This is a genomic window from Amycolatopsis sp. VS8301801F10 (assembly GCF_046195355.1).
GTDB lineage: Bacteria > Actinomycetota > Actinomycetes > Mycobacteriales > Pseudonocardiaceae > Amycolatopsis.
The window spans coordinates 2,376,799-2,431,414 of the sequence record NZ_CP176065.1 but is presented as its reverse complement, the minus strand read 5'-3'; the positions used below and the strand labels follow the sequence as shown (position 1 = coordinate 2,431,414).

The window sequence follows — 54,616 nt, the reverse complement described above, 5'->3', positions numbered from 1 at the left end:
ATCTCCCTGGTGAACGCCCTGGCCGCGACGGGAGCCCGCGTCCTGCTGCCCGTCATCCCGGACGTTCCGGGCCCGCTCGATTGGTCCGAGTACACCGGCCCGGACGCCCTCCTCCCCGGACGCCTCCGCGGCGTCCTGGAACCGTCCGGCCCACGTCTGGGCACCGCCGCGGTGGCGTCGGCACAGGTACTGCTGATCCCAGCCCTGGCCGTCGACCGCCACGGCACCCGCCTAGGCCGCGGGGCGGGCTACTACGACCGCACCCTGACCGCCGCGCCGGATACCGCCCGCGTGGCTGTGGTGCGCACGGAGGAGGTCGTCGACCACCTCCCCGCCGAACCCCACGACGTGCCCATGACCGCCGTCCTGCCCCCCTCGGGCCTCATCCAGCTGCCGACCGCCGCCGCGGCCCGCTGAGGAGTGGTCAAGACCACTCGACCGGCTTGCCGTGGTCAGTGCCGCGTGAACCGGATGGCCGCCGCTACGGCCCGCCCGTCCGGTCGAAGGCAGTGACGACCGCCTGTGCAGATACCCGCCGTCCGAACCGCAGACTCCAGCGACCGTCCCGGAGGAAGGGAGGCCTAGCCGCGGACGCTCCACAACAGGTGCGCCACCTGCCTCATCCGACGCCCGGCACTCGGACCACCAGCTCCGCCGAGTTGCTCACGGAGCGGCCGCCGGCAGCCAGCCGAGCACCTCGCCGAACGAATCACCCAAACCACACGCCCGCGCAGGCCGCCCGCACAGCCGCCGAACCCGGCCCAGACCGGCCCTCCCGCAGACACTCCCCGCCCCGCCAAACCGGCCCAGCGACAGCCCGACCGACCGGACCAGCCGCAGTCCAGTCACCCAGCAGCCCCGCCTAGCACGCCCTGACCAGCGCTAACCCGCCGCCGCCCCTTCCGCCGCCGCACTGTGAGCAAGGGGTAATTGCGCTGAGGGAATGCTGTCCAGCACAATTGGGTTAGCACTCTTGTAGGTCGAGTGCCAGTGCATGAAGGAGCTTCAGTGCCCACGTACCAGTACGCCTGCAAGGAATGTGACCACCGCTTCGAGGCGGTGCAGTCCTTCTCCGACCCCAGCCTGACCGTCTGCCCGCAGTGCTCCGGTCCACTGCGCAAGGTCTTCAGTTCGGTCGGCGTGGTCTTCAAGGGCAGCGGGTTCTACCGCACGGATTCACGTGATTCGAGCAAGTCGAGCACCTCCGCGGCCCCGGCCAAGACCGAGAGCGCCAAGTCCGACTCGTCGTCCACCACCTCCTCTTCGTCGACGTCTTCTTCGTCCTCGAACACATCCTCCACCACGAGCACGACGAAAACGGCTTCCACGGCCTCCTGACCCCCGAGTTATCCACAAGGGGCCAGTTGTCCACAGGTTCGCGAATCGGCTCTTCCGGCCGGTTCGCGACGTCCTTAACGTCGGATTCGTGCGGCATCCCGCCGCATCGCAACCGACGAGGGGACAACCGTGAACACCTTGCTCAGCCGCCTTCCCGCGCTGCCTGATTTCCGTTTGCCGCGCGGTCGGCGAGCCCGGATGCTCCGCCGGTGTCTCGCGGCGGCCTTGCTCTTGGCCGGCCTGCTCGTCCTGCTTCTCCCGCCCTCCGCGCGGGGCGCACCCGCCACCTCGACGGTGGTGTCCGCACGCGACCTCCCCGCGGGTTCTGTCCTGCGCGCTGCCGACGTGCGGACCGTCGTGCTGCCCGACCACCTCCGCCCGTCCGGCGCGCTCTCGGCGCCCGACGCGGCGGTGGGCCGCCTTCTGTCCGGCGCGGCCCGGGCTGGCGAACCCATCACCGACGTCCGGCTGCTGGGCAACAACCTCCCCGTAACGGGTGAACCCGGTGCGGTCACGGTCGCCGTCCGGCTCGCGGACGCGGCCGTCGCCGAGTTGCTTCAGCCGGGCCAGCGCGTAGACGTCGTCGCGGGCGCGGATACCACAAATTCCGCGTCTGTGCTGGCCAGAGGGGCCACGGTGGTCACCGTCCGGCGTTCCGACGACGCCGGGAACCGCACGCTGGGCCCGCCGCAGAAGGGTCCGTTGGTCCTGCTCGCGCTGCCAGCGCAGGTTGCCACGCAGGTCGCTGCTTCCTCGCTCGAACGACCGGTAACGGTTACTCTCCGCTAACCCGACCCTGTTCCGACGGGCGACGGCTGTCCGAAGACGGCCAGGCGCCTGTCCCGAATCCCCTGGGAGCAGCAGTGCTGAAAGGTTTCAAGGACTTTCTGATGCGCGGCAACGTCGTCGACCTCGCGGTCGCCGTCGTGATCGGCGCCGCGTTCACCGCGATCGTCACGGCGTTCACCAACGGCCTGATCAAGCCGTTGATCAACGCGCTGGGCGGCTCGGACGCGGCGAAGGGCCTCGGCTTCAACGTCCTGCACGGCAACGACTCGACGTTCCTGGACTTCGGCGGCGTGATCAACGCGGCGATCAACTTCGTGATCGTCGCCGCGATCGTCTACTTCCTGATCGTGCTGCCGATGAAGCACATCCAGGAGCGCCGCAAGCGCGGCGAGGAACCCGGTCCGGCCGAGCCGACGGACGTCGAGCTGCTCACCGAAATCCGCGACCTGCTGCGCGCGCAGCAGGGCAACGGCCCCTCCAGCCGCGGCAACTGAGGGGTCACCGATCGTGATGCGGGGGCCGGTTCTCGAGATACCAGGAATCCGGAGTGGTCTCCGGGCCCCGGCCCCGCTCATCGGACGTGGTCTCCGGCAGCACGTCGCCGAAGACCTCGTCGACCCGGCGGCGGCGCTGGGCCTCGGTCACGCGGGGGCGTCGTTCCTCGTGCGGCATGGGTCCATCGTCCCACCTGTTGTTTGACAAGTGCAGAGAGATACCCGTCCGGGCTCAGACCTCTTCGAGGCCGGAAAGCTCGTCGATCACGTGCGGGACCAGCGAGGAGAGGGTCGCCATGCCGTCGCGCACAGCCGCGCGCGAGCCGGCCAGGTTGACCACCAGCGTGCTGCCCGAAACGCCGGCCAGGCCGCGAGAGATCCCGGCGTCGACCGCGCCCGCGGCCAGTCCCGAGGCACGCAGGGCCTCGCCGATACCCGGGATCGGGCGGTCGAGCACGCCGGCGGTCGCGTCCGGCGTGCGGTCGCGCGGCGACACTCCGGTGCCGCCGACCGTGATCACCAGGTCCGCCCCGCCGATCACCGCCGTGTTGAGCGCGTTGCGGATGCCCGCGGTCTCGGCTTCGACCACCACGACGCCGTCGACGATGAACCCGGCCTCCTCGAGCAGCTCGGTGACGAGCGGCCCGGAGGTGTCCTCGTGCTCCCCGTGCGCGACCCGGTCGTCCACAATCACCACGAGGGCCCGGCCCAGCCGCTGTGCGCTCCGTTCCATGCCGACACCGTATCCGGTTCCAGGCCCGCTTCGCCGCCGCGGGCCCGGTGATTTCTGACGATTCGGTGACGTGGTCCGCGCAGGCCGCGCGCACCCCGGCGCGGGCGGCCTACCGTCGGCGAGGTGCGAGTGCTCCTCACCGGCGGCGCCGGGTTCATCGGGTCCCGGATCGCCGATCAGCTGGCCGACGACGGCGACGAGGTCGTGGTGCTGGACAACCTGCTGTCCACCGCGCACGGCTCCACCACGCCGCCCGAATACACCCGGCGGCATCGGTTCCTGCGCGGCGACGTCACCGACACCGAGATCGTCGCCGAGCTGCTCGACGGCGTCGACGCGGTCTGCCACCAGGCCGCGGTGGTCGGACACGGCGTGGTTCCCTCCGACGCACCCTCGTATGCGCTGAACAACGACTACGGCACCGCCGTGCTGCTGGCCGCGATGCACGCGGCGAAGGTACGCAAGCTCGTGCTGGCCTCGTCGATGGTGGTCTACGGCGAGGGACGTTATGCGTGTGCGGAACACGGTGTCGTTCCGCCGTCACCTCGCCGGCAGTCCGATGTGGACGCCGGACGATTCGAACCCACCTGCCCGCATTGCGGTGCCGAGTTGGGCTGGCGACTGGTGCCCGAAAACGCACCGCTGTTGCCTCGAAGCACCTACGCGGCAACAAAACTAGCGCAAGAACACCTCGCGGGAGCCTGGGCGCGGCAGACCGGCGGCACGGTCTGGGCGTTGCGGTACCACAACGTCTACGGCCCGCGGATGCCGCAGAACACGCCGTACGCAGGCGTAGCGTCGCTGTTCCGGTCGGCGCTGGAACGCGGCGAGGCACCCACCGTGCTGGAGGACGGGCGGCAGCAGCGGGATTTCGTGCACGTGGACGACGTGGCCCGAGCGAACGTCCTCGCGCTCCGCAGCGACGGTCCGGAGGCAGACCTCACGCCGCTGAACGTCTGTTCCGGAGAGCCGCACAGCGTCGGCGACCTGGCCCGGGAACTGGCCCACGCCTGCGGCGGGCCCGAGCCCCGGATCGTCGGCGGTGCGCGGCCCGCCGATGTCCGGCACGTCGTCGCCGATCCGGCCCGAGCACGGGAGCTGCTCGGGTTTCAGGCGGAAACGGCCTTCGCGGACGGCATCGCCGCGTTCGCCACCGCAGAACTGCGCGCGCCCGTCACCTGATGAGGTGAAGATCACGTTCCGGAATGAATCGGCCGTACCGGATCTTGATGCTGGGCATGCGTTCCATCGTGGTGGGGGACATCGAGATCCACGCACTGGCCGACGGACGGCTGCAGTTGCCGTCGTCGTTCTTCCCGGGACTCCAGGGCAAGCGCTCGGCGCCGAGCACTGTTCCGGTGGTCGTCGGCGCGTTCCTGATCCGGACCGGCGGCCGTACGGTGCTGGTCGACGCCGGTTTCGGTCCGCGTCCGTCCGGCGAGCCGCATCTGCCGCAGCACTCCAAGGAGCAGCTGCACCCGGTGGTCAGCGCGGCTGAGCCCGAGCACACCGGAGGCTTGCCCGCAGCGCTCGCCGAAGCCGGGGTCGCCCGCGAAGACATCGACACCGTGGTGCTGACTCATCTGCACGCCGACCACCTCGGCTGGGTCGCGCCGAACGGCGAACCGTACTTCCCGAACGCCGAAGTGCGGTACGGCGCGCCCGACTGGGCGGCCTTCGTCGAACCGGCCGGGCGGCACGACCGTGGCCGCGTCGCGCTGGAAGCCCTTCGCACTCAGGGCAAATTGCGTCCGCTGCTTGACGGCGAGGCGGTCGCTCCCGGCGTCACCGTGCGGCATGCGCCGGGGCACACTCCTGGGCATTACGTACTGGAAGTCGCGGATCAGGACCGTCGCGCCGTCCTGATCGGGGACGTCTTCCAGATTCCGGAGCAGATGGCTGATCCGTCGATCGGCGCGGCGTCCGACGTCGATCCTGGGCAAGCGGAGCTGACCCGCCGCCGTTGGCTCAGCGAAGTCGTCGGCACCGGAACGATCGTCGCGGCGGCGCATTTCCCGGAGGAGCCGTTCTTCCGGATCGCGCCCGACCGCACCGTGGAGCCGGTCTCGGCGGTTGCCGCGTCCTGACTGTCCACAACAGACAGATCAGGACGTCGCCAGCGGCAATCGCACCTCGAAGCGGCATCCGGGGCCGTGGTTCTGCACGCCGATCCGTCCCCGGTGTGCCTCCACCAGGCCCTTCGCGATCGCCAGGCCCAGCCCGCCGCCGCTGGTAGTGCCGCTGCGGTCGGGGGTGCGGGCTTGCGTGCCCCGGAAGGCGACGTCGAAGACCCGGTTGATCTCGTCGTCCGGAATCCCGCCGCAGCCGTCGTCCACCGCCAGCAGCGCCTGGTCGCCGTCGATGCCGATCTGCACGGCGACCGTGCCGTCCGGCGGCGTGTGCCGGATGGCGTTGGACACGAGGTTCCGCACGATCCGCGCCAGCTCCGGATCGCTGCCGGACACCACCGGCCACGCCGACGCGTTTTCCAGCACCCGCACGCGTTTGCGGTCAGCCACCGGTGCCTGCGCGGCGACCGCGTCGCTCACCACGTCGCGCAGCGGCACCGCCGACATGCTCAGTTCGAGTGCTCCCGCGGTGATCCGGGACAGCTCGAACAGGTCTCCCACCATGCCGGACAGTCGAGTGGTCTCGCCGCTGATGCGCTGGGCGTAGTCGGCCACCTCGGTGCGTTCCGAGACCACGCCGTCGGCCAGTGCCTCCGCCATCGCCTGGATTCCGGCTAGCGGGCTGCGCAGGTCGTGGCTGATCCACGCGACCAGTTCGCGCCGCGACGCCTCCGCCGCGCGTTCGCGTTCCCGCGCCTCGCGTTCCCACACGCTGCGCCGTGCGATGACCCGGCCCAGCACCATTGCCGCGGGCACCGCCACCAGTGCCACGAGCAGGCACACCAGCAGCTCGGTGGTCAGCGCCTCGGTGAACATGAAGCCGCTCACGCCGAGGATCCCGACCAGCATCGCGGCGACCGGGGTCAGCACGAGCGTGGTCATCGTGGTGGCCAGCGACCGGTGCCGCAGCAGGTAAAGCGCGAGCCCGCCCAGCGCCGCCACCGGCAAGGCGAACATCAAGGCGAGCGGCAGGATGTGCAGGACGTGGACGAACAGGTCCCACGCCGACTCGCCCGAGCCGATCACGGCTGTGTCCGGTCGTAGCGGTAACCGACGCCCCACACCGTGGCGACGCGGACCGGTTTGGCCGGGTCACGTTCGATTTTCTCGCGCAACCGCCGCACGTGGACAGTCACCGTGGACTGGTCGCCGAAGTCCCAGCCCCACACCTTCTCCAGCAGGTCAGCCCGGCTGAACGCGACGCCGGGATGGGAGAGGAAGAACGCGAGGAGATCGAATTCGCGCGTGGTCAGCGGCAGTACCTCGCCGTCGAGCGTCGCCTGGCGGGCGGTCATCTGGAGCCGGAGGTTGCCGTCCGTCAGTTCCGCCGCGGGCGGTTCGGGGCGCGGCATCCGGGCCCGGCGCAGCACGGATGCCACTCGCAACGTGAGTTCCTTGGGGCTGAACGGTTTGGTGACGTAATCGTCGGCCCCCAGCTGCAAGCCGGCGATCCGGTTTTCCTCCTCGCCGAGCGCGGTGAGCATGACGATCGGCACCTGGCTCGCCTGCCGCAGCCTCCGGCACACCTCCAGGCCGTTCAGGCCGGGCATCATCACGTCGAGCACCACCAGGTCCGGCACGCGCCGCGCGAACTGGTCGAGCGCCGCGGAGCCGTCACCGGCCAGGTCGACGGTGAAACCGGCGGTTTCGAGGTAGCGCCGGACGACGTCGCGCACGGTCTCGTCGTCGTCGACCACGAGCACGCGACCCGCTTGGTCCTCCATGCCTCACCTCACCAATTCGTCAGCAGCAGGTGGTTGACCGCGAGCGCGACCACCGCCTGTCCGGCCAGCCACCAGCGGCGGTGGCCCGCCGGGAGCAGCGCCGTGGCCGGGATCAGCCACGCGCCGAACGGTAGCCAGATCCGTTCTACCTCAGCCTTCGACAGGCCGGACGAATCAGCGAACACGATCGTGAGCACCGCGGCCAGCACGATCAGCAGCACCGGATCGCGGAGAATCGTCCGACGGGAAGGCAAGAAGATCGCGGTAGCCGTCCCCCGGCGGGCCGCCGCGACCACTGCCGGCCCGCACGCGACCGCCACCGCGGCCAAGTCGGCCCACACCCAGTAGGAATACGGCCGCACCAGCGCGACGCCCTGGTAGTAGCGCTCGACCACGAGGTGATAGCCGTCGAACCACCAGAAACCGGCGAGCGCGAACACCGCGACCACTGCCAGCGCGCCGATAACGGCGGCTGCCGCGGCACGCCATTGCCTGCCGAGCACAGCGACGGCCACCGCGATCAGGCCGAGCAGGACGAGGCCGTAGGAGAGGAAGATGCCGAATCCGATGAGAATCCCCGCCATCACCGCCGTGGGCCAGGCGTAAGCACGGCGCCTGCGGAAGCCCGCCGACGAAAGGGCGAGCAGCGCGATACCGGTGGCCGTCACGCCAGCGAAGAGGCCGTCCGCGGACACGCCCAGCCACACCGCGCCTGGGCTGAGCACGGCGAACGGCAGCGCCGCGCGGGCGGCGTCGGGACGGCCGAGGAGAGCGATCGTCGCTGGTACCGCGACCGCGACCAGCGCGGCCACCAGCACCACAGCGGTCGACGCCCAGGCACCGCCGCGGAGGCCGAGCCGGTCGAGCCAGACGAAAACGAGGGTCGCGCCGGGCGGGTGACCAGACACATGAGTGGTCCACGAGTTCGGCTGGAAATCGAGGATGCGAGAGGAGAACTCGCGGAGGAACCGCGGGATGTCCGTGATGCCGGGGACTTCGTGCAGGTACTCCTGCGGAGTGGTGAGCCGTCCGGTGAAGCCGCGCGTCCAGCCGTCCACCATGGCGAGGGAGAAGATCCAGCCGAGGGAGGCCAGGTAGCCCGCGGCCAGTGCTCGCCGCCACCGCAGCCGGGCGGCCAGGGCCGGGCCGTACAGGACGACACCGGCGGCGATCAGGACGGCGAACACCGAGCCCGGGCCGACGTGCGGCAGCCAATGCGCGAACAACGGCGGCGCGAACGCGTAGATCACCACGCCCGAGCCTGGCCGGTTGTAGTACACGCCAACCGCGGTCGCGGCGGTGATCACCACAAGGGTGACGCCGACCGTCACGAGGTCTGCGCGGAACCTGGGGCGGGCGGAAATCGGGGTGGGCGGCTCGGCGAGCCGGGCAGCCTTCGTCGACTCGCTCATCGCCGGTCACGATAACCCCGGGGACGGCGGTCCATCAGGGTTCGGGCGGATCCGTGAGAAGTCGGTAAGAACTTGCCGGACGTCAGGATTTGGTAAGCACAGCAAGGGTTCTGCACTGTCCTTTCCAGACTTACCGTACGCCTCGTGAACGAATTCGGAGTGGACGTCGTCCTCCCCTGCCTCGACGAGGCGGCCTCGCTGCCCGGCGTGCTCGCCAGTCTGCCGCTGGGGTATCGCGCGATCGTCGTGGACAACGGGTCGCGGGACGGTTCCCCCTGCGTCGCGGCCGCGCACGGCGCGAAAGTCGTCGACGAGCCGCGGCGCGGTTACGGGGCCGCCGTCCACACCGGGTTGGAGAACGCAACCGCCGACATCGTCTGTTTCGCGGATGCTGACGGGTCGCTCGATCTGGCTGAACTGCCGCGTCTGGTCGCCGCGGTCGCGGATGGTGCCGACCTCGCGGTCGGGCGACGGGTGCCGGTGTCTCGGGCGGCTTGGCCGTGGCACGCCCGAGCAGGCAATGCCGTCCTGTCGCTGCTGTTGCGGTTCCGTGGGCTACCGGTACGGGACATCGCGCCGCTGCGGGCGGTGCGGCGTCGGGAGTTGCTGGCTCTCGGCGTTGCGGATCGGGCGTTCGGCTATCCGCTTGAGCTGTTGGTGAAGGCGCAGCGCGCGGGCTGGGTGGTCCGGGAGTTCGACGTCGCTTACCGAGAACGGGCGGCGGGCACGAAATCGAAGGTATCCGGATCGGTGCGCGGCACGGTGCGGGCGGTGCGGGACTTCGGGCGGGTGCTGGTCCGATGACGTTCTGCCTGCTTGTGGTCGCGAAAGCGCCGGTGCCGGGGTTCGCGAAGACCCGGTTGTGTCCGCCCTCGACACCGGAACAGGCCGCGGAAATCGCCGCGTCCGCGCTCCTGGACACGCTGGACGCTGCGTTCGCCACCGACGGCGCGCTCACTGTGGTGGCGATGACGGGCGACCTCTCGGAGGCAGCGCGGGGTGCGGAAATCGGTCGAGCGCTGCGGAAGGCGACCGTGATCGCGCAGCGGGGCTGGGATTTCGGCACCCGGCTAGCCAATGCGCACGCCGATACCGCTGCGGTACACGCCGGTTTGCCTGTGCTGCAGATCGGTATGGACACGCCGCAGGTCTCCCCCGCGTTGCTGGCTTCGGCGATCGAGCCGGTCATCGCCGGAAACAGCAACGCGGTGCTGGGCGGCGCGGAAGACGGTGGCTGGTGGGGACTTGGGCTTGCCGATCCGCGGCAGGCACAAGTGCTCACTGGGGTACCGATGTCGCGGCCGGACACGGGGTTCCGTACTCGCGTGGCGTTGGCAGGCGCGGGTCTCCGCATTGGCGAACTGCCGATGTTGTCCGATGTGGACACCATGGAGGACGCGCTGCGGGTGGCCGCGCTCCGGCCGGACAGCAGGTTCGCCGCGGCGGTCGACGCGGTGGGGGTGGTGGCGTGAAACTCGCGACTGGGCGGGAATTCGATCGCGGGCTGCTTGGCCATCACTGCTGGCTGGAACTCGCGAACGGCGACCGGATTGAGCTTCCGGTCGGCCGTTGGGCGGACGGTTGCGGCGCGGGCGACGCCGTGCTGCTGGACGCGTGCAAGGGTCCGACGCTCGACGTCGGTTGCGGGCCTGGCCGACTTACCGCCGCTCTGACGCGTCGAGGCGTGGTGGCCCTCGGCGTGGACAGTTCGCCGATCGCGGTGCGGCTGACTCGACGGCGCGGAGCGAGTGCGTTGCAGCGCAACGTTTTCGCTCGCCTACCCGGTGAAGGGCGATGGAATCACGTGTTGCTGGCTGACGGCAACATCGGGATCGGTGGCGATCCCGATGCGCTGCTGCGGCGAGCGCGCGAACTGCTCACGCCGGACGGTGCCGTGCTCGTGGAACTGGAGGAACCCGGCCACGGCGTGCGCCGGGACCACGTCCGGCTGCGGCCGGATCCCGCTGGCGGGCGGTGGTTCACCTGGGCGTGGGTGGGAGTCGACGCCATCGCGGAAATCGCGGTGCGGACTGGGTTTCGAGTGGCGTGGACGACCAGCCGAGGGCACCGCTGGTTCGCGAAACTGGAACGCGCGTGAAACGCGGGCGGCTGGCTGCCGCGTGGCGCGGACTCGACGCCCGGATCACCGACGCGCAGGCCCACATTCCGAAGGCTGAGCAGTTCAAGGGCGGCGCGCACGGCGAGCGCGTGACGGCACGGGTCGGCAGTCTGCTCGGGCTCGCGTTCCTGATCTGCTTCGTTACTGGGCTGTTGAGCCACTTGATCCAGCACCCGCCGGAGTGGTTCTTCTGGCCGAGCCGACCGGTTTGGTTGTATCGGGTGACGCAGGGCGCGCACGTGCTGTCCGGGATCGCGGCGATTCCGTTGCTGCTGGCGAAACTGTGGAGCGTCTACCCGAAGCTGTTCGAGCGGCCGCTGGTGCGCTCGGTGCCGCATGCGGTGGAGCGGCTGTCGATCCTCGTCCTGTCCGGGGCGGCTTTCTTCGAGCTGAGTTCGGGATTGCTGAACGTCGCGCAGAACTACCCGTGGAATTTCTACTTTCCGCAGGTGCACTACGCGGTGGCGTGGGTCGCGATCGGGTCGATCCTGGTGCACGTCGCGGTGAAGCTCCCGGTGCTCCGGCGGGCGCTGACGCGGGAGCGTGCGCCCGCGCAGCCGCCCGGCCCTGGGTTGTCGCGCCGAAGATTCCTGGCCACCACGGGGATCGCGACTGGAGTCGCCGTGCTAGCCACCGCGGGTGCGACGGTTCCCGCGCTGCGGAACGTGTCCGGGTTGTCGTGGCGATCGGACAAGGGCCCGCAGAAGTTGCCGGTCAACCGCACGGCCGTGGCGGCGCAGGTGACACGGGCTGCGCAGGATCCCGGATGGCGGCTGTCCGTGGTGACTCCGGGCGGGACCCGCCAGTTCAGCTTGACCGAGCTGCGGGCGTTGCCGCAGACCACTGTGGACTTGCCGATCGCGTGCGTCGAAGGATGGAGCCAGATGGCGACGTGGCGCGGCATCTCGTTCCCGGACCTGCTGCGCGCCGCGGGCAGCTCACCCGGCGTGGCCGTGCGGGTGTCGTCGCTGGAGAAGACCGGGCTGTACGGCGTCAGCGTGCTGCCTGGCGAGCACACCGCCGACCCGCTCACGGTGCTGGCGCTGGAGCTGAACGGCGAGGTGCTGAACCTCGACCACGGCTATCCGTGCCGCGTGATCGCGCCCAGCCGGCCCGGCGTGCTGCAGACCAAGTGGGTCGCGAAGCTGGAGGTGCAGTGAAGACCGCGCGGATCCTGCTGGGGCTGCCCGGATTGGCGGCGTTGGCGTACGGGGTCGTGCTGTTTCTCGACTATGCAGGACCGGCCTGGCCGGACAGCGGCACGACGTTGCTGTGGATCGGTGGCGGTCCGATCGTCAACGACGCGGTGTTCACTCCGGCCGCCGGATTGGTTGGCTTGCTGCTCGCGCGGGTCCTGCCGCGGCCGTGGCGAGGGCCGATGCAAGTCGGGGCGGTGCTGACCGCGGTGCTGGGTTTCGTGGGGCTCCCGCTGCTGTGGCGGGCTTACGGGGTGCCGCCGAAGCCTGGGCTGCACGACGGGAACACGTGGCTGGGGCTGCTGGCGACGCTCGCTGTGGTGTGGGGTGTCGTCCTGGCGGTCTCGATCGTCCGGATTGTCCAGGTCCGGCATCGGGCGGCGCAGAAAATTCGGCCGCGCGTACGCAGTTGACCTGGCTTTTCTTCTGGTACCGGAATTTTCCCGCGGATTCGGCGTTTGGCTCGGTGTGCGCGTGGGCACCCCACCGCACGCGGAGAGGCTCTCCGTGCCGAGTCGGAGGCGGCACGGAGAGCCTCTTCGTGTTTCGTGCGGGAGCCGGTTTTCCGGCGCTGGACACTAAAAACGGCCACGCGCGACCGGCTTTTCTGCTCCGGTCGCGCGCGGCCTGCAAAGGTTCGGCCCCAGCGCGGACAGGGGGTCGAGCCGTGGCTGGTCTCGGCCGCGCCTCGGCGGCCGAGCGATCTAGTTGGCCGGCACCGCCTGCCCGCCGAGGGTGACCTGCACCGTGCGTCCGTCGGCGAGGGTGAAGGTCGCCTGGTCGTTCGGGGCGCGCGTGCGGATCGCGGCGACGAGCGTGTTGGCGCTGTCGATGACGCGGTTGTCGATCTTGGTCACCACGTCGCCGGACTTCAGGCCCGCCTTCTCCGCCGGGCTGCCCGGCGTGATGTCGCCGAGCTGGGCGCCGCCCTGGGGCGCGTCGGTGACCTTCGCGCCGATGAACGTCTGGGTCGCGTGGCCGGTCTTGATGATGTCCTGCGCGGTGCGGCGCGCCTGGTCGATCGGGATGGCGAACCCGATGCCGACGTTGCCGCCCTCGCCGCCGCTGCCCTGGCCGCGGCCCGAATTCGGGCTGTAGATAGCCGAGTTGATGCCGATGACCTGGCCGCTCATGTTCGACAGCGGACCGCCCGAGTTGCCGGGGTTGATCGCGGCGTCGGTCTGGATCGCGTCCATCACCGTGGTCTGGTCGGTCTCGTCGCCGCCCGCCTGCACCGGGCGGTGCAGCGAGCTGACGATGCCCGAGGTGACCGTGCCGGTCAGCTCGTACGGCGAGCCGATGGCCACCACCTGCTGCCCGACCCGCAGGTCGTCGGACCGGCCCAGCTCGACCGGCGTGAGGTTGCTGACGCCGGACACCTTCACCACGGCGATGTCCGTGGTCGGGTCCCGGCCGACGACCTTCGCCGCGGCCTTCTTGCCGTCCTGGAACACGGCCTGGATCTGGCCGCCGTTCGCGGCGACCTGGACGACGTGGTTGTTGGTCAGGATGTAGCCGTCGCTGCTGAGCACGAAACCGGAGCCCTCGCCCGCCGCGGTCCGGCCGGATACCTGCAGTTCGACCACGCTCGGCGACAGCTTCTGCGCCACCGATTCGACCGAGCCGGCGGGCACGTTGCCGGTCTGCTGCGCGGGTTTCGGCGCGTCGAGCGCGCTGACCGACGAACCGGATCCGCCGGTGAGGTACCCGACGGTCCCGCCCGCCACGCCGCCGATCACGAGCGAGATCGCGGCGACGCTCGCGAGGAGCTTGCCCGCCGAAGCCTTCTTCTCGCGCTGCGCGGGGACGCCGTACACCGAGGTTCCCGGTGCGCCGTAAGGATTGGCCGGTGCTCCGGCGGGCGGAGTGTTGGGTCCGCCGGGGTACTGGCTGCCGTACGGCTGACCCGCCGCGGACTGCTGGGCACCGGGGATCGAACCGCTGTGCGGGGCGGCCGCGCCTTGGGCCGACCACGGATTCGGCGTCGCTCCACCCGGAGCGGCGGCCCCGTACGTCGGAGCGGCGCCGTACTGACCCGCAGGCGCTCCGTACGCGCCGGAAGCGTCGCCGCTCGACGTGCCGGAGCCCGACGTCCCTGCCGAGCCCTCAGCAACCGAACCGTACGAGGCAGTCGAACCAGTCGCGCTGGCGGCTGACTGTCCCGCGTCACCGCCGGTCGAGCCTGCGGAAGAGGGTTGCTCCGGCTGAGCCGGGGTCTGCTGCCAAGCCGCCTGGCCCTCGGCGCCCGGCTGGGCGCCCGGGTCCTGGCGACCCGCCGCGGAGTCTGGCACGTGGGGGTCGTTCTCGGTCATGTCCTCACCTAAGCGGCCGGGCCTGAGAGGTTCCTGAGTCGAACCTGTGTTTCGTAGATGAGTATGCCGCGAGTCGCCGTCAGCCTGCCGAGCGAAGCCGCTCCGCGATCTGCTCCGGGGTGGCGTCGTTGATCCAGACCGCCATGCCCGACTCGGATCCGGCCAGGTACTTGAGCTTGTCCTTGGCCCGCAGCACCGAGAACAGCTCGAGGTGCAGCCACGACAGCTCCCGGTCCCGCCGCACCGGTGCCTGCTGCCAACCGGCGATGTAGGGCAGCGGCCGGTCGTACAGCGCGTCGCACCGGCGCAGCACGTCCAGGTACACGCGGGAAAAGTCGTCGCGTTCGGCGTCGGTGAGCGACGGGAGGTCCGGCACCTGCCGGTGCGGCACGATCTGGACGTGCACCGGCCAGCGCGCGGCCGGCGGCACGAAGGCCGTCCAGTGCTCGCCGGTGGCGATCACACGCTCACCGGATTTCTGTTCCGCCGCCAGCACGTCGCCGAGCACCGATCCGCCGTGTTCGCGCGCGACCGCCAGCATCCGCTCGGTCTTCGGCGTGACGAACGGGTAGCCGTAGATCTGGCCGTGCGGATGCGAGAGCGTGACGCCGATTTCCTCGCCGCGGTTCTCGAACGGGAAGACCTGTTCCACGCCAGGCGTCTGCGCGAGCGCGGCGGTGCGGTCGGCCCAGGCGTCCACGACGAGCCGCACCTGTTCCGGGGTCAGCCGGGAGAACGCGCCGTCGTGGTCGCTGGTGAAGCACACGACCTCGCAGCGGCCGAGGCCCGGCGCGGTCGGCACCAGACCCAATCCGTCCACAGTGGACGAATCGCCGGTCGCCTGCTGCGAGAACGACGGGAACCGGTTCTCGAACACGACCACGTCGTAGTCGGCTTCGGGGATTTCGCTCGGCTTGTTCGGCCGGGTCGGGCAGAGCGGGCAGAGGTCGGCCGGAGGCTTGTACGTGCGCGTCTGGCGGTGCGCCGCCATCGCGACCCACTCGCCGGTCAGCGGGTCGCGGCGGATCTCCGAGGCCGCTGCGACCGGCGGCAGGTCCCGGGTGTCGGCGGCGAGCCGCTCGTGGGCGTCGGTGTGGTCGAAATAGATGATCTCCCGGCCGTCGGCCAGGTGCCGCACAGTGCGTTTCACGCTTCTTCTGCCTCGAGGTTCTCCGCCGTTTCGGCGATCATGAGTTCTCCGACCCGCTCCGCGAGGTCCTCTCGCGCACGGTCGTCCAGTCCGTCGTCGGTCACCACGACCTGGGCTTCTTCCAGGTCCGCGATCGTGGAAATGCCGACCGTGCCCCACTTCGTGTGGTCGGCGAGCACCACGAGCCGCCGTCCGGCCTCCACCAGCGCGCGGTCGGTCTCGCTTTCGGTGAGGTTCGGGGTGGTGAACCCGGGCCCTACCGCCATCCCGTGCACGCCCAGGAACACCAGGTCGAGGTGCAGCGTCCGCAGGCTTTGCACGGCGACCGGGCCGACCAGCGCGTCCGACGGGGTCCGCACCCCGCCGGTGAGGACCACCGTCCGGTCCGGCTGTCCCGCGTTGCGCAGCACGTCCGCGACCTGGATCGAGTTGGTGACGATGGTGAGGCCCTCGATGCCGTCGAGCGCGTGCGCGAGCGTCCAGGTGGTGGTGCCGGCGGACAGCCCGATCGCGGTGCCCGGCTTGACGAGGGTGGCCGCCAGTTCGGCGATGGCTTCCTTCTGCGCGCGCTGGCGCACCGATTTCGCCTCGAATCCCGGCTCGTCGGTGCTCTTGCCGACCAGCGACGTCGCACCGCCGTACACCTTCTCGACCAGGCCCCGGCCCGCGAGCACGTCGAGGTCGCGGCGGACCGTCATGTCGGAGACGCCGAGCCTCGCGACGAGGTCACTGACCCGGACCGCACCGGTCCGGCGTGCTTCCTCGAGGATCATCGCCTGTCGCTGCCGCGCGAGCACCGCCACTCCCCAAGCACACCCATTAACTACACAAAATCCTACACGATTCAACATCAGGGGTGCGCGACGTGCAGATCATTCGTCCCCCTGCCGGGCGACGGCCATGCGGGGCGGGCGGTTCAGGCGACGGGCGCCCCAGGTAGCCGGATGGTGAGCAGAGCCCCGCCCTCCGGTGCCCGATTGGCGTAAACCGTGCCGCCGTGCCTTTCGGCGGCGTGCTTCACGATCGCCAGTCCGAGGCCGGATCCGGGCAGGGTGCGCGCCTCCGACGAGCGGTAGAACCGGTCGAACACCTTGGGCAAGTCCTCCTCGGCGATGCCCGGACCGGAGTCCGCGACCTCGACCACCGCGGTGCCGTCGCCCAGCGGACGCAGCGTGACCCGCACCCGCGAACCCTGCGGCGAGAACTTCACCGCGTTGTCCAGCAGATTCAGCACCGCCCGTTCGAGCGAGCTGTTGTCGCCGGTGAGCACCCACGGCTGCAGCGAGACCTCGAACTCGATCTCGCCTGCCCGGCGGCGCGCCCGGTCGAGCGCCCGCTCGACCACCTCCATCAGGTCGACGCGTTCGGCCTGCTCGCGCGGTTCGTCCTGCCGTGCCAGCTCCACCAGGTCGCCGATGAGCTGGGTCAGCTCGTCGAGCTGGCCGCGGATGTCGGCCTCGATGTCGGCGCGGTCCTCGTCCGGCAGCGACGGCGCGCCGGGACGGCTGGCCGACAGGAGCAGTTCCAGGTTGGTGCGCATGGAGGTCAACGGGGTGCGCAGCTCGTGCCCGGCGTCGGCGACGAGCTGCCGCTGCCGTTCCTGCGAGTCCGCGACCGTGCCGAGCATGATGTTGAAGCTGTGCGTGAGCCGGGCGAGTTCGTCGTCGCCGCTCACCGGGATCGGACGCAGGTCGCCGGTCGCGGCCACCCGCTCGGCCGCCGACGTCAGCCGGTCGACGGGGCGCAGCCCGGCCCGCGCGACCGCCGTGCCCGCGCCCGCGGCCACCACGATTCCGGCCCCGCCGACCAGGAACAGCACCACGGACAGCTGGTTCAGCGCACGCATCGTCGGAGCCATCGACTGCGCCAGCACGATCGCCTGCCCGTGCCCGAGCGGCACCGCGACCACTCGCATCCCGGTGGTCGCGTCCGTGCGCAACGACTGGGGCAGCAGACCAGTCGCCACGCGCATCTCGGCCGGGCCGACCGGCGGCCGCGTGCCCGGCTGCGGATAGATCAGGTCGCCGGTGATGCCGTTGAGCTGGCCGATCTGCAGGTCGGCGCTGGCGAGCAAGGCGCCAGGCACCTCGCGCAACTGGTCGGTCGGCACCTGCGGCGAATTCGCCGCGGCTTGCGCGCGGGCGAGCAGGTTGTCGTCGAGCTGGGTGAGGAGGTTGTTGCGCACCACCAGGTACGCGCACAGGGAAACGAGCGCCACCGCACCCGCCACGCACGCGGCGGCCAGCAGCGTGACGCGGCCGCGCAGCGAGAACCGGCGGGTGCTCCACCGGGTGCCCCGCGGATCGGGGACCTCCCCCGCCGGCGCGGCCTGCTCGCCCGCCGGGTGATCGGTCACGGCGGGGTCTCGCGCAGGACGTACCCCACTCCACGCACCGTGTGGATCAGCCTCGGTTCGCCCTCCGCCTCCGTCTTGCGGCGCAAATAGCCGACGTAGACCTCCAGCGCGTTGCCCGACGTCGGGAAGTCGTAACCCCATACTTCCTCCAGGATCCTTCCGCGGGTCAGCACGTGCTTGGGGTACGAGAGGAACAGCTCGAGCAGCGCGAACTCGGTGCGGGTGAGACTGATCTCGCGGCCGCCGCGGCGGACCTCGCGAGTGCCCGGGTCGAGCGTGAGGTCGGCGAACGACAGCACCTCCGACGTCTCGCCCTGCTGAGCGTCCGGCGCGGCGCGGCGCAGCAGCGCGCGCAGCCGGGCGAGCAACTCCTCCAGGGCGAACGGCTTGGGCAGATAGTCGTCGGCGCCGGCGTCGAGGCCGGAGACCCGGTCGGAAACGGTGTCGCGCGCGGTCAGCACGAGAATCGGCAGGTCATCGCCGGTGCTGCGGAGCCGGCGAGCCACTTCGAGCCCGTCCAGGCGCGGCATCATCACGTCGAGGACCATCGCGTCCGGCCGGTTGGCGAGGATCGTCTCCAATGCCTGCGCACCATCGCTCGCGAGCTCCACGGTGTAGCCGTTGAACTCCAAAGACCGCCTGAGCGATTCACGGACGGCACGGTCGTCGTCCACTACGAGGATGCGCATGCGGCCAGTCTTACGCAGAGTGCTGAGACCCGCCTAAGAACACACGCAGAACACACAAAGAGCATCTCCGGACGACGGGACCATTCGTGCTGGCCGCGCCGGGGATCGGGGACGCGGGAATCACAACGAGCGTTCTTCGGGCGGCCGCGCGACCGGAGCGTTCCAGTGTCGCCAGAGCGTGAGCACGCGGATCGCGACCACGACCACCGCGGAGACGGTCGTGACCGCGCCGGCCGGGAGGTTCAGCGCGTGCCCCGCCCAGACGCAGACCGCGCCGGTCAGCGCGGCCATCGCGTAGATCTCCTTGCGCAGCACGAGCGGGATCTCCCGCAGCAGCAGGTCGCGGAGCGCGCCGCCGCCGATGCCGCTCGTCATGCCGATCAGGGACGCGGCGTACCCGGTCACGCCCGCGTTGAGCGCCAGCGTCGTCCCGGCCGTGGCGAACACGCCGAGCCCGACCGCGTCCGCGAGCAGCACCGCGTGCCGCAGCCGGGCGACCTGCGGATGGAAGGCGAACACGACCAGCGCCGTCACCGCGCAGACGGCCAGGTACGGCCAGGTGCGCAGGGAGGTCGGCGGATGGATGCCGAGGAGCACGTCGCGGATGATGCCGCCGCCGAGCGCCGTGGTCAGGCCGACCACGACTACCCCGAACACGTCCAGCCGCGCCCGGACCGCGGCCAGCGCCCCGGACGCCGCGAACGCCACCAGCCCGAGGAACTCGAGCGCGGTCAGCAGCATCGGCTGGTACTACTGGTCGAGGAGCCCGCCGCGGTAGGCCAGGAGCGCGGCCTGCACCCGGTTGGCCGCGCCGATCTTGGACAGCACCGCCGAGACGTAGCCCTTGACCGTCGCCTCGGACAGGTGCAGCCGCCCGCCGATCTCGGCGTTCGACAGACCCTGCCCGATCAGCGCGACGACCTCGCGTTCGCGCTCGGACAGCGAGGCCAGCAGCTTGCGCGCCGGCTGCGCGGCCCGCTGCTCGTCGCGGTGGCTCTGCACCATGCGCACGGCCACGCCCGGGTCGAGGACGGCACCGCCCTTGGCCAGGTCGCGCACGGCCCGCAGCAGCGCCGCCGGGTCGATGTCCTTCAGCAGGAACCCGTTGGCGCCGAGCCGCAGCGCGAGGCTGACGTACTCGTCGATGTCGAAGGTGGTGAGCATGGCGACGGTGGGCGGATCGGGCAGCGCGAGAATGGCCCGAAGCGCGCGAATGCCGTCGTCAGGGGCGCGCATCTTGATGTCGAGCAGCGCGACGTCGGGGTGATAGCGACGGGCGACCTCGACCGCCGATCTGCCGTCGCTTGCCTCGCCCACGATCTCGATGTCCGACGCCCCGGACATCATGGCGCGCAGCCCCGACCGAACTAGTTCCTCGTCGTCGGCGAACATGAGCTTGATCAACGAAGCCCTCCGGCAGACCGTGGGTTGGAGGCGGCTCCCCGCACCCGTTACGGAAGATTACCTACTGTTGTTCACGGTTTCGAAACCAGACACGACCAGGTGACGTGACTGGTCCACCGGAGCGGCCGGGAACAGCCGTCGACCCAGTTGCTGGTCACCCACTTGAGTGACTTCTTCGGGTGGGCGCCGCCGAGTTGCGTAACCGATCCAGAAGGAGCGGATGTTCATCGGGCGCACACCCTTCGGCTGGTTCGTCGCGGTCCGGAAGGGCGGTTGCCGCCGGGCCGGACGGACTGGCGCTGACGCTCTCCGGCTCGGCTGGATACGTCACCGCGGGCAGGACGCCGTCTGGCCGTGCCGGGAAAAGCGTTTGGCGTCAATCCATCCGGCCCGCTATTCCTGGGCCGGACAAGGAAGGCCGATGACGGACGAACGCAAGACTTTCGAGATCAGGGTGGGCGTCTACGCGACCGAGGAGCGGGCGCGGGAACTGATCGAGCAGATCAAACTGTTGCTGTGTCCCGAACCCGAGCACCGTTCGCCGTGCCCGGTTCCGTGGGCGATCGGCCTGCTGTCCGAGGACGAGTTCCCGGCCGACCTCAGCTATGCGGAACTCAGAGAGCAGTACTTGATCGAACGGGGCCTCGGCCTGCGTGGGACGGACTCGACGTCCAGCACCCGGGTCAGGCGTCAGTCTGGGCAATAGGCCGCCCATCCGCGCTAACCCAGGCCTGTCGCGGAAGCGGCTGGCTCGGCATCCGGAAAGCGCGTCCGAGTAGACGATCTTCATCAGCGCCTCCGGACTGGCCCCGACGTAGAGATTGAGTGCCGGTTGTGCGTCTTCGGCGGTGAGGCACCCTGCCATGACGAAGAACAGCTGGAACTGAAGGCCCGCCGCACTCGGATCCGGCGTCGAGACGGTGAGGGTCAGTCCGTTTCGTGCGCCGACTCCGCCTGGACCGCGGGGGCAGCGGTCCGAATTCGGTCGCCTGCCGTGCGCCGTTTCAGGGCACGACCGGGCGCGGCGAACCGGAGATCGCCCATCGGCGGCTGGGCGTACGGAATTCCGTCATCCCCGCCCGCCAGCGGGCCGCCACGGCCCCCTCGACCGTCCGGACCGCTGGCTGCGTCTTGTCGTTCATCCTCAGCTCCCGCGGGCGTCAAGTCAAGTGTATTATGTCAACTGTATTGGAATCAGCGAAAGGGCTGGCGTGCCGAAGAAGGTCGACCACCGCGAGCGGCGAGAAGCGATCGCGCGCGCGTTGTGGCGGGTGGTGTCGGAGCAAGGCTGGAACCACGCGACCATGCGTGAGGTGGCCCGCGAGGCGGAGGCGTCTCTCGGTCAGGTGCAGCACTACTTCTCGACCCGGACCGCGATGCTCACCTTCGCGATGGAGTTCGCCGCGGAGCAGACCTCGAAAAGGGTTGCCGAGGGCCTGGCAGACGTCGCGCACCCGAAAGAGGTGCTGCGCGTGACGCTCACCGAGATGCTGCCGCTGCATCCCGACGCGCGCGCCACCAGCCGGATGAGCGCCGCGTACGTCCTCGAAGCACTGCACGACTCCGAGCTGCACGCGAAGCTGCGCGACGACCTACGCGAAAAACGAGCACTGGTAGAACACCTGATCCGGCAGGCCATCGCCGACGGACACATCGCCGCGGACCGCGACCCGGCCGTCGAGACGAATCTCGTCCTCGCGCTGACCGGGTTGACGCCGCTGCTCGAACTGGACGTGATCGAGTCCCGTGCCGCGCTCGTCGCTATTGACCAGCACCTGGATCGGCTTTTCGGTTAACCCGCCGCTGTCAAGCAGTGCTGCACGAGCGGCCCGAACCGGCCGACCAGCTCGTCGACCGGCGCGGACGCGATCGGCTCGATCCGCACGACATACCTCGCCACGGCGAGGCCCAAGAGCTGCACGTTGACCATGCCCGCCCGGAACGCGGCATCCGGGGTGTCGAGCAGATTGGCCAATCGCCCGGTGATTTCGCGGTCGATGTACTCGCGGAGCAGAGCGTCGGCCTGGTCGTCGGCCCGGGTGAGCATTGCGAGCGGGGTTCGGCCTGAGGCGTCCAGGTTCTCCAGGAGCGTTCGGACGATGCGCTCGCCGAGGCCGTCGAGCCCGCCGGCGAAGACCTCGTCGAGGGCGGGCGGCACCTGCGCGGACATCTCGATCGCCGCGGCGAAGAGGCCCTGCTTGTTGCCGAAAAAGTAGAACACCATCGCGGAGTCGACGCCCGCCTCGCTCGCGACCGCGCGCACGGTGGTACCGCCGTAGCCGCGCTCGCGGAACAGCGCGCGTGCCGCGTCCAGGATCCGCTGTTTGCTCTCCGCCCCGGTTCGCCAGCGTCCGGGACGGGCGGGGGAACTGTGCTCTGCCATGTCGCCGGTGAGTCTAACCGAGCTTTCTTCATCGTTGGTGGAGTTTCGCACCGACTCGCGCTAGCCTGAACTTCATCAGCGATGAAGAAATGGGGGCGCGATGAAAGTCATCATGATCGGCGCAGGTCTGGGCGGGTTGACCCTCGCGCAAGGACTGCGCCGGGCAGGGATCGAAGTCGCCGTGTACGAACGAGACGGCGCGCTGGGGCGGGCGCAAGGAGTCAGCCTGCATGTCGACGACCGAGGCGTTGCCGCGTTGCAGGAGTGCCTGCCTTCGGCGCACGTCGCGATGATCGACGCCACGATGGGCCGGCTCCGCGATAAGACGCTCAAACTCTCCGAAGTGGACGGTGCGCTCACCGTCGTGGACGCTCAACCCACCGACGGCGCAGCAGGTCGAGCGAGACCTGGACGGCAGACACATCGCCCGTTGCTGCGGTCGATTTTGTTGACTGGCCTGGAGGATGCGGTCCGCTTCGAGGCGGAGTTCACGCGCTTCGAGCAACTACCCGACGGCACAGTTCAGGCGTGGTTTGCCGATGGCAGCAACGATACGGCTGACATCTTGGTCGGCGCGGATGGGATCGGTTCGGCGGTCCGTCGGCAATACCTGCCACAAGCGCAGGTGCTCGATTCGGGACGGCGCATGCTGATGGGCGCGACGCCGTTGCGGGCAGCGGCCGGATTGCCCGAGCTGATCGGCGACAATCCCACCGTCGTGCGGATCCAGGACACGACGATGGTGCTGGGCGCACTGCGATTCACTTCACCGCCGACCCTTGCGCGGCAACGGTTTCTGCCCGTGCTCCCGCTTATCGCGGTGGCGACGATCGAGGATTACCTGATGTGGGCTTTGTCTGGCCCCGTCGAGGATCTTCCGCCCGCCTTGCAACGGATTGTCGACGAGGCGTGGCCGGAAATGACGTCCGCTCTGCGCGTTGGGATGATCGCGCCGATACCGCCATGGTCCCCCACCGCGGTAACCGTCCTAGGCGATGCCATCCACCTCGCCCCCGGCTTCGGCGGCAACCTCGCTATGCAGGATGCCCACCGGCTCTGCTCGGCACTGATCGAGGCGAACCGCGGGCAGCTCTCCCTGCTCGACGCGATCGGCTCGTACGAAGACAACATGCGCGCCTCCGCACCCGTTCCGGCAAAGGCGGGCAGATGAGACTCGCGTTGCTGACCGAGAAGTCGTTGTCCCTGTTCGCCGCGGTGGGCGGATGGCGAACCGTCGCCGAAGGGGTCGCGTCGCGGGTGGTGTTCCTGATCGCCTACCTGGTGTCCGGCAAGGTGGTCACCGCGGAGCTGATCGCGGTCGGTGCCGTCGTGGTGTTCGCCGGGATCCGCGCGTTCACCGACCGAAAGTACTGGCAGGCAGCGATCGGCCTGGTGATCACGGGACTGTCCGCGTTGCTGGCCGGGAGCACCGGTCAGGCGGTCGACTACTACCTGCCTTCGGTGCTCATGCAGGTGATCGGAGGCGCGGTGTTCCTGCTGTCGATCCTGGTGCGGTTGCCGGTGATTGGAGTGGTGCTGGGAATGGCGCGAGGGGAACGATTCAGCTGGCGACGGGACCCCTTGCAGCGGCGGCGTTATCAGCTGTGCACGGGGATTTTCTCGGCGAAGTTCATTATGGTCACGGCGGTTTTGGTGCCGCTGTATTCACACGGGATGGTGACTCCGCTGGCGATCGCGACACTGCTGAGCGGAGCACCGGCGGCGGGGGTGTGCGGGTATCTGTGCTGGCGGTTTTTACGGGCACCGGGCGCGTTGGTTCGCTAAGCAGCTGCTGCAGCGATGCGGTTACAGCTTGCTCAGCTTGTGGTCAGCCGGCACCGTCTTGACTCCGTAGGGAGTGCCGAAATCAGCCGTTACAGCTGTTTTCGTAGTCGCGACCACTTTGCCCATGCCGAACGCGGTACTCACTACCCGGTCGCCGACCGAATACGGATTCGGGGGCGGTGCGGGAGCCGCTGCGACCGGGCGTCGGATCGGAACGATCTGGTCGAGGAACCGGGAGGGATTTCTGGGGTAACCCTTTTCATTGGCCAGGGCGTGCGAAAGTTCCAGCCGCTCTCTGGCCCGGGTAACGGCGACGTAGAACAGGCGGCGTTCTTCGTCGATCTCCTCCGACGAAGTCGCATAAGCGATCGGGAGGTAGCCTTCAGCGAGGCCAGGGAGCAGGACGGCATCCCACTCCAAACCCTTCGCCTTGTGCATAGTGGCCAGTGTGACCCCGCCGCGGCGGGGTGCGTGCTCCGCGGCCGCCCGTCGTTCCAGTTCGCGCAGGAGGATGCCGACGGTTTCCCTCGCGTCGTCCGGTACCCGTTCGACAAGCCGCAGCAGCGCCCCCAGCGACTCCCATCGATCACGCGCGGCGCCCTGTCCGGCGGGCGGAACTGCGGGGTCGAAGCCGAGATTCTCGAGAACCGCTCGCAGCCCGTCCAGACCGGCCACGGCCGGCGACCGATCGGCGAGATCGCCCAATGCTGTCATTGCCTGGCGGATTTCCTGCCGTTCGAAGAACTTCTCGTCGTCGAAAACCTCGGTAATGACGCCCGCGTCCTGCAACGCGGCTCGATAGAACAAGATCTGCGACCTAGTCCGGACCAGGATGGCGATCTCGGACGCGGCCACGCCTTCGGCGACAAGTTCGTTGACCCGTTCGGCCAACGCCGCGGCTTCGGTTGCTTCGGTGTCGAAGGTCCGGCGAATCGGTTCGGGCCCGTCGGGTCGCTGTCCCTTGAGCACCACGCCCACCGACGCTGGCCCCATGATCCGGTTGGCGTAGGCGACGATCTGAGGTGTCGACCGGTAGTCCCGGTCCAGCGAGATGCTGACCGCGCCGGGGAAACGATCGGTGAACCCGACGAGCAACGACGGGTCTGCCCCTTTGAACGAGAAGATGGTCTGATGGGGATCGCCCACGACGGTGACGTTGTGGCCAGGCCCCAACCAGGCGGACAGCAGACGCTCCTGTGCGGGGTCAGTGTCCTGGTATTCGTCGACTACGAAACACCGGTACCTCTCTCGGAACTGGGCTGCCACCTCGTCGTCACGTTCGAGCAGGAGCGCGCACTGTTCGATGAGGTCGCCGAAATCCAACACCGCGTGAGACCGCTTCGCCTGCTCGTACCGCTTGAACGCGGCAGCCAGCACCGAAGCAGGCAGATTTCGCTTTCGCCCGCTCTCGTTTGCCGCCCGCGCATACTGGTCGGGCGTGAGCCGGCTCCGCCTCGCCCAGTCGATCTCCTCCCCGAAGTCACGGACATCCGTGGTCGCGACGGACCGCACCTCAGCTTCCAACGCCTTGCGGAGAAATGCTCCCTGGCCACCCCGGACCTCGCGAATCATCCGCAGCTCATCGCCGGGAAGGCCGGTCCTCGCCCAAAAATGCCGCAACTGGCCCATCGCCGCACTGTGGAACGTCCGAGCCTGTACGGACACTCCCAACGACCGGATGCGGTCCCGCAGTTCGCCCGCCGCCTGATTGGAATGGGTCACCGCAAGGATCTCGGAGGACTTGATCTGCCCGGTCCCGGCCAGATAAGCGATCCGGCGAGTAATGGTCCGGGTCTTGCCGGTGCCGGCCCCGGCGAGGATGCGCACCGGACCCGGGGGTGCCAGCACGGCCGCACGTTGCTCGGGATCGAGCCCGTCGAGCACCTGCTCCCGCCGCGCACGATCGCCAGCCATCCGAACCCTCCCCGGTTCCGGCCCGTGAACTTACTCGAATCAGGACCCTACGACCTGACCGGGCGGCTGCGGATCATGCCCACCGCCATCATCGGTGCGAGCAAAAACAGGGATCGCGCATGGGCTCGATGGCAGCTGAACTCTGGCCACTCCGGTGACCTGGGAAGATGTGCCCCCGGCAGGATTCGAACCTGCGACACCGGCTTTAGGAGAGCCGTGCTCTATCCCCTGAGCTACGAGGGCAGTCGCGTGCTGCAGGCTACATCCTAGCGGGGGCCGCGGATGGCGACGTCAGGTACGCCAGTGCCAGGGCTGTCGCTTCCTCCGACCAGCTCTTCCACGAGCGGTCGTCGGGCCAGAATCGGCAGGTCGCGGCGCGGTGGACGCAGGCGCCGATGATCGTTCTGGCGGCCATCTTCACGTTGTCGGCATCGGGCGGAGAAGGAGCCACCGCGGCCAGCAGGGCGTCTTGGATCGCGGACAGGGCGGCCAGTCCTCGGTCTCGGCCGTCGGAGCGTTGGGCGTCCAGGAGTTCCGGGAAGATTCGGTCGTGGTCGGCGAAGGTCTGCGCTAGGGCTTCCACGAACGCAGTAAAGGCGGAGCGGAGGTCTGGCGACGCGGCGCGGAGGGCGGCGAGGACGTTCGTTTCCAGCTGGGTCAGCAGCCGGTCCTTGACGGCGTGCAGCAGCTGTTCCTTGCCGTCGAAGCGGCGGTAGATCGTGCCGACCGACATTCCAGCCTGCGAAGCCACCTCGGCGACCGTGAAGGATTCCAGGCCCTGTTCGGCCAGGACGTGTTCGGCTGCGGTCAGGACTTTCTGCAGCGAAGCGCGGCTGCGCGCTTGTTGCGGCGGGCGGAAGCCCTCGCTGGTCTGGCTCACCTGCGGCACGTTACCCGTGGCGCTCGGCAGATGCGAATGATAATTTCTATTCGCATCTAGAGGAGGGGCCCCATGGTCAGCATCGAGGTGCGCGACGCCTGCGTCGACTTTCCGATCTTCGACGCCAAGACCCGGTCGTTGAAGAAGCGCGTGCTCGGGAAGGTCGGCGGGCGGATCGCAAGTGGCGCGAGGGTGCCGGTGGTCGAGGCGTTGCGGGACGTGTCCTTCCGGCTCGAGGAGGGCGCTCGGGTTGGGTTGGTGGGGCATAACGGGGCCGGGAAGTCCACGTTGTTGCGGGTGCTGTCCGGGATTTACGAGCCGACGCGGGGTATCCGGCGGGTCGAGGGGCGGGTCGCGCCGGTGTTCGATCTTGGGGTCGGGCTGGACCCGGAGGTGTCGGGGCGGGAGAACATCCTGGTACAGGGGCTGTTTCTCGGGATGAGCCGGCGGCAGATGGCCAAGCGGGTCGACGACATCGCGGAGTTCACCGAGCTTGGCGACTATCTGCAGCTGCCGTTGCGCACCTACTCGGCCGGGATGCGGGTGCGGCTCGCGCTCGGGGTGGTGACCACGATCGACCCCGAGATTCTGCTGCTCGACGAAGGGCTTGGCGCGGTCGACGCGGCGTTTCTCGCCAAGGCGCGCGAGCGGCTCAAAGATTTGGTGCGGCGGTCGGGGATTCTGGTGTTCGCTAATCACTCCGACGAACTGCTCGCGGAGTTTTGCGACACCGCGTTGTGGATGGACGAAGGGCGGGTTCGGCAGCACGGGGCGTTGTCCGAAATCCTTACTGCCTACAAGCCTGCTGCTTAGAGCGGGAGCAGAGACCCGGTGCTCGACCTCGTGTGGCGGCAACGTCTTTCCTCGATCGGCCGGCGGCTGCACGCTATTTCGCCGGGTCGGCGACCAGTACTGCGGTCTTCGCCGCCGCGGTGCTGGTCACTCGAAGCAATGCCGGTGCGCGGTCGCGAACTCGCGGAGGCTCCGCGGTCGCTGGCCGGTGATGTCCTCGACCGTGGACGTCACCGTTTCCGCGCCGCCGTCCAGGTATGCGTTGCACACCTCTACCAGCGCTTTGGCGTGGAACGAGGACATTCCGGCTTCGGCCAGCGCGGAAAGTGCTTGCTCGTTCGACATTCCGCGGTATGCGATCGGACGGCCGAGCACTTCGGACAGCACTGCCGCGGCTTCGTCGTACGTCAGCGCTTCAGGGCCGGTGAGTGCGTACGCCTTGCCTGCGTGCCCGTCTTCGGTCAGCGCGCGAAACGCTACGCGGGCAATGTCTTCGGCGTCCACGAACGCGATCGGGCCTCGGATCAGCGGGCTGGCGAAGAAATTTCCGGACCGGATGGTTCCGGCCCAATTGCTCGAGAAGGCTTGGAGGTAGAAGTTCGCCCGAAGGAAAGTCCACGACAGCGGCGAAGTTTCCAGCATTCGCTCGACCGGACGGTGCAGCCGGGCGATCGGCGTCAATTCCTCGTCCGCCCGCCACAGCGATTGTTTCACCACGTGCGAGACCCCGGCCGACACGGCTGCTTCGACCACATTGGACTCGTTGCCGGTCTGCCCGGGGCTCATCGCACCCAGCAGGAACACCTTCGACACTCCGGCCAGCGCCGGTTGCACGGTCGCCGGATCGGACATTTCGACGGTGACCGCGTCGAGGCCGGCGGCGGCGGCTTTTCTTGCCTTCTCCGGGGAATGGTAGGCGGCCCGAAAGGGTACGCCAGCCGCGCGCAACTGGTTGACCAGCGCCGATCCCACGTTGCCGCTCGCACCCGTCACCAGGATCATGCGCTCCGCCTTCGCGCGTCGATGCCACCAGACGAGCGAGTGTAGTGGATCAGCGGATTTTCGAAGCCGGTTACGCGCCCGCCGCTTGAGCCCGGCGCTGCGCGAGTTCCTGAACCGCCGACGGCAGGGTGGTTTCGAAGTCGATCAGCTTCGCCCAGGTCGGCGTGACGACGATGCGGACCATGCCGTCGACGTACAGCGAGCGGATTTCGGCCTCCCATTCGACGCGCTGCTCGGGCGTCATCTCGTAGGAACCGTTCATTTCGAGGTACTCGTCCGGGATTCCGTCGACGTAGTCGAGTTCGACCCGGCCGCGCAGGAGCAGGATCTTCGGCGGGTGCGATTCGGTGTCGATGGTCAGCGCGACCATCGGGTTCGCCCGCAGCGCCGGCAGTTTCGGCGCGTTCTTGGTGGTGCACAGAACGATCTCGGTGCCGTTCCAGGTGAACGCGATCGGGACGCTGCGCGGCGTGCCGTCCTTCGCGACGTAAGCGAGCCGGGCAATGTCGCGGGCGAGCAGCTCGCGGCTGTACGGGCGGTTCAGGACCTCGGCGACTTCCTGCGCTTCCATGGCTGTCTCCTTCTCGGCTAGATGCTGCGGGGACGGAGCCGGGACGGCGTTCTCGACATCACCCAAATAGTGGCGTGGGTCACACATAGCAGGAGCGCGAGGTTAACCCTGTGTGAGCCTCCTTCTCAGCGTGTACACAGCGAGTGTGCAGAACAGTGGGCAATCATGACGCCCCGGCACCGGAAGGCCCGATGACCGTCCCTCACGACAGACGTGCTGCGGCGGCCCGAGGCGTCGCGGCTCGGCGACGGCGGATCACCGGCCGGGTCGCGTTGGCTCTCGCGGCCGCGTTGACGCTCTCGCTGACTGGTTACGGCTGGGCCGCCTACACCGGCGTCGTGTCCGGGCTGCAGGTGTCCGACGTGCTCGACGGGCAGTCGACGTCCAGCGGCGGCGACACCAACATCCTCGTCATGGGCCTCGATTCGCGGCTCGACGAGAACGGCAATCCGCTGCCGAAGGACATCTACAACTCGCTGCACGCGGGCGACCAGCAGGACGGCGGGTACAACGCCAACGTGCTGATGCTGCTGCACGTCCCGGGCGACGGCAGCAAGGCGACGTCGATTTCAATTCCGCGCGACGATTACGTCCCGCTGGCGGGCTGTCCGGACAACGTGTGCAAGGGCAAGATCAATCAGGCCTACGGGCTGGCGTTCGACGAAAAGGCCAAACAGCTCGTCGCCCAGAATGTCACCGACAAATCGCAGCGGGAGCAGCAGGCGCGGGACGTCGGCCGCCGGGCGGAAATCGACACCGTGCGGAAATTCCTCGGCGACGTCCCTATCGACCATTTCGTGGAGGTCACCCTGGTGGCGTTCTTCGAGATCGCCCAGGTCGTCCAGCCGATCACGGTGTGCCTCAACGAGGACACTCAGGACAGCTACTCGGGCGCGAACTTCCATGCCGGCCAGCAGGAGATCAGCGCCGAACAGGCCGTGGAATTCGTCCGGCAGCGCCGCGACAACGTGCATCCCGCGCTCAATTTCACCGATCTCGACCGCGAACGCAGGCAGCAGGCGTTCATTGCTTCGCTGGCCTATCAGCTCAAACAGGGCGGCACGTTCACGGATCCAGCGAAACTCCAAGGGATCATGGACGTCGCGAAGCAGAACACCGCGGTCGACAAATCGCTGGACCTGCTCGCGCTCGCGCACCAGGCGTCCAGCCTGACCGGCGGGAACGTCAGTTTCGTGACCCTCCCGGTCGACCATTTCGGCAAGAGCCCGTCCGGCGAGGACGTCAACTTCGTCAATACCGGGCAAATCCAGTCCCTGGTCGCGCAGCTGCTCAGCGGCGCCCCGGTGCCGACCCCGGCCGCCTATGTGACCCCGATGACCTCCGGCAGCGTTCCCGCTCCCCCGCCCGCGTTGAACGGAGGCGGAATCCCTTGTGTGAAATAACTTCGGCGAAGAAGACACCGCGTGCCTCAATGTCCTATCAGGACGATTAGGGCATAATCGGCCCGGCGCGTTCTTTCCCCGCGCCGGAAATCGGCGGACGGCAGGTGCGCGAGTGGCTACGGCACGGAACAGACGAAACCGGGTCCCGGTCGCGATCGTCGGCTGGCTCTCCCGGCCGCTGGCGTCGTTCCACCTCGTGCTCGCGCTGTGCGGCCTGCTGACGCTGCTCGGCGTCATCATGGTGCTGTCGGCGTCTTCGGCGCAGCCGGGCGGCGTGTACAGCACGTTCCAGAAGCACGTCGTCTTCGTCCTCATCGGGCTGGTCGCGCTGTGGGCCGGGCTGCGGATTCCGTTGCGGCGGATCAGGTCTCTCTCGCCGATGCTGATGCTCGCCACGCTGGGACTGCTCGCGCTGGTGCTCACCCCGCTCGGCGCGAAGGTGAACGGCGCGCAGCGGTGGTTCGCGCTCGGTCCGCTGACGCTGCAACCGGTCGAGGTCGCGAAGGTCGCGCTGACCTTGTGGGGCGCGCACATTCTCGTGGTCAAGGCCCGGCTGCTGCACCACTGGCGGCACCTGCTGGTACCGCTGGTGCCGGTCGCGCTGCTGATGTTCGCCCTGGTGATGGCACAGCCGAACCTCAGCGGGACGATTTCGCTCGGCATCGTGCTGCTGGCGCTGCTGTGGTTCTCCGGCGCGCCGGGACGGCTTTTCGGCGCGCTGCTGGCCGGCGGCGTGGCCGGATTCGTGGTGCTCGCGCTGGTCGCGGACTACCGGCTCGCGCGCGTGCTCTCGTTCCTCTCCCCCGACGCGGACACCTCCGGCGCCGGCTACCAAGCGGTGCAGGCGCAGTACGCGCTCGCCGAGGGCGGGTTGTTCGGGGTCGGGCTCGGGCAGGGCGCGTCGAAGTGGAAGTACCTGCCGAACGTGCAGAACGACTTCATCTTCGCGCTGATCGGCGAGGAACTCGGCTTCCTCGGCTGCGCGGTCGTGCTGCTGCTGTTCGCCGGGCTCGCGCTGGTCGGCCTCCGGATCGCGACGCGCAACCTCGATCCGTGGATCCGCATCGTCTCCGCGACGATCACCGTGCTGCTGGTGGCGCAGGCGGCGGTCAACATCGGGTACGTGGTGAACGCGCTGCCGGTCACCGGGGTGACGCTGCCGCTGGTGTCGTACGGCGGGACGTCGCTGATCGTGACGATGTTCCTGTTCGGCGTGCTCGCCAGCTGCGCCCGGCACGAACCCGCGGCGGTAGCGGACCTGAATCATCTCGGCCCGGGCAAGATCGGGCGGATTCTGCGGTTGCCGGTGCCGGAGCCGTATCGGCCGGTGCGGACGCCGGGCAGGCCGGCTCGCCCGCGGCGGCCGGAGCCGGTGCCCAAGCGTCGGCGGGCACCGCAACTGGCCGCTGGCCAACGGGCGAAGCGCTAGCGTTTCGGCCAATGCCACGGCGGTTGGTCCAGCCGACCCTGCCCAGCCACCACCGTCGCGCCGAAGTCCTTTTCCAGCTCCAGTACCGAGGCGTCCTCGAGAAACCGCACCAGCAGCTGGGAATGCGAAACCACCAGCAGTTGCGTCGTCTTCGCCGCGGCGGTGATCAACGCGGCCAGCGCTGGCAGCAGGTCCGGGTGCAGGCTGGTTTCCGGTTCGTTCAGCACCAGCAGCTCCGGCGGGCGCGGGCTGAGCAGCGCCGCAGCCCAGAGCAGGTACCGCAGGGTGCCGTCGGAAAGTTCGGCGGCGCTCAGCGGGCGCAGCAGTCCGTGCTGGTGGAAGCGGAGGTCAAAGCGGCCGTCGGTGGTGACTATTTCGACGGACGAGCCGGGGAAGGCGTCGTCGATCGCGGTGGCCAGTGCGTCGGCGTCGGCGGATTCCTGGATGGTGCGCAGGGCGGCGGCCAGGTCGCCGCCGTCGTGGTCCAAGGCCCAGGTGCGGGTGCCGATCCGGCTTTGCCGGGCGGGTGCGCCGGCGTCGGTGCGGAAGTGGTCGTAGAACCGCCACGCGCGGACTCTGTCGCGCACGATCAGCAGTTCCGGGCACAGGCGCGGGTCGGCGAATTCGCTCAGCATGCTGTCGGTCAGGGCGATCGAATGGCCGCTCTCGACCCAGGACCCGGACTCGTCGCGGATGCGCACCCGCGTGCCGGACCGGTCGGCCAGCAGCGCGGACGGGCGCAGCACCGGTCCGTGCCAGACGCATTCCCGTTTGTATTCCGGGTCCAGGTTGAACGCCGTCTCGGCCGGGACCGGGAGGCCGAAGTCCAGGGCGTAGCCGAATTCGTCGCCGGAGTAACCGAGCCGCAGGCCCACCGGCTTGGTTCGCTGCAGCGGCTGCACCGGCGTCCGGCCCTCGCGGACGGCTCGGCCGATCTTCTCCGGACCGGCCCACAGCGTCGACGGCAGGCCGCCTTCCCCGGCGAGGGCGGCGACCGCGCCGTTGCGTCCGGCGTCGGCGAGCAGCCGCAGCGCGCGGTACAGGCTGGACTTGCCAGTGCCGTTCGCGCCGACGATCACCGTGAGCTGCGACAGCGGCAGCACCAGGTCGCGCAGCGAGCGGTAGTTCTGGATGGCCAGGGTGGTCAGCACGCCGACACCTCCGCGGGCAGGCCGAAGCGGGGGAACAACTCGGGGTCGAGGAACCAGGTGACGGTGCGGATTCGGTCGCCCCACGGCGCCAGGACGAGGATTCCGGCGGGACGGGCCACGGTTCCGCCGGGATCGGTGAGGTAGCAGGCGAAGGCCGGATGGGTGTTGGCGCGCGTCGGGAGCAGGCGGAACCGCCGGGTGCCGCGCCATTCGCTGAACCTGGTGAGGAACGCGGTGACGGCTTCGCGGCCGACGTACTCGTGCGGCGCGGGCGGCATGGCGAGCCAGCCGTCGTCGGTCAGAAGCGCGACTACGCCTTCGACGTCCCCCGCGCTGAACGCGTCCGCGAAGCGTTGGGCGATTTCCCGCTCGCGCGGTGCGGGCGGGGCCGGTTCGACGGTCTGCCGCAGCTGAGCCCGGGCGCGTTGCAGGGCGCCTTTGACCGCGGTGGAGCTGGTGTCCAGCAGGTCCGCGACCTCGGCAGTGGAGTAGTCGAGCACGTCCCGGAGCAGGAGGACGGCGGTTTGGCGCGGCGGGAGTTTCTGCAGGGCCGCGACGAACGCCAGCTCGAAGGTTTCCTTGGCGCCGTAGTGCTCGGCGGGGTCGTCCGGCGCGGGCTGCAGCCAGGTCGCCTCGGTGCGGCGGGTGGGCTCGGTCGGGGTGAACGGCGGCGACGGTTCGGCCGGGACGCGCCGGCCGGCGTCGCGGAGTGCGTTGAGGCAGCGGTTGGTGGCGATGCGGTACAGCCAGGAGCGCACCGAGGCTCGGCCGGCGTAGCCGTCCAGCCCGCGCCAGGCGGCGAGGAGCGTCTCTTGCAGCAGGTCCTCGGCGTCGGTGAGCGAGCCGAGGAGGCGGTAACAGTGCACCTGCAGCTCGCGCCGATAGGGCTCGACCAGCTCGCGGAAGGCGTGCGCGTCGCCGGCGCGTGCGCGGTCGAGGAGGTCTTGGCCCACCCGTCGCATCCTGCCATCGTTCCGTTTCCGGGGCGGGCGGTGTCTGTACTGGTGACCTCGGAGAAAGGCGAACCGATGAATCCTGTCGACGATCTTGCCGCCGTCCTTGAGTCCACCGGCGCGCTGGTCGCCGGCGTGTCTCACTGGGACACGCCGACGCCGTGCCCGGAATGGACCGTCCGCGAGCTGGTGAACCATCTGGTCCTCGGGCACCGGCTGTTCACCGCGGTGCTGCGCGGCGAACCGGGCGGCCCGCTGGACCCTCGTAGTTCCGACGTGCTCGGCACCGACCCGGTCGCCGCTTACCAGGACGCGGTCGCCGGTCTGCTCGCGGCGTTCCGGCAGCCAGGGGTCCTGGAACGGGTATATGAGGTCCCAGCCGGGACGGTTCCGGGGATCGCCGCGGTGCAGCTGCGGATCGTCGAGGAACTCGTGCACGGCTGGGACCTCGCTCGCGCTACCGGGCAGAAGCCGAACTTCGAGGACGCCGTAGTGGAGCGGGGAATCGCGTTCAGCGCGGCGAAGCTCGCTGACCTTCCGGCGGAGCGGAGGCCGTTCGCGCCGCCGGTGCCGGTCGCGGACGACGCGCCGCCGTTGGATCGGCTGGCCGCGTTGCTCGGCCGGTCGCCGGGTTAAGCGACGCGGAATTCCAGCAGGCCTCGCTGGTCGGTCAACGGGGTCGCCGATTCCAGGACCAACCCCGCGGAATCGGCGAGGGTGCGGAATTCTTCCACCCGTCGTTCGCGCCCACCGAAATGGACCAGCATGACCAGGTCCATTTCGGTCCGGGCGTGAATTCCGCTGACGGCTTCGATGGCGAGAATCCGACCGGACCGGCCGGCCGCTTCCGCGCACCGCTCCAGAACTCGGCGGGCGTTCTCGTCGTCCCAGTTGTGCAGGATGTCCACCAGCAGATAGGCATCCGCTCCTGGCGGGAGCGGGTCGAAGAAGCTGCCGCCGCGCACCTCGACCCGGTCGGCGAGGCCGCGGGCGGCGAACGCGGCACGGGCTTCGCTCGCAGTGGGTTCGAGGTCGATCAGGTGCGCGCGCAGGTTCGGATTGGCCTCGAGGATCGCGGCGAGCAAATCTCCTCGGCCGCCGCCAACGTCGGCTACCGTCGTGAAAGAAGACCAGTCGATTCCGGCGACCACCTGCGGGAGTTCAGTGCGGAATCGGGTGGTCATCTGCTGGTCGAAGGATTTCCGCAGCTGCGGCTGCTCGGAAAGATCGGTCCAGAAATCCTTGCCGTAGCGGCGGGAGTAAGCCGCCTCGCCGGTCCGGATGCTGTGCGCCAACTCGACGAAAGCGAGTTCGGCACGGCCGGCGGCGCGGTCCAGGTGCAGGAGGTTGGCCACGCCGTTTTCGTTGTCCTGGCAGAGATTCGCGCCGTACGCGGTGGTGAGGTAGCCGTCTTCGGTGCGTTCGACCACGCCGAGCGTGACCAGGTGGCCGAGCAGGACGTCGAGCGCGATTGGTGAGAGGTCCAGTTCGGCGGCCACGTCGGCGGCGGTGCCGGGCGCTCGCAATCGGTCGGGCAGGCCCAGCGTTACCGCGACCCGCAACGCCATGGGGGTCGCCAGGCTGGCGGAACGGAGGAGGTGGTTCGCGTCATCACTCACGTGGCTCCACTTTTCCAGTCTGGTCAACCGGTTTTCCGGGCCACACCGCGGTCTCGGCGAATTCGGCGAAGCTTCGGGGCGGGCGGCCGAGTGCTCGCTGGACGCCGTCGGAGACGTGCGCGTCGCGACCTTCGCGGAGTGGCTCGATAAAGTCGGCGAAGATCTCCGCCTCGGCGCGTGGCAGGCCTTGGCCGACCAATTCCGCAAGATAGTCCTCTATGGACAGTGGCACGTAGCGGATCTCACGACCGGTTACCGCGGAAATCGTTTCGACCGCTTCGGTCAGCGACACCGCGCGGGGACCGGAGAGTTCGTAGATCTGGCCAGCGTGCCCTTGGCGAACCAGGGCAGCGGCAACCACTTCGGCGATGTCCTCGGCGTCCACAAAGGTCGCCGCACCGTCGCCAGCGGGCAAGCGCAGTTCACCGGCAGCGATGGCATCGGCGAAGAATCCCTCGTTGAAATTTTGCGCGAACCAGCCCGGACGGGTGATCGTCCACTCCAGACCGCTTTCCCGCACCGCCGCCTCGCTGTCCGCGATGCCGTCGCGCATGCCGGTGCGGTCGCGGACGTAGCCGGGGTCGTCGATTCCGCGCCCGGACGCCAGCACGATGCGCTGCACGCCGTGTTTCCGGGCCCGCTCAACGAACGGGCGGACCAGGTTCGTGCCGTCGAGTTGCACGACGTACGCCGCGCGGACGCCCTCAAGCGCGGCGTCCCACGTGCTGTCGTCGGTCCAGTCGAAGGGGTGTTCCCCGGAGCGCGCCGCCGCGCGGACGGGGTGCCCGGCGGCGCGCAGCCGGGATACGACACGGCGGCCGGATTTGCCGGTCGCGCCGGTGACCAGGACGGGTTGTTCAGTCATGCCCTGAGTCAACCGGCGAGATCCGGGAGGGGCCATGGTTGAAAAGCTCGCCTCGATGTCCGCGCGGATACGCTGGCAAGGTGGATGCAGTAGCGGAATTGCTCGCCGACGTCCGGGCGCACGGCGCGGTCTTCCGGCAGACGATCACGCCGTCGCTGCGAGTCGCCCCAGGCACGCCGCTGACCTTGGCCCGGATGCTGCGCGGCGAGGCCTGGATCGTGCCCGACGGGCTCGCACCGGTCCGGATCGGCGAGAACGACATCGCCGTCGTCCGCGGTGACGTGCCGTACGTGGTGGCCGACGATCCGACCACCACGCCGGTACACACCGTCACCACCGCCGATTACTGTCCGACGCCCACCGACGGCCGCACCTGCGGAACTCCGGCGGAGAACGCGGCCGTGCTGCTCAGCGGAGCGTTCGAGAGCCGTGGTCAGCTCAGCGGACGCGTGTTGCGGCTGTTGCCCGAGGTGCTGGTCGTTCCGGCGGAAAGTCCGCATCCGTCGGCCGAGGCGTTCGCCGACGAGGTCGGGAAAGACCAGCCCGGGCAGCAGCAGGTCCTCGACCGGATGCTGGACTTGATGCTGGTTTCCGCGCTGCGCACGTGGTTCGACACCGCTCCGGTGCGGCTCGATCCGGTCGTGAGCACCGCGATGCGGCGCATCCGCGAGGACCCGGCCCGCCGGTGGACCGTCGCGGAACTGGCCGCGGAGGCGGGAGTGTCCAGGGCGGCGTTTGCCCGCAGGTTCACCGAGCAGGTCGGCGAACCGCCGATCGCCCACCTCGCGGGCTGGCGCATTTCACTCGCCGCGGATTTGCTTCGCCGCACTGAGTACACAGTGGACACTATCGCGCGGAAAGTCGGTTACGCCAACGCTTTCGCGCTCAGCGTCGCGTTCAAACGACGCCGCGGGATCCGGCCGAGCGAACACCGGCACAAAAGCTCGGTGTGACCGGCCATCGCCGTCCAGCTCGTCCTCCCCTTGCCTGGCGCGCCGCCGCTCGTCACCCTGGAAGCCGCAGCCGCCCGTAAGCACAGACAGGGTGAACCGTTAGAAGGTCTTTCGAACAATCGGCCGTGTTACCGTCGGGCGTCGTCAAGGAGGTGGGGATGCCCGCAGCAGGCACCCGCAAGCCGATGCGCGAACGGTTCCGCGAGCAGGTGCGCGAGGAGGTCAAATCCGCCGCACTCGACCAGCTCGCGGCCGGGGGCGCGCAGGCGATCTCCATCAACGCCATCGCCAAACAGCTCGGCGTGTCCGGGCCGGCGCTGTACCGCTATTTCTCCAGCCGCGACGAACTGCTGAACGTCCTGGTCATCGACGCGTACCACGATCTCCGCGAGGCCATGGCGAAAGCACTCGGCACCGACGCACCCGACGCGGAAGCGCGGATCCGGTTGCTGGCCGCGGCGTACCGGGCTTGGGCGCGGGCGGAACCGCACCGGTACGAATTGCTGTTCAAGGCGCCGTTCCCCGGTTACGACGCGCACGCCAAGCCGCTCGCCGAAGCGGCCCGGTCGCTGATGGGCGTGGTGCTCGGGGTGTTGCACGGCACCGCGGGAAAGCCGCATCGCACCGAGGAAGTGCTCGACGCCCGGCGCGCGAACACCGAAAACCACCAGCTGGCGGTCGCGTTGTGGTCGCGGCTGCACGGCTTTGTCAGCCTCGAAATCGGCGGCGGCTTCACCGCGATGGGCCTCGACGCCGACGCGTTGTTCGAGACCGAGGTACAGGTGCTGACCGACCGGGTCCGCCGCGCCGGCTGATCACCGGCGGGACGCGCGCGGCTTCGCCCCCAGCGCCACCGCCAGCACCGCTCCGGCCACCATGCACGCGCCGACCACCCACAACCCGGTCCGCTGCGTGCCGGTCAGGTCGCGCAGCCAGCCGGTCACATACGGCGCGACGAACCCGCTCAGGTTGCCCAGTGCGTTGATCAGCGCGATCCCGCCGGCGGCGGCCGCGCCGGACAGGAAGTTCGACGGCAGCGCCCAGAACGTCGGCAGCGCCGCGCACACGCCCATCGCGCAAATCGTCACCGCGGTCATGGTGGCGTAAGGGTTTCCGAGGTACAGCGCGACCGGGATCGCCGCGCCGCCGACGAGCATCGGCAGCGCGACGTGCCACGTCCGTTCCCCGGTCCGGTCGCCGTGGCGCGCCCACGGGACCATCACCAGCGCACCCGCGACGTACGGGATCGCGTTCACCAGACCCGCCTGCAGCACGCTGAGTTTGGTGCCGAACTCCTCGCCGAATCCGGCGATGATGGTCGGCAGGAAGAAGCCCAGCGCGTACAGGCCGTAGACGACCGCGAAGTACACGAACGCCAGCCCGAGGATCCGCGGGTGCGTGAGCGCTTTCCGCAGCGGCCAGTGGTGTTCGGCCTCGGTGGCGCGGCGTTCGGCGTCGAGTTCGCTGGTGAGCCAGTCGCGTTCCTCGGCCGACAGCCACTTCGCGGTTTCCGGCCGGTCGCTCAGGCAGAACCACGTGACGACCGCCAGCAGGATCGCCGGAACGCCCTCCACGAGGAACATGAACCGCCAGCCGGACAGGCCGAACACGCCGTGCCCGCCGGTGATCAGCAGGCTGGAGACGGTCGAGCCGATCGCACTCGACACCGGCACCGCGCACATGAACAGCGCGACCGCCTTCGCCCGCTGCGCCGCCGGGAACCAGTACGTCAGGTACAAAATGATGCCGGGAAAGAACCCCGCCTCGGCGACGCCGAGCACGAACCGCAGCACCACCAGCGTCGTCGTGTTGGGCACGAACGCCATCGCGACGGCCACCGCGCCCCAGGTGATCATGATCCGCGCGATCCAGCGGCGCGCGCCGAACCGGTGCAGCGCAAGATTGCTCGGCACCTCGAGGATGAGGTAGCCGATGAAGAAGATCCCGGACGCGAGCCCGAAGGCCGTCGCGGTGAGGCCGAGTTCCTTGTTCATCCCGTTCGGGCCGGCGAACCCGATGTTGACCCGGTCCAGGTAGTTGACGAAGTACAGCAGCATCAGCAGCGGCATGATCCGCACCGCCGCCTTGGCCATGACCCGGTTGCCCAGCGGGCGCGTCTTCGTCGACATGTCCGGATCTCACCTGCCCGGACCCCGCCGAGTCAAGGCTTCGCGTAATGCCCGGCGACCGCGGCGAACGCCTCCTTCGGTTCCCAGTTGAGCCCCGGATAAGCCGTGCCCGAGCGGTCTTCCAGCACCTTCACCAGGCCGAAGCTGGCGAGGTCGAGATCGTCGCGGCCGGTCCGGTGCGGGTAGTTGTAGAGCGCGAACAGGAACACGAACGCGCTGTCCACTCCCTCCTCGTCGAAGATCTCCAGCAGTTCGCGCAGATACGCGGCCTGCCCGGCTTCGTCGCGCTCGTACTCGCCGTCGATGCGGACCGGGTCGCCGGTTTTCTTGTCGTGCTCGACGATCTCCATGCTCCGCGGCGCGACGTCGCCGGACCCGCGCCAGGTCGCCGTGCCGAATCCGGTGATCGCGACCGGTTTCCCTTGCGCCACCAGGGTTCGGACACCGGCCCGGAAGAGGTCGGCGACGTCGGCCGAGCGGATCAGTTCGACCGTGACGAAGTCGAACCGGCTCCAATCCACCTGCTCGAACTGGATGCACGCGTAGGTGACCGGGCCGTGGAACCGTTCCCGCACGATCTCGACGGCGGCCTCCAGGAACGGGTCGAGCTTCTTGCTCACCTCGGCCAGCCGCTCCGCGCGGCCCTCGGGTTCGGCCAGCAGCAGGCTGACCCGTTCCGCGGTGTCGTTGCCGGGCAGGAAGCCCTGGTTCATCACGCTCAGTTCGACCCCGGTCACGAACACCACGTTCGCCCCGGTGGCGCGCAGCCGCTCCGCCCGGGTCGCGCAGTCGGCGAAGAGGGCGAGCATCTCCTCGTGCGTCTGCTCCAGCGGATACGGCGAGAACCAGACCTCCAGCCCCAGGTCCGCCGCCCACCGCGCGGCCCGCTCCAGCCGGTCCGGGTCGCCGCCGACGAGGTGCACCGCGGTGCAGTGCAGGTCGTCGCGGATGATCGCCAGTTCGCGCTTCACCACCTCCGGTTCGAAACTCTCCCGCGCCGACCGTCCATTGCGGACGAAGCCGGTCTCGTACGTCATTCCCTTGCCGCGCATGGCGGTTTCCTCTCATTCGGGGACGCCGCCCACCGTACGCACGAAACTTGCGTACACGCAAGTTTGCGTAGGCGCAGCGAGGCTGCGAGACTGGACAAGTGACCGGATTGCGCGAACGGAAGAAGCAGGCCACCCGCGTCGCGCTGCGCGAAGCAGCCCTGCGGCTGGCGATCGAGCACGGGCCGGCGAACGTCCGCGTCGACGACATCGCCGAGGCGGCCGGGGTCTCCCCGCGGACCTACAACAACTACTTCTCCAGCCGCGAGGAGGCGATCGTCGCCGCGGTCACCGCGGACCGGGAAAACCGGATCGCCGCCGCCGTCGCCGAGCGCTCGGCGGACACCCGGCTGGCCGAGGCGGTCATCGACGCGGTCGCGGAGCAGTACACCGATCCCGGGGAGCAGAGCCGCGACGCATTGCTGCTGATCACCACGAATCCCAACCTGCGCACGGCATTTCTCGACACCCCGGCCGCACTGGAAGACCCGTTGCAGGAGGTGATCGCGACCCGGGTCGGCGACCCGCGGACCGCCCGCGTGCTGGCCGCCTCGGTCGCGGCGGCGGTGCGGGTCGCGCTGGAGCAGTGGACGCAACCGGCGGGCACCAGCGGCCTGGTCGTGGCGTCCGGCTCACTGCCGGATCTGTTGCGCCAAACCCTCGAACCGCTCGTCCCCGCCCTCGACGCCGCGGAAGCGAGCTAGGCCGAGATCTCCTCGAAGACGCACGGGTACGACGCCGTCTAGGCCGAGCCAGTGAATCTCCACCCTTTCCGTGTTCAGCTCCGACATTCACTTCACAAGTTTGTGAAATCTGTGTACCTTCTGAACTATTCAGAGGGGAAGGAGCGACGATGACCCGTCAGGCAGGACTCCCGCTCGAAAGGGGCGCGTGCCCGTTCGATCCGGTGCCGGCCCAGCGCACGCAGGCGCCGGTCGAGCCGTTGACGTATCCCGACGGCACCCAGGGCTGGCTCGTCACCGGATACCGGGAGGTGCGGGCAGTCCTTTCGGACAAGCGGATGTCCGCCCGAGCGGAACTGGCGAAGGTTCCGCTCGACTTCGGCCCGCTGCCGCCGCCGAAACCGGCCGATCCGGGGGTGTTCAACGGGATGGACGACCCGGACCACCACCGCTACCGCAAGCTGCTGACCGGGGCGTTCACCGTGCACCGGATGCGCACGCTGGAGGACCGCGTCGCCGAGATCGTCGAGCACTACCTCGACGCGATGGCCGCCGCGGGAGGCCCGGTCGACCTGGTGGAAGCGTTCGCGCGGCCGGTGCCGTCCCTGGTGATCTGCGAGCTGCTCGGCGCGCCCTACGAACGCCGCGCCGAGTTCGACGGCTACACCACCACCATGTTCTCCAAGGACGTCCCGATCGCCGACCGGATCGACGCCACCCAGGGCGTCGTCGCGTTCATCGCCGGGCAGATCGAGGAGAAGCGGGCGAATCCGGGCGACGATCTGCTGTCCGACCTGGTCCGCGGCGGCGAGCTGACCGACGAGGAACTCGCCAACATCGGCATGATGCTGCTGGTCGCCGGATTCGAGACGACCCGCAACATGATCGCGCTCGGCACGCTGGCGCTGCTGGAGAATCCGGAGCAGCTGGCGAAGTTCAAGGCCGATCCGGAGCTCACCGCGGGCACGGTCGAGGAACTGATGCGCTACCTCAGCGTGATCCACATCGGCCCGATCCGCACCGCGCTGGAGGACGTCGAACTCGGCGGCGTGACGATCAAGGCGGGCGATCCGGTCGTCACGTCGCTGCCGGTCGCCAACCGGGATCCGGAGAAGTTCCCGAACCCGGACGAGCTGGACGTCACGCGCAAGGCGACCGGGCAGCTCGCCTTCGGGCACGGCGTGCACCAATGCCTCGGGCAGCAGCTGGCGCGGGTCGAGCTGCGGATCGCGCTGTTCCGGCTGTTCGCGCGGTTCCCGGACCTGCGGCTCGCGGTGCCGTTCGCCGAGGTGGACCTGCCGCCCGACGCGTCGATCTACGGTCCGGTGCGGCTGCCGGTGACCTGGTAGCCGGGGTAGCCTGGCAGCGGCGGATCGAACACCGGAATCGAGGTTTTCCGCGCTGTGCATGCGATTGGCGCTTTCACGTTCGTCTGGTTCGGGATGGTGCTCGCCATCTCGTTCCTGGAAGCCCCGCTGAAATTCCGCGCGCCGGGGGTCACCGTCCCGATCGGCCTCGGCATCGGCCGGATCGTGTTCCGGGCCTTGAACATCGCCGAGGTTCTGCTCGCGGCGGGGGTGGTGGTCACGGTGGTGGCCGGGCAGCCGAACACCGCGGTGACGGTGCTGGCAGCGGTGGCTGTGGTGGTGCTGATCGCGCAGCTGGGGGCGGTCCGTCCGGCGTTGAACCGGCGGACGGACCGCGTCCTCGCTGCTCCGGAGGGCGTGGAGCTGCCGCGCTCCCGGGCGCATTTCGTTTACGTCGGCACGGAAATCGTGAAGGTGCTGGTGTTGCTGGCGCTCGGAATCCTGACCGTGGCGGGTTAGCGTCGAGTTGGACTAACGTCCAACCAGCGCTGGGCCGAGGCGGAAGAACCCTCAAGGGCGCCATTCAGCGGGCGCCGGCGGAAAATGATGGTTGACTGCGAGGCATGACGGCAGAAGCGACGAGCGATCGGCGAACCAGGCAGCGACACGAACGCCGGGACCGGCTGTTCCAGGCGGCCGTGGAGCTGTTCGTGGAACGCGGCTACGACAACACCACGATGGAGGACATCGCCGAACGCGCCGACACCGCCCGCGCCACCGTGTTCAACCACTTCCAGCGCAAGACGGCGTTCCTGGACGAGTGGAGCCTGCGCCGGCGGGAACGCGCGATGACCGCGGTGCGCGCCGAGAACCTGGAGGACCGGCCACTGCGCGAGGTGCTCAGCCGGTACCTGATCGAACTGGCGCGCATCAGCCTCGACTCCCGAGCGGAAACCGTCGCCTGCATGGGCGCGGCGATCCACTCCACGAATGTGTTCGGCAATCCGGAACTGGCACGTCAGTTCGGCGCATTCGTCGCCCGGGCACAGGAGGCCGGCGAGATCCGGGCCGACGTCGACCCGGCACAGGCCGGGCTGCTGCTCGCGACGGCGTATTTCGGGACGCTGAGTTCGTGGATCGAAAGCGAGGCCGCGCCGTTCGATCTGCAGGAGCATTTGCTGAATGTGGTGGAGATGGTTTTTCGCGGGATCGCAGTGCGCTGACCTCGCCGGAATGCTGTTTCACCGCTTCGGCGACGCGGTAGGCCCGCTCACTCAGGAGACGGTGCCCGAAAACCCGGCGATCCCGGACAGCAACTCGCCCATCTCGACCACCACCCGCGGTTCGCCGCCGTTCAGCGGCACCGCGGTAATCCGGCCGCCCAGGTCGGACACGTAAGCCACCTCGTCGTCCACTGCGAGGCCGATCGCCTCGGTGAATCCGCTTGCCAGGATCTCCGGTTCCGCGCCCTTCTCCCCCGGGCCGGGGATCGGTGCGCGGTTCAGCGTGTTGCCCTTCGGGGCCGCACCGCGGTCTGTCCAGTACAGATACCCGTCGTGGATTTCCAGGTCGATTGGCTCCGGCAGGTGTTCCCACAGGGTCTCGACGTCGGACCGGTCGCGGGCGCTCTCTCCCGGAGGAATCTCCAGCCCGGCACGGAAAATCCGGCCGACACCGCCCTTGGCCGGACCTTTCTGTGTCCAATACAGATGCGTAGCGTCCACAGTAACCCCAACGCATTCCTGCGTTCCGCTGCCGTCCGGCTCGTTCACGATCAGGTCCGTGAGCCCAGTACCGTCCGGACGCACCCGGGTCACCCGGCAGCCCTCGCGGTCGCTCCAGTACAGGAAACCGTTATAGGCCAACTGTTTTCCGGTGGTCAGAGTTCCGTTCGGGACCACATCGCGCGCACCGGTGCCGTCGAAGGAAACCGCGTGCAGACCGCCATTGCGTGCCGAGTAGTCGAGGCCCGCCTCGCCGGGCACTGACGGGTCGCGCGAGGGCATTCCCATGGTGGTCCAATAAACGGTCCCATCGGCGACGACTACGCCGTCCGGCGAGACACCGGCGTCTTTGTACAGCGGGGTGACCTGCCCGTCGGGAAGGCCGACGCGGTAAATCGTCCCGGTGCGGATGCCCAGCACCACGAGTTCGCTGAACATGTCACCTCCACTCTGGACGGTGCGATCCCCGGGGGATCAACGGATTCGTGTAATAGCCCGGAGTTTCCGACATCCGGATCTGTTCGGTGACCCCGCGGTAGCGGCCGAGCGGAGTGTCCGCGGTGAACGTTTCCGGGTCGAAATACTCGTGCCCGGGAGCGACGCCGGCGACCTCCGCGGCGTAGCCTTTGTCGAAGATTCCCAGGCTCAGCAACCACAAGGCGACCCGAGTCAGCGAAACCTGCACTCGGTACGAACCACCCCATTCCGCGCGGAGCATGAGTGCGCGCAGAATTCCCAATTGCAGGAACCACGACGTGATGTAGTCGTTCACCACCGGCACCGCGGGCAGCGACGGAACCCCGCCTTCGCCTTCCAGCAGCATCACGCCGGACAGACAACCAGCCGTCTGGTCGAAGCCGACGCGGCCGGACCACGGGCCGGTGCCGCCGTTGAGCGTCACCTCGGCGTGGATGATTCCGGGCCGGATCTCGGCGGCGGTTTCCGCGTCAAGGCCGTGCCGGGCAAGGTATCCGGGGCGGCGGTTGGCGTAGAAGATGTCCGCCCCGGCGAGCAGCCAGCGCATTCGCTCCTGGTCCGCAGCACGCCGGAAGTCGAGCCGGGTGGAGCGAACGCCCACATTGGACGTCGCGTACAGCACCGGCAGTTCGTATTCGCCGGGATCCCACACGTTCAGCACGTCCGCGCCGTGCAGCGCCAGCGCCCGGCCACAGCCGGCACCCGCGATGATGTGTGCCCGGCCCAGGGCGCGGATTCCTTCGAGCGGCGTGGAAGGGTTGGGGGACAACGGTTCCGGCGGGCTGTCGCCGATCCGCTCGACAATCACCGGCGGCATCGTCGACAGCACCGACTGGTACTGCTCGGTCGCCATCAGTTCTTCGGTCGTCCGCACCACCGGCATGATGACGCCCGCGGCCTCGGCGGCGTCCTCCAGTTCGAATGAGTTCCACTGCGCGATCGCCTGCTGCACCACGGCATCCCGCTCGGGAACGCCCAGCAGCGCGGCGGCGTCGTTGCGCAGCTTCGGGTACGGGCTGATCGGGTGCACCCACCGACCGTCGGCAGTGGAGTAGAAGCGATCCGTGCCGAAGGCGGGATCGACGCGCGCCGGATCGCCTTGCGGGTAACCGTCGAGCAGTTCCCATTTCTTGTCGTAGAACGGGCACAGCCGGTGCGGCGCGGTCCGCAGGTCCATCGAAATGTCCTGCCCGCGTCCGCCGCGCAGCTGCCAGATCTTCGCCACCGCAACGGATTTCGCCGCCAGCGCGATGGACGTCGCGCCCGCCAGCCGCAGCGCGCCCGGCAATACCGGGTCGGCTCCGGTGAATTCGATCCGGCCGCCGGCATCGGATTCCTGCAGGCCGACTGAGCCCAGCAAATCAGCCAATGGCTGGTGCAGGTCGTATTCGTCGGTGGTGGCTGGTTTGGCGAGCGCGGCCTCGAGTTTCTCAGTGAGGCTCATTCCTTCTCCAGCGCGTCCAGCAGCGCGCGAGTACGGCTGTCTCGCGCCTCGACTCGTGCGGAATAAGTGTCCGCGGTGCCATAGGCCTGTTCGACCTCGTCGAGCACCGAATCGAGGTGCTCGCGGTCCGGACGGCCGATCTCGAATTTCATCTGCGAACCGACGTGGCTCACCAGGTGGCGGATCCCGTCCGGGCCGCCGCCGAGGTGCATGCTCTCGAACGGCCCGATCGTCGCCCACCGCGGCCCGAGCGACGCCTTGACCAGCTCGTCCAGGTCCGCCGCGGACACGACGCCCTGCTGCACGAGGTACATCGCCTGGTCGTTGAAGACCTTCTGCAGCCGGTTCCCGACGAACCCGGGCACTTCCTTCTTCAGCGTGATCGGCTTCTTGCCCAGCCCGCGGTAGACCTCGACGGCCTTCGCCACGGTCTCCGCGGAGGTCGAACCGCCGGGCACCACCTCGACCAGCGGCATCAGTTCGGGCGGGTTGAACGGATGCCCGATCACGATCCGCGAGGCCGCCGCGTTGCCCTCGGCGATCACCGAGGGCAACAGCGACGACGAGGAGGACGCCAGTACTACGTCGTCGCGCGTGGCGGCGGCGAGCGTCGCGAACATTTCCCGCTTCAGCTCGATCCGCTCCGGGCCCGACTCCTGCACGAAGTCGGCCCCTTCAGCGGCTTCCGCGAGGTCCGCGACTGCCGTGGCGGGCAGCCCGGCGAGGTCCCGGGAGACAATTTCCCGCAGGTCCGGACGCGGATCGGTGACCCGCACCGTCCAGCCCGCCTCGGCGAACAGCCGAGCCCACGACACTCCGATGACCCCAGCGCCGACGATCGCGACGACCGGCATGGCGCACTCCTTTCTCAGGCGGTGACCGCGTCCGCGTTGTTGAGCAGCGCGCTCGGCGGCGTCAGCAACGCGTCCGACGCTAGCGCGCGGCGCCGGGCCGCGCTCACTCCGCCGTAACTCTCCGTAATGGCGATGAGGCGCGCCGCGTGGTGCGCGACCTCCGATTCGTAAGTCATTCCGATGCCGCCGTGCAGCTGGACGATCTCCTCGGCGGTCGCGGTCGCCGCGTCGCACACGAACACGAACGCGTCGTCGGCCGCCGCCTCGAGATCCACTGTGGACGCACCGTTGTCGTACGCCTCGACCGTCGCGGTGGCCCACAGCGCCAGCGAACGAGCCAGCTCGACCTTCGCGTACAGGTCGGCGGCGCGGTGCACGAGCGCCTGGAACGCCGCCAGCGGCACCCCGAACTGCTTGCGGGTCTTGAGGTATTCGACGGTCATGGCGAGCCCGGTCTCCATCAGGCCGATCGCCTCGCCGGTCACCGCGACGCGAGCCCGCGAGAACGCGCGACGCAACGCGGCCGACGCGTCGGAGTCGGCGGTGCCGAGCAGAACCGCTGGCGTACCAGCGAATTCGACCTGCGACGTGTGCCCCCAGTCCGCGGCGCGGCCGTCCACCCGGGTGATGCCTTCAGCGGTCGCCTCGACCAGGTACACCCCGGTGCGGCCGTTCTCGTCGACCGCGGTGACCAGGAACTTGTCGGCCTGGTCCGCGTTGCGCACCGGCGACTTCACGCCGGAGAGCGCGGAACCGGCCGCCGCGACCGACGGCGCGACGCCCCACGGACGTCCCGGCTCGGAGTGCGCGACCGCGATCGTGGTCCCGCCGCTGGCCAGCAGCGGCAGCAGTTCCTTGGCCTGGTCGTCGGTGCCCAGCTCGGCGATGATCCACGCCGGCAGGAACACGCCGTCGAGCAGCGGTTCGGCCGCCGCGTGCTTGCCCATCGCCTCCAGCGTCGCGTAGACCTCGACCGGGCCCGCGCCCGCGCCGTCGTGGTCCGCGGAGATCGGGAGACCGGCCAGCCCCAGCTCGCCGAGGGTGTTCCAGACCTGGTCGTTCCAGCCGAGTTCGCTGCTCGTCGCGGCCGCGCGGCCGCCCGCCGGATAGCCGCGGCCGACCGCCGTGTCGACGGTCTCGAACAGCAGCTTCTGGTCTTCGTTGAATTCGAGGTTCATGAGTCGCCGTCCCTTACAGACCGAGGATCGTCTTCGCGATGACGCCGCGCTGGATTTCGTTGGAGCCGCCGAAAATCGACAGCTTCCGCTGGTTCAGGTACTGCGCCGCGGCGACCACCGCGGCCTCGTCGGCCCGCACCGGGGATTCGGTGTCCAGCAGCATGCCGTCGGAACCGGCCGCGCGCATGCGCAGCTTCGTGAGCGCCTGCAGGGCCTGCGTGCCCTCCATCTTGAGCAGCGACGACACCGGGCTCGGCTGGCCGTTTTCCGAAGCGGCGGTGACCCGCATCTGGGTCGCCTCCAGCGCGAGCAGCGTGGTCTTCGCGGTGTGCATCGCGGCGCGGAATTCCGCGTCGTCGGCGAGCGGACCGTCCTCAGTGGGCAGTTCCGCGGCCGCGGCGGCGAGGTCGGCGAAAATCCGCTGCCCGGTGCCGACCTGGGCGATGCCGTTGCGCTCGTTGCCGAGCAGGAACTTCGCGTACGTCCAGCCCTTGTTCTCCTCGCCGACCAGGTTCTCCGCCGGGATCACCACGTTGTCGAAGAAGAACTCGTTGACCTCGGCGGACCCGTCGACCAGCTTGATCGGACGGCGCTCGATGCCCGGCGTGTTCAGGTCCAGCAGCAGGAACGACAGGCCCTGCTGCTTGCGCGGCGCGTCCGGGTTGGTCCGGGCGAGCACGAACATCCAGTCGCCGTACTGGCCGAGCGTGGTCCAGGTCTTCTGTCCATTGAGGACGTAGTGGTCGCCTTCGAGGCGCGCGGTGGTGCGCAGTCCGGCGAGGTCCGAACCGGCCTCCGGCTCGGAGAAGCCCTGCGACCACCAGATGTCGAGATTCGCGGTGGCCGGGAGGAACTTCTTCTTCTGTTCCTCGCTGCCGAACTCGGCGATGATCGGGCCGACCATGCTCGCGTTGAACGCGAGCGGCTGCGGAACCGCGTTGCGCTGCAGTTCGGAGGCGTAGATGTGGGACTGGGTCGGAGTCCAATCGCGACCGCCCCATTCGACCGGCCAGTGCGGCACCGCCAGGCCGTGCTCGTTCAGGATCCGCTGGCTCGTGACGATGTCGTCGCGCGTGATCAGGCCGAGCGCGCTGCGCTTGCGGATTTCCTCCGGAATCGCGCCGAGGAACACCTCCCGCAATCCGTCTCGGAACGCGAGGTCCTCTTTAGACAGTTCGAGATCCATCGATCAAACCCCTTCAGTGGTGCGTACGGCTCCGACGACTTCGGCGGTGCTCGCTCCGGCGCGTTCGGCGTGCCTGCGGAACCCGGCCGGGGTCCGCGAGAAATGCAGCGGGCTTTCCACGACGCGGATCGTGCCCTCGGTCGGGTGTTCCCGCTCGGTGATCAGCCCTACTTCCTGAACGTACGGGTCGGTCGGCAGGTCGGCGATGTCGACGACGACGGCGTACGGAACGTCGTGGGCGGTCAGGTACTCCTCCCACTCCGCGGTGGTGCGGCTGGTGGAGTTGGCGAGCACCTTCTCCACCCCCGCGGTGAAAATCTCCCGGTCGATCACCGGGGAGTCCCAGGCCGGATCGGCCGCGGCGTCTTCGAGGCCGGCGCCGATCAGCAGCGTCCGCACGGCCTCGTTGGTGTAAGGCACCGCGGCGATCGCGCCGCCGTCGGCCGTGCGCATGGCCGCGTGCGTGTCGCTGAGCGAAAGCGGGTTGCCGACGTCGCCGGCGGCCGGGACGAAAACGTCGCCCGCCAGGTGCTCGACCAGGTTGACCGCGATCATCGCGTCCGCCATCGCCAGTTCGACCTGCTGGCCCTTGCCGGTGCGCTGCTGTTCGAAAAGCGCGGCCAGCACGCCGCTGAGCAGGTACAACGCGGCGGTCTTGTCGGCGATGAAGGTCGGGACGAACTGCAGCGTGCCGCCCGCCCGGTCCTGCAGGCTGACCAGGCCGGACGTGGCCTGGATGACCTCGTCGTAGGCGGGCCGGTTGGCGCGCGACGAGCCGGGCGCGAAGCCCTGCGCGTGGGCGTAGACAAGCCGGGGGAAGCGGTCGCGCAGCTGCTCGTAGCCGAGGCCGAGCCGGTCGAGGGCGGCGGCGCGCATGTTGGTGACGAGGACGTCGGCGTCGGCGAGCAGGGCGAAGAGGTCTTCGCGGCCGGCCGGGTCCTTGAGGTCGAGTTCGATACTGCGTTTGTTCTGGTTGACCTGCATGTACAGCGGGGCCATCCCGGGCGTGCGGCCGGTGTTGGCCGGCGAGTGCCGGGCGACGTCGCGCAGCGGTTCGACCCGGATCACGTCGGCGCCGAAGTCGCCGAGGATCTGCGTGGCGTACGGGCCCATCACCGCGGACGACAGGTCGAGCACCTTCACTCCGGAGAGCGGTCCGGTGGCTTCGTCAGGCATCTTCGCGGTCCTCCCGTTGACGATCTTTGGCTTCACCACTGACGCTAAGCGCTTGCTCACCAGAAGGGAATGACCGAGTGCATCAGATCGGTATGACCACGGTGATAACACCGTGGGTACGCTGCGCGGTGTGGAGATCCACCACCTGCGGTACTTCCTCGCGGTCGCGCGCGAGCTGAACTTCACCCGCGCCGCGCGGTCGCTGAACATGTCCGTGCCCCCGCTCAGCCAGCGCATTCGCGATCTCGAACGCGAGCTGGGCGAGCCGCTGTTCGACCGCTCCACCCACCACACGCGACTGTCCGAGGCGGGCGAGGCGCTGCTGCCGCTCGCCGAAGCGGTCGTTTCGGGCTTCGACGCCATTCCGGCCCGGATGCGCACCCGCGACCAGCGCGCCGACGTCCGGCTCGCCATCCCGGACGTGCTCAACCCCGCGCACCGCCGCCAGCTCAGCGAATCGATCCGCGCGCTCGACGGCTCCTACCGGTTCACCCTGCGGCAGATGCCGTCGCTCGAGATGGAATCGGCCCTGCTCAGCAGCTCGATCGACCTCGCCGTGTCGCATCTGGGCACTTCCGACGACCGGCTGTCCACCATCGTCCTGTACCGCGAACCGCTCGGCGCCGTGGTGGACGCGTCCCGCTTCCCCGGCCGCACCTCGCTGACCCTCGCCGACCTGCGCGGATTCCAGTACCTGCAGGGCCCGCGGCACTGGGATCTCGGCTCCCGGCGCGCCGAGCAGCTCGCCGCCAAGGGCGTGCTGGTCGATCCGGAGGCACAGTTCTCCGACGTCAGCGGACTGTTGATCTTCTTGCGCAGCACCAAGAGCTTCACCCTCGCGCCGGTCGAATCCGCGACCGCGCTGGCGCTGGACCCCAACGAATGCGCGGTCCTGCCAATCGACGACCTGGCCGCCACGCTGACCACGTTCCTGCTCCGGCGCACCGCCGACACCCGGCTGGATCCGGTGGTCGAGGTGCTGCGGCACGCCCGCGTCCCCGACTGACCTCGGCTGAAGCCCTGACCTGCGGGTTCACCCCATCGGGACGACTTTACATTTGCTCTACTCTTGTCAACCACCGTGTACATGTCTTACCTTCGTGTAAAGCCAGCCAACGGAGGAGGGCGCGATGAGCGAGATGACCGGCACAGTGCCGCTGGGGTCGACCGAACGCTGGACCGACAAGAAGCGGTACCTGTGGCTGATCGGGCTAGTCGTGCCGTCGCTCGCGTTCCTCGCGATCGGCCTGCACGCCGCGACCGGCTGGGGCGTCTGGTTCTGGATCGGGCCGATCGTGATCCTGGCGATCGTGCCCGCGATCGACCTGGTCGCCGGCCTCGACCGGAGCAATCCGCCGGACGACGTGATCGAACGGCTCGAACAGGACCGGTACTACCGGTGGATCACCTACCTGTTCCTGCCGATCCAGTACGTCGGGTTCGTCTTCGCGTTCTGGCTGATCGCGCGCGGCGATCTGTCCGTTGTGGACAAAATCGGACTGGCGATCTCGATCGGCTGCATCGGCGGGATCGGCATCAACACCGCGCACGAACTGGGCCACAAGAAGGAAAGCCACGAGCGCTGGCTGTCGAAAATCGCGCTGGCGCAAAGCTTCTACGGGCACTTCTACATCGAGCACAACCGCGGGCACCACGTACGCGTCGCGACTCCGGAGGACCCGGCGTCGAGCCGCGTCGGCGAAAGCTTCTACCGGTTCTGGCCGCGCACCGTGTTCGGTTCGCTGAAATCCGCGTGGGGGCTGGAGCGCAAGCGTTACGCCCGCCGGAACAAGCATCCGTTCCGGATCGGCAACGACGTGCTCAACGCGTGGCTGATGTCCGCCGTGCTGTGGGTCGCGATGGTGGCGTGGCTCGGCGTCGGAATCCTGCCGTACCTGGCGATCCAGGCGGTGATCGGGTTCTCGCTGCTGGAAGTCGTGAACTACATGGAGCATTACGGGATGCTGCGGCAGAAGGTCGGGCCGCCGGAGCGCCGCCGGTACGAGCGCGTGGATCCCAGCCACAGCTGGAATTCCAACAACATCGCGACCAACGTCCTGCTGTATCACCTGCAGCGGCACAGCGATCACCACGCCAACCCGACGCGCCGCTACCAGACACTGCGCGACTTCGCCGAATCTCCGGTGCTGCCGACCGGGTACGCCGGGATGATCGTGCTCGCACTGTTCCCGCCGCTGTGGCGGCGCGTGATGGACCAGCGGGTGCTCAACCACTTCGACGGCGACATCAGCCGGGCGAACATCCAGCCCTCGAAGCGGGAGAAAGTCCTTGCCCGGTATGGCACTTCCGCCCCGGCACCGGTGGCCGTACTGGACGACGTGCGCGGCGACGCCAGCGAAGGCGGGATGTGCCCCGGGTGCGGATACGTCTACGACGAGCAGCGCGGCGACCCGCGCGAAGGCTTCCCGGCTGGTACGCCGTGGTCGTCCATTCCGGACAACTGGTGCTGTCCTGATTGCGGCGTAAGGGAAAAGGTCGACTTCGTTGCTCCCGGAAGGATGAGTGTGTGATGCGGATCGAAGCGGATTTGCACAAGTGCGACGGCCTGGGCATGTGTGAAGCGATGGCACCGGACTTCTTCGAGGTGGGCGACGAGGGCACGGTCGTCGTGCTCGACGAGAGCCCCGGCGAGGAGCACCGGACCGACCTCGCGGCGGCGGTCGACGCCTGCCCGGTGCTCGCGTTGAAACTGGTCTCATGACGCTCGCGGTGGTCGGCGCGTCGCTGGCGGGACTGCGAGCGGTCGAATCGGCGCGGCGGACCGGATACGACGGCCGGATCGTGCTGATTGGCGCGGAGGAGCATCTGCCTTATGATCGGCCGCCGCTGTCGAAGGGATTCCTCGCGGCGGACGGGCCGGCTGCGGTGGAACCGTTTCTCCGCGCGGACGACCTGCGCGAACTCGGTGTCGAACTCCGGCTGGGCACTCCCGCGACCGGGCTCGACCCGATCGCGCGGGAGATCCACCTCGGCGACTCTGTGGTCCCATACGACGCCGCTGTCATCGCGACCGGAGCCGCCGCCCGAGTTCTTCCCGGAACCGCGGAGATCTCCGGCATTCACTCGCTGCGCACCGCGGACGACGCACTCGCGATCCGGTCCGCTTTGGACAGTGGTGCTAGGACAGTCGTCATCGGTGCCGGTTTCATCGGCTCGGAAGTCGCCTCCGCCGCCCGCAAACGCGGGTTGCCAGTATCCATTGTGGAAACCTTGGACACGCCCCTGGTGCGTGCGATCGGCCCCGAGGTCGGGGAGGTCTGCGCGGATCTGCACCGTGCGGCAGGCACCGAGCTCCGGCTGGGCACCAGGGTCACCGGCTTCGCGACGAAAGACGGCGCGGTGACCGGCGTCCAGCTGTCGACCGGTGAAACCCTCCCGGCTGACCTGGTCGTCGCGGGAATCGGCGCGGTCCCGGCCACCGATTGGCTGCGCGACAGCGGACTCCTGCTGCACGAACGCGACGGCGGCATCGTCTGCGACGGCACCCTCGCCGCCGCGCACGGCGTCTACGCGGCCGGCGATGTAGCGCACGTGGCGAACGCGCTGTTCGACGGCGAGCTGATGCGGCTGGAACACTGGACGAACGCGGCCGAGCAGGGTGCGGCCGCGGCTCGGCACGCGCTGGACCCCGCGAGCGCACGGATGTTCAGCGCCGTGCCGTACTTCTGGTCCGATTGGTACTCGCATCGCATCCAGTTCGTCGGGACCCCGCGCGCGGACGAGGTCGTCGTCGCGGTCCCGGCCGAGCACGGCTTCACCGCGCTGTACCGGCGCGGGGATCGGCTCGTCGGCGCGTTCACCATCGACCGGCCGCGCGACATCATGAAGTACCGCAAGCGGATC

The 54,616-nt window shown here is 69.0% G+C and carries 59 protein-coding genes and 1 tRNA gene (2 of these 60 running past the window's edge); 29 read left to right on the top strand and 31 right to left on the bottom strand.

The window, feature by feature from the left end; translation table 11 throughout:
• The 4 genes from F9C11_RS11835 to mscL all read left to right on the top strand — a co-directional run.
• On the top strand, positions 1-417 hold the 3' portion of the coding sequence (locus F9C11_RS11835) for a 5-formyltetrahydrofolate cyclo-ligase (protein WP_409184903.1). It extends 183 nt beyond the left edge of the window; the window shows 417 of its 600 coding nt (coding positions 184-600); its start codon lies beyond the left edge, outside the window; it ends in the stop codon at positions 415-417.
• Positions 418-1,008: 591 nt separating this feature from the next.
• Positions 1,009-1,338, top strand: a complete 330-nt coding sequence (locus F9C11_RS11830) for an FmdB family zinc ribbon protein (RefSeq protein WP_409184902.1) — start codon at positions 1,009-1,011, stop codon at positions 1,336-1,338.
• Between the two features lie 129 nt (positions 1,339-1,467).
• Positions 1,468-2,127 carry an SAF domain-containing protein gene (locus tag F9C11_RS11825; protein WP_409184901.1) on the top strand — a complete coding sequence of 220 codons (660 nt, stop codon included), beginning with the start codon at positions 1,468-1,470 and terminating at the stop codon, positions 2,125-2,127.
• 74 nt (positions 2,128-2,201) lie between these two features.
• Complete coding sequence (mscL, locus tag F9C11_RS11820) at positions 2,202-2,621, top strand: large-conductance mechanosensitive channel protein MscL (RefSeq protein WP_409184900.1); 420 nt, start codon at positions 2,202-2,204, stop codon at positions 2,619-2,621.
• 4 nt (positions 2,622-2,625) lie between these two features.
• Here mscL and F9C11_RS11815 read toward each other — a convergent pair whose 3' ends face one another.
• Positions 2,626-2,799 (bottom strand): hypothetical protein, encoded by a 174-nt coding sequence (locus F9C11_RS11815; RefSeq protein ID WP_406638733.1) that lies wholly within the window; start codon positions 2,797-2,799, stop codon positions 2,626-2,628.
• 54 nt (positions 2,800-2,853) lie between these two features.
• Entirely contained in the window at positions 2,854-3,354 is a 501-nt protein-coding gene (locus F9C11_RS11810) for a molybdenum cofactor biosynthesis protein B (protein ID WP_009083558.1), read from the bottom strand.
• Between the two features lie 123 nt (positions 3,355-3,477).
• Between F9C11_RS11810 and F9C11_RS11805 the strand changes: the two genes are divergently transcribed.
• Together F9C11_RS11805 and F9C11_RS11800 are read left to right on the top strand one after the other, a co-directional pair.
• Positions 3,478-4,536 carry an NAD-dependent epimerase/dehydratase family protein gene (locus F9C11_RS11805; protein WP_409184899.1) on the top strand — a complete coding sequence of 353 codons (1,059 nt, stop codon included), beginning with the start codon at positions 3,478-3,480 and terminating at the stop codon, positions 4,534-4,536.
• Between the two features lie 56 nt (positions 4,537-4,592).
• Positions 4,593-5,441 (top strand): MBL fold metallo-hydrolase, encoded by an 849-nt coding sequence (locus tag F9C11_RS11800; protein ID WP_409184898.1) that lies wholly within the window; start codon positions 4,593-4,595, stop codon positions 5,439-5,441.
• A gap of 18 nt (positions 5,442-5,459) precedes the next feature.
• Here F9C11_RS11800 and F9C11_RS11795 read toward each other — a convergent pair whose 3' ends face one another.
• Genes F9C11_RS11795 through F9C11_RS11785 form a run of 3 tightly spaced genes read right to left on the bottom strand, consistent with a single transcriptional unit; the run spans position 5,460 to position 8,619 of the window.
• The gene (locus F9C11_RS11795) at positions 5,460-6,509 is read right to left on the bottom strand and encodes a sensor histidine kinase (protein ID WP_409184897.1); all 1,050 of its coding nucleotides are present in this window, start codon (positions 6,507-6,509) and stop codon (positions 5,460-5,462) included.
• Positions 6,506-7,207, bottom strand: a complete 702-nt coding sequence (locus F9C11_RS11790) for a response regulator transcription factor (RefSeq protein ID WP_409184896.1) — start codon at positions 7,205-7,207, stop codon at positions 6,506-6,508. Before F9C11_RS11790 ends, F9C11_RS11795 begins: the two co-directional genes overlap by 4 nt.
• 8 nt (positions 7,208-7,215) lie before the next feature.
• On the bottom strand, positions 7,216-8,619 hold the full coding sequence (locus F9C11_RS11785) for a hypothetical protein (RefSeq protein ID WP_409184895.1): 1,404 nt from the start codon (positions 8,617-8,619) through the stop codon (positions 7,216-7,218).
• A 159-nt stretch (positions 8,620-8,778) separates the two neighbouring features.
• Here F9C11_RS11785 and F9C11_RS11780 point away from each other — a divergent pair, with 159 nt between their 5' ends.
• From F9C11_RS11780 to F9C11_RS11760, 5 genes are read left to right on the top strand one after another with little or no spacing between them, the layout of a single operon-like run.
• Positions 8,779-9,423: a glycosyltransferase family 2 protein gene (locus F9C11_RS11780; RefSeq protein WP_409186880.1), complete on the top strand. Its 645-nt coding sequence runs from the start codon at positions 8,779-8,781 to the stop codon at positions 9,421-9,423.
• Positions 9,420-10,091, top strand: coding sequence for a DUF2064 domain-containing protein (locus F9C11_RS11775; protein ID WP_409184894.1), 672 nt, complete (start codon positions 9,420-9,422; stop codon positions 10,089-10,091). Before F9C11_RS11780 ends, F9C11_RS11775 begins: the two co-directional genes overlap by 4 nt.
• Positions 10,088-10,717 carry a methyltransferase domain-containing protein gene (locus F9C11_RS11770; RefSeq protein WP_409184893.1) on the top strand — a complete coding sequence of 210 codons (630 nt, stop codon included), beginning with the start codon at positions 10,088-10,090 and terminating at the stop codon, positions 10,715-10,717. The genes F9C11_RS11775 and F9C11_RS11770 overlap by 4 nt, the downstream gene beginning before the upstream one ends.
• Before the next feature lie 44 nt (positions 10,718-10,761).
• Positions 10,762-11,898, top strand: coding sequence for a molybdopterin-dependent oxidoreductase (locus F9C11_RS11765; RefSeq protein WP_409186879.1), 1,137 nt, complete (start codon positions 10,762-10,764; stop codon positions 11,896-11,898).
• On the top strand, positions 11,895-12,347 hold the full coding sequence (locus F9C11_RS11760; protein WP_409184892.1) for a hypothetical protein: 453 nt from the start codon (positions 11,895-11,897) through the stop codon (positions 12,345-12,347). The genes F9C11_RS11765 and F9C11_RS11760 overlap by 4 nt, the downstream gene beginning before the upstream one ends.
• 291 nt (positions 12,348-12,638) lie before the next feature.
• Here F9C11_RS11760 and F9C11_RS11755 read toward each other — a convergent pair whose 3' ends face one another.
• From F9C11_RS11755 to F9C11_RS11725, 7 genes are all read right to left on the bottom strand, one after another.
• Positions 12,639-14,246 carry a trypsin-like peptidase domain-containing protein gene (locus F9C11_RS11755; RefSeq protein WP_409184891.1) on the bottom strand — a complete coding sequence of 536 codons (1,608 nt, stop codon included), beginning with the start codon at positions 14,244-14,246 and terminating at the stop codon, positions 12,639-12,641.
• Positions 14,247-14,325: 79 nt separating this feature from the next.
• Positions 14,326-15,396, bottom strand: coding sequence for a galactose-1-phosphate uridylyltransferase (gene galT, locus F9C11_RS11750; RefSeq protein ID WP_409184890.1), 1,071 nt, complete (start codon positions 15,394-15,396; stop codon positions 14,326-14,328).
• A complete protein-coding gene (locus tag F9C11_RS11745) occupies positions 15,393-16,193 on the bottom strand; it encodes a DeoR/GlpR family DNA-binding transcription regulator (protein ID WP_409184889.1) in 801 nt (266 codons plus the stop codon). Before F9C11_RS11745 ends, galT begins: the two co-directional genes overlap by 4 nt.
• Before the next feature lie 119 nt (positions 16,194-16,312).
• Positions 16,313-17,752, bottom strand: coding sequence for an ATP-binding protein (locus F9C11_RS11740; protein ID WP_409184888.1), 1,440 nt, complete (start codon positions 17,750-17,752; stop codon positions 16,313-16,315).
• A complete protein-coding gene (locus tag F9C11_RS11735) occupies positions 17,749-18,441 on the bottom strand; it encodes a response regulator transcription factor (protein ID WP_009083592.1) in 693 nt (230 codons plus the stop codon). The genes F9C11_RS11740 and F9C11_RS11735 overlap by 4 nt, the downstream gene beginning before the upstream one ends.
• Before the next feature lie 120 nt (positions 18,442-18,561).
• Positions 18,562-19,182, bottom strand: coding sequence for a trimeric intracellular cation channel family protein (locus tag F9C11_RS11730; protein ID WP_409184887.1), 621 nt, complete (start codon positions 19,180-19,182; stop codon positions 18,562-18,564).
• Positions 19,183-19,191: 9 nt separating this feature from the next.
• Positions 19,192-19,845, bottom strand: a complete 654-nt coding sequence (locus F9C11_RS11725) for a response regulator transcription factor (RefSeq protein ID WP_009083595.1) — start codon at positions 19,843-19,845, stop codon at positions 19,192-19,194.
• Positions 19,846-20,266: 421 nt separating this feature from the next.
• On the opposite strand from F9C11_RS11725, the gene F9C11_RS11720 reads away from it, so the two are divergent.
• Positions 20,267-20,551, top strand: a complete 285-nt coding sequence (locus F9C11_RS11720) for a hypothetical protein (protein WP_409184886.1) — start codon at positions 20,267-20,269, stop codon at positions 20,549-20,551.
• Between the two features lie 298 nt (positions 20,552-20,849).
• On the opposite strand, the gene F9C11_RS11715 is transcribed toward F9C11_RS11720, so the two are convergent.
• Positions 20,850-20,987, bottom strand: coding sequence for a hypothetical protein (locus tag F9C11_RS11715; RefSeq protein ID WP_409184885.1), 138 nt, complete (start codon positions 20,985-20,987; stop codon positions 20,850-20,852).
• Between the two features lie 69 nt (positions 20,988-21,056).
• On the opposite strand from F9C11_RS11715, the gene F9C11_RS11710 reads away from it, so the two are divergent.
• Positions 21,057-21,641 carry a TetR/AcrR family transcriptional regulator gene (locus F9C11_RS11710; RefSeq protein ID WP_409184884.1) on the top strand — a complete coding sequence of 195 codons (585 nt, stop codon included), beginning with the start codon at positions 21,057-21,059 and terminating at the stop codon, positions 21,639-21,641.
• On the opposite strand, the gene F9C11_RS11705 is transcribed toward F9C11_RS11710, so the two are convergent.
• Positions 21,638-22,228 carry a TetR family transcriptional regulator gene (locus tag F9C11_RS11705; protein ID WP_409184883.1) on the bottom strand — a complete coding sequence of 197 codons (591 nt, stop codon included), beginning with the start codon at positions 22,226-22,228 and terminating at the stop codon, positions 21,638-21,640. The two genes, F9C11_RS11710 and F9C11_RS11705, sit on opposite strands and share 4 nt — an antisense overlap.
• Positions 22,229-22,328: 100 nt before the next feature.
• On the opposite strand from F9C11_RS11705, the gene F9C11_RS11700 reads away from it, so the two are divergent.
• Positions 22,329-23,399, top strand: coding sequence for an FAD-dependent oxidoreductase (locus F9C11_RS11700; RefSeq protein ID WP_409184882.1), 1,071 nt, complete (start codon positions 22,329-22,331; stop codon positions 23,397-23,399).
• Positions 23,396-24,013, top strand: coding sequence for a DUF3159 domain-containing protein (locus F9C11_RS11695; RefSeq protein ID WP_409184881.1), 618 nt, complete (start codon positions 23,396-23,398; stop codon positions 24,011-24,013). Before F9C11_RS11700 ends, F9C11_RS11695 begins: the two co-directional genes overlap by 4 nt.
• Positions 24,014-24,034: 21 nt before the next feature.
• Here F9C11_RS11695 and F9C11_RS11690 read toward each other — a convergent pair whose 3' ends face one another.
• The 3 genes from F9C11_RS11690 to F9C11_RS11680 form a co-directional block, all read right to left on the bottom strand.
• Positions 24,035-25,927, bottom strand: coding sequence for an ATP-dependent helicase (locus tag F9C11_RS11690; RefSeq protein ID WP_409184880.1), 1,893 nt, complete (start codon positions 25,925-25,927; stop codon positions 24,035-24,037).
• A gap of 170 nt (positions 25,928-26,097) precedes the next feature.
• Positions 26,098-26,170 (bottom strand) — tRNA-Arg (locus F9C11_RS11685).
• A gap of 16 nt (positions 26,171-26,186) precedes the next feature.
• Complete coding sequence (locus F9C11_RS11680; protein WP_409184879.1) at positions 26,187-26,807, bottom strand: TetR/AcrR family transcriptional regulator; 621 nt, start codon at positions 26,805-26,807, stop codon at positions 26,187-26,189.
• A 72-nt stretch (positions 26,808-26,879) separates the two neighbouring features.
• On the opposite strand from F9C11_RS11680, the gene F9C11_RS11675 reads away from it, so the two are divergent.
• Positions 26,880-27,620 (top strand): ABC transporter ATP-binding protein, encoded by a 741-nt coding sequence (locus F9C11_RS11675; protein WP_409184878.1) that lies wholly within the window; start codon positions 26,880-26,882, stop codon positions 27,618-27,620.
• A 126-nt stretch (positions 27,621-27,746) separates the two neighbouring features.
• Here the strand turns inward: F9C11_RS11675 and F9C11_RS11670 are convergent, their stop codons facing one another.
• Both F9C11_RS11670 and F9C11_RS11665 read right to left on the bottom strand, forming a co-directional pair.
• Positions 27,747-28,601: an SDR family oxidoreductase gene (locus F9C11_RS11670; protein WP_409184877.1), complete on the bottom strand. Its 855-nt coding sequence runs from the start codon at positions 28,599-28,601 to the stop codon at positions 27,747-27,749.
• 70 nt (positions 28,602-28,671) lie between these two features.
• Entirely contained in the window at positions 28,672-29,172 is a 501-nt protein-coding gene (locus tag F9C11_RS11665; protein ID WP_409184876.1) for a pyridoxamine 5'-phosphate oxidase family protein, read from the bottom strand.
• Between the two features lie 191 nt (positions 29,173-29,363).
• Here F9C11_RS11665 and F9C11_RS11660 point away from each other — a divergent pair, with 191 nt between their 5' ends.
• Together F9C11_RS11660 and ftsW are read left to right on the top strand one after the other, a co-directional pair.
• The gene (locus tag F9C11_RS11660; RefSeq protein WP_409184875.1) at positions 29,364-30,575 is read left to right on the top strand and encodes an LCP family protein; all 1,212 of its coding nucleotides are present in this window, start codon (positions 29,364-29,366) and stop codon (positions 30,573-30,575) included.
• Between the two features lie 112 nt (positions 30,576-30,687).
• Positions 30,688-32,004: a putative lipid II flippase FtsW gene (ftsW, locus tag F9C11_RS11655; protein WP_409184874.1), complete on the top strand. Its 1,317-nt coding sequence runs from the start codon at positions 30,688-30,690 to the stop codon at positions 32,002-32,004.
• Here ftsW and F9C11_RS11650 read toward each other — a convergent pair.
• Both F9C11_RS11650 and F9C11_RS11645 read right to left on the bottom strand, forming a co-directional pair.
• Positions 32,001-33,155 (bottom strand): AAA family ATPase, encoded by a 1,155-nt coding sequence (locus F9C11_RS11650; protein WP_409184873.1) that lies wholly within the window; start codon positions 33,153-33,155, stop codon positions 32,001-32,003. The two genes, ftsW and F9C11_RS11650, sit on opposite strands and share 4 nt — an antisense overlap.
• Positions 33,149-34,108 (bottom strand): sigma-70 family RNA polymerase sigma factor, encoded by a 960-nt coding sequence (locus F9C11_RS11645; RefSeq protein WP_409184872.1) that lies wholly within the window; start codon positions 34,106-34,108, stop codon positions 33,149-33,151. Before F9C11_RS11645 ends, F9C11_RS11650 begins: the two co-directional genes overlap by 7 nt.
• A gap of 75 nt (positions 34,109-34,183) precedes the next feature.
• Here F9C11_RS11645 and F9C11_RS11640 point away from each other — a divergent pair, with 75 nt between their 5' ends.
• Positions 34,184-34,744 (top strand): TIGR03086 family metal-binding protein, encoded by a 561-nt coding sequence (locus F9C11_RS11640; RefSeq protein ID WP_409184871.1) that lies wholly within the window; start codon positions 34,184-34,186, stop codon positions 34,742-34,744.
• Here F9C11_RS11640 and F9C11_RS11635 read toward each other — a convergent pair.
• Together F9C11_RS11635 and F9C11_RS11630 are read right to left on the bottom strand one after the other, a co-directional pair.
• A complete protein-coding gene (locus F9C11_RS11635) occupies positions 34,741-35,676 on the bottom strand; it encodes a methyltransferase (RefSeq protein WP_409186878.1) in 936 nt (311 codons plus the stop codon). The genes F9C11_RS11640 and F9C11_RS11635 overlap by 4 nt on opposite strands.
• Positions 35,677-35,719: 43 nt before the next feature.
• Positions 35,720-36,592, bottom strand: coding sequence for an NAD(P)H-binding protein (locus F9C11_RS11630; protein WP_409184870.1), 873 nt, complete (start codon positions 36,590-36,592; stop codon positions 35,720-35,722).
• Between the two features lie 80 nt (positions 36,593-36,672).
• Between F9C11_RS11630 and F9C11_RS11625 the strand changes: the two genes are divergently transcribed.
• Together F9C11_RS11625 and F9C11_RS11620 are read left to right on the top strand one after the other, a co-directional pair.
• Positions 36,673-37,545, top strand: a complete 873-nt coding sequence (locus F9C11_RS11625; protein ID WP_409184869.1) for an AraC family transcriptional regulator — start codon at positions 36,673-36,675, stop codon at positions 37,543-37,545.
• Positions 37,546-37,703: 158 nt separating this feature from the next.
• Positions 37,704-38,360 carry a TetR/AcrR family transcriptional regulator gene (locus F9C11_RS11620; RefSeq protein ID WP_409184868.1) on the top strand — a complete coding sequence of 219 codons (657 nt, stop codon included), beginning with the start codon at positions 37,704-37,706 and terminating at the stop codon, positions 38,358-38,360.
• On the opposite strand, the gene F9C11_RS11615 is transcribed toward F9C11_RS11620, so the two are convergent.
• Both F9C11_RS11615 and F9C11_RS11610 read right to left on the bottom strand, forming a co-directional pair.
• Complete coding sequence (locus tag F9C11_RS11615) at positions 38,361-39,674, bottom strand: MFS transporter (RefSeq protein ID WP_409184867.1); 1,314 nt, start codon at positions 39,672-39,674, stop codon at positions 38,361-38,363.
• A 32-nt stretch (positions 39,675-39,706) separates the two neighbouring features.
• Entirely contained in the window at positions 39,707-40,726 is a 1,020-nt protein-coding gene (locus F9C11_RS11610) for a hypothetical protein (protein ID WP_409184866.1), read from the bottom strand.
• Positions 40,727-40,824: 98 nt separating this feature from the next.
• Here F9C11_RS11610 and F9C11_RS11605 point away from each other — a divergent pair, with 98 nt between their 5' ends.
• The 4 genes from F9C11_RS11605 (at position 40,825) to F9C11_RS11590 (ending at position 43,936) form a co-directional block, all read left to right on the top strand.
• On the top strand, positions 40,825-41,427 hold the full coding sequence (locus F9C11_RS11605) for a TetR/AcrR family transcriptional regulator (protein ID WP_409184865.1): 603 nt from the start codon (positions 40,825-40,827) through the stop codon (positions 41,425-41,427).
• Between the two features lie 149 nt (positions 41,428-41,576).
• A complete protein-coding gene (locus tag F9C11_RS11600; RefSeq protein WP_409184864.1) occupies positions 41,577-42,755 on the top strand; it encodes a cytochrome P450 in 1,179 nt (392 codons plus the stop codon).
• A gap of 93 nt (positions 42,756-42,848) precedes the next feature.
• A complete protein-coding gene (locus F9C11_RS11595; protein ID WP_409186877.1) occupies positions 42,849-43,232 on the top strand; it encodes a hypothetical protein in 384 nt (127 codons plus the stop codon).
• A gap of 104 nt (positions 43,233-43,336) precedes the next feature.
• A complete protein-coding gene (locus F9C11_RS11590; RefSeq protein ID WP_409184863.1) occupies positions 43,337-43,936 on the top strand; it encodes a TetR/AcrR family transcriptional regulator in 600 nt (199 codons plus the stop codon).
• Between the two features lie 51 nt (positions 43,937-43,987).
• On the opposite strand, the gene F9C11_RS11585 is transcribed toward F9C11_RS11590, so the two are convergent.
• From F9C11_RS11585 to F9C11_RS11560, 6 genes are read right to left on the bottom strand one after another with little or no spacing between them, the layout of a single operon-like run.
• On the bottom strand, positions 43,988-44,875 hold the full coding sequence (locus F9C11_RS11585) for a hypothetical protein (protein ID WP_409184862.1): 888 nt from the start codon (positions 44,873-44,875) through the stop codon (positions 43,988-43,990).
• Between the two features lies 1 nt (position 44,876).
• The gene (locus tag F9C11_RS11580) at positions 44,877-46,358 is read right to left on the bottom strand and encodes a CoA transferase (RefSeq protein ID WP_409184861.1); all 1,482 of its coding nucleotides are present in this window, start codon (positions 46,356-46,358) and stop codon (positions 44,877-44,879) included.
• The gene (locus F9C11_RS11575; RefSeq protein WP_409184860.1) at positions 46,355-47,212 is read right to left on the bottom strand and encodes a 3-hydroxyacyl-CoA dehydrogenase NAD-binding domain-containing protein; all 858 of its coding nucleotides are present in this window, start codon (positions 47,210-47,212) and stop codon (positions 46,355-46,357) included. Before F9C11_RS11575 ends, F9C11_RS11580 begins: the two co-directional genes overlap by 4 nt.
• Before the next feature lie 14 nt (positions 47,213-47,226).
• Complete coding sequence (locus F9C11_RS11570; RefSeq protein ID WP_409184859.1) at positions 47,227-48,390, bottom strand: acyl-CoA dehydrogenase family protein; 1,164 nt, start codon at positions 48,388-48,390, stop codon at positions 47,227-47,229.
• Between the two features lie 13 nt (positions 48,391-48,403).
• Positions 48,404-49,576: an acyl-CoA dehydrogenase family protein gene (locus F9C11_RS11565; RefSeq protein WP_409184858.1), complete on the bottom strand. Its 1,173-nt coding sequence runs from the start codon at positions 49,574-49,576 to the stop codon at positions 48,404-48,406.
• A gap of 3 nt (positions 49,577-49,579) precedes the next feature.
• A complete protein-coding gene (locus F9C11_RS11560; RefSeq protein WP_409184857.1) occupies positions 49,580-50,752 on the bottom strand; it encodes a CaiB/BaiF CoA transferase family protein in 1,173 nt (390 codons plus the stop codon).
• Between the two features lie 130 nt (positions 50,753-50,882).
• Here F9C11_RS11560 and F9C11_RS11555 point away from each other — a divergent pair, with 130 nt between their 5' ends.
• The 4 genes from F9C11_RS11555 to F9C11_RS11540 all read left to right on the top strand — a co-directional run.
• The gene (locus tag F9C11_RS11555; RefSeq protein WP_409184856.1) at positions 50,883-51,758 is read left to right on the top strand and encodes a LysR family transcriptional regulator; all 876 of its coding nucleotides are present in this window, start codon (positions 50,883-50,885) and stop codon (positions 51,756-51,758) included.
• 124 nt (positions 51,759-51,882) lie between these two features.
• Entirely contained in the window at positions 51,883-53,283 is a 1,401-nt protein-coding gene (locus F9C11_RS11550) for a fatty acid desaturase (protein ID WP_409184855.1), read from the top strand.
• Positions 53,283-53,474 carry a ferredoxin gene (locus tag F9C11_RS11545; protein WP_409184854.1) on the top strand — a complete coding sequence of 64 codons (192 nt, stop codon included), beginning with the start codon at positions 53,283-53,285 and terminating at the stop codon, positions 53,472-53,474. Before F9C11_RS11550 ends, F9C11_RS11545 begins: the two co-directional genes overlap by 1 nt.
• Positions 53,471-54,616: the 5' portion of an NAD(P)/FAD-dependent oxidoreductase gene (locus tag F9C11_RS11540; RefSeq protein WP_409184853.1), read on the top strand. 57 nt of this gene lie beyond the right edge of the window; only the first 1,146 of its 1,203 coding nucleotides appear in the window; it begins with the start codon at positions 53,471-53,473; its stop codon lies off the right edge, out of view. Before F9C11_RS11545 ends, F9C11_RS11540 begins: the two co-directional genes overlap by 4 nt.

Excerpts from the sequence above, each read along its gene's own strand:
- F9C11_RS11815 (WP_406638733.1), bottom strand. The coding sequence starts at position 2,799 with ATGCCGCACGAGGAACGACGCCCCCGCGTGACCGAGGCCCAGCGCCGC.
- F9C11_RS11810 (WP_009083558.1), bottom strand. The coding sequence starts at position 3,354 with ATGGAACGGAGCGCACAGCGGCTGGGCCGGGCCCTCGTGGTGATTGTG.
- F9C11_RS11800 (WP_409184898.1), top strand. The coding sequence starts at position 4,593 with ATGCGTTCCATCGTGGTGGGGGACATCGAGATCCACGCACTGGCCGAC.
- F9C11_RS11790 (WP_409184896.1), bottom strand. The coding sequence starts at position 7,207 with ATGGAGGACCAAGCGGGTCGCGTGCTCGTGGTCGACGACGACGAGACC.
- F9C11_RS11785 (WP_409184895.1), bottom strand. The coding sequence starts at position 8,619 with ATGAGCGAGTCGACGAAGGCTGCCCGGCTCGCCGAGCCGCCCACCCCG.
- F9C11_RS11775 (WP_409184894.1), top strand. The coding sequence starts at position 9,420 with ATGACGTTCTGCCTGCTTGTGGTCGCGAAAGCGCCGGTGCCGGGGTTC.
- F9C11_RS11755 (WP_409184891.1), bottom strand. The coding sequence starts at position 14,246 with ATGACCGAGAACGACCCCCACGTGCCAGACTCCGCGGCGGGTCGCCAG.
- F9C11_RS11735 (WP_009083592.1), bottom strand. The coding sequence starts at position 18,441 with ATGCGCATCCTCGTAGTGGACGACGACCGTGCCGTCCGTGAATCGCTC.
- F9C11_RS11730 (WP_409184887.1), bottom strand. The coding sequence starts at position 19,182 with ATGCTGCTGACCGCGCTCGAGTTCCTCGGGCTGGTGGCGTTCGCGGCG.
- F9C11_RS11720 (WP_409184886.1), top strand. The coding sequence starts at position 20,267 with ATGACGGACGAACGCAAGACTTTCGAGATCAGGGTGGGCGTCTACGCG.
- F9C11_RS11715 (WP_409184885.1), bottom strand. The coding sequence starts at position 20,987 with ATGAACGACAAGACGCAGCCAGCGGTCCGGACGGTCGAGGGGGCCGTG.
- F9C11_RS11705 (WP_409184883.1), bottom strand. The coding sequence starts at position 22,228 with ATGGCAGAGCACAGTTCCCCCGCCCGTCCCGGACGCTGGCGAACCGGG.
- F9C11_RS11700 (WP_409184882.1), top strand. The coding sequence starts at position 22,329 with ATGAAAGTCATCATGATCGGCGCAGGTCTGGGCGGGTTGACCCTCGCG.
- F9C11_RS11695 (WP_409184881.1), top strand. The coding sequence starts at position 23,396 with ATGAGACTCGCGTTGCTGACCGAGAAGTCGTTGTCCCTGTTCGCCGCG.
- F9C11_RS11690 (WP_409184880.1), bottom strand. The coding sequence starts at position 25,927 with ATGGCTGGCGATCGTGCGCGGCGGGAGCAGGTGCTCGACGGGCTCGAT.
- F9C11_RS11675 (WP_409184878.1), top strand. The coding sequence starts at position 26,880 with ATGGTCAGCATCGAGGTGCGCGACGCCTGCGTCGACTTTCCGATCTTC.
- F9C11_RS11670 (WP_409184877.1), bottom strand. The coding sequence starts at position 28,601 with ATGATCCTGGTGACGGGTGCGAGCGGCAACGTGGGATCGGCGCTGGTC.
- F9C11_RS11665 (WP_409184876.1), bottom strand. The coding sequence starts at position 29,172 with ATGGAAGCGCAGGAAGTCGCCGAGGTCCTGAACCGCCCGTACAGCCGC.
- F9C11_RS11660 (WP_409184875.1), top strand. The coding sequence starts at position 29,364 with ATGACCGTCCCTCACGACAGACGTGCTGCGGCGGCCCGAGGCGTCGCG.
- F9C11_RS11640 (WP_409184871.1), top strand. The coding sequence starts at position 34,184 with ATGAATCCTGTCGACGATCTTGCCGCCGTCCTTGAGTCCACCGGCGCG.
- F9C11_RS11635 (WP_409186878.1), bottom strand. The coding sequence starts at position 35,676 with ATGGCGTTGCGGGTCGCGGTAACGCTGGGCCTGCCCGACCGATTGCGA.
- F9C11_RS11630 (WP_409184870.1), bottom strand. The coding sequence starts at position 36,592 with ATGACTGAACAACCCGTCCTGGTCACCGGCGCGACCGGCAAATCCGGC.
- F9C11_RS11620 (WP_409184868.1), top strand. The coding sequence starts at position 37,704 with ATGCCCGCAGCAGGCACCCGCAAGCCGATGCGCGAACGGTTCCGCGAG.
- F9C11_RS11615 (WP_409184867.1), bottom strand. The coding sequence starts at position 39,674 with ATGTCGACGAAGACGCGCCCGCTGGGCAACCGGGTCATGGCCAAGGCG.
- F9C11_RS11610 (WP_409184866.1), bottom strand. The coding sequence starts at position 40,726 with ATGCGCGGCAAGGGAATGACGTACGAGACCGGCTTCGTCCGCAATGGA.
- F9C11_RS11600 (WP_409184864.1), top strand. The coding sequence starts at position 41,577 with ATGACCCGTCAGGCAGGACTCCCGCTCGAAAGGGGCGCGTGCCCGTTC.
- F9C11_RS11595 (WP_409186877.1), top strand. The coding sequence starts at position 42,849 with ATGGTGCTCGCCATCTCGTTCCTGGAAGCCCCGCTGAAATTCCGCGCG.
- F9C11_RS11590 (WP_409184863.1), top strand. The coding sequence starts at position 43,337 with ATGACGGCAGAAGCGACGAGCGATCGGCGAACCAGGCAGCGACACGAA.
- F9C11_RS11585 (WP_409184862.1), bottom strand. The coding sequence starts at position 44,875 with ATGTTCAGCGAACTCGTGGTGCTGGGCATCCGCACCGGGACGATTTAC.
- F9C11_RS11580 (WP_409184861.1), bottom strand. The coding sequence starts at position 46,358 with ATGAGCCTCACTGAGAAACTCGAGGCCGCGCTCGCCAAACCAGCCACC.
- F9C11_RS11575 (WP_409184860.1), bottom strand. The coding sequence starts at position 47,212 with ATGCCGGTCGTCGCGATCGTCGGCGCTGGGGTCATCGGAGTGTCGTGG.
- F9C11_RS11570 (WP_409184859.1), bottom strand. The coding sequence starts at position 48,390 with ATGAACCTCGAATTCAACGAAGACCAGAAGCTGCTGTTCGAGACCGTC.
- F9C11_RS11565 (WP_409184858.1), bottom strand. The coding sequence starts at position 49,576 with ATGGATCTCGAACTGTCTAAAGAGGACCTCGCGTTCCGAGACGGATTG.
- F9C11_RS11560 (WP_409184857.1), bottom strand. The coding sequence starts at position 50,752 with ATGCCTGACGAAGCCACCGGACCGCTCTCCGGAGTGAAGGTGCTCGAC.
- F9C11_RS11550 (WP_409184855.1), top strand. The coding sequence starts at position 51,883 with ATGAGCGAGATGACCGGCACAGTGCCGCTGGGGTCGACCGAACGCTGG.
- F9C11_RS11545 (WP_409184854.1), top strand. The coding sequence starts at position 53,283 with ATGCGGATCGAAGCGGATTTGCACAAGTGCGACGGCCTGGGCATGTGT.